Raw genomic sequence first — 57,671 nt, 5'->3', positions numbered from 1 at the left:
CGGCTTCTCCAAATGGTTGATTGGTGATTACGGGGCAGAAGGAGTGGTCATTGCCCATATGCTGCGTTATGGGGTTTATTTTGTGGTGGTGTTGATCATTGCCTTTACCTACTTCAAACCGCCTAAGGGAGAACCTCAAGAGGTCCAGACAGAAACGTAACGATCCGCGATCTTCTTGTAATCATGTTGGTCTTTTACAAATTGGCGGGCAGCTGCGGCTATTCGCTGTATTTCCTGCGGATTTTCAAGGAGTCTTACCAATTGCTCTTTTAAGTATGCTACCTGTGGCAAGGCGTTGATGACAATGCCTCGGTCTTCTAGTTGGTAATATTCCAAAAACTCCTCAGAAGCACCCGTAAAGACCACTTTGCCTTTTGCCATAGCTTCCAAGGCATTATAGCCTTGATCGTAACTATAAACCTGATCTAAAATGATGTGTGCTCGGTCATAGGCTTTGATGTATTCTGAGTAGGGCAGGCTTTCTGCAGTGATGAGTTCGAATTGATTCCCATGTGACTTTTGAAGCTCTTCCAAAGCTTTTTCAAAGAAGTCGTTTCCTTTTTTGTAATAATTCTGACGATTGATCCCGTGGAAGATCACGATCTTTCCGTCGCTCGCTAAAGGTATCACTGGTAGCTTGTCCAGATTGATGGGATTCGGAATAAGCCCTTTGTATTTTGGATTATTGAGTAGTGGTAAATGGTAGTCCAGATCCGAAGCAATCACGCCATCTACTTGATCCATCACATAATGATGCAAGGCCTCATATTCGGGCCTCAAATATTTGAGCATGGAATAGGCCTGTTTGTCTGAAATCTTTCCAGCAGCGTGCGGCGTTAAAATGCTGTATCGCAATTGCCCGGAATTGGCAAAGGCTACACTGCTGTGATCGGTTCCGCAGGAGAGCACAAAGAGTTTGTCATTGTGGGTTTTAAGCCAACTGATGAGCTCGCGCTCGTGTTTGGGTTGCAGTTCCAGCGAACTCTCATTGATGAGTTGTACCACATCATAGCCTTGCAATTGAGCAGCCTGATCTTTGAACTGCTTGAGCAGGGCAGCAGAGCTCAGATCCAATCCGAAGAAACGGTGAAAAGCCACGCGAAACTTCTTCTGCCAGCCGCTTTGTAAGGTTCTCTTGAGTAATATGTCTGCTGGAAATTTTTTGAAACCGTCGCCAGTAGCAATCAGAGTAACTTCATGACCTTGAGCCAAAAGTCCTTCTTTTAAGGAGTTGTGTAATCGGCTGTATTCCCCGACCAGCAGTATCTTCATAAATGCCCTATATTTACGCGACGCATCTCAAAGGTAGTATAATTTTATGGGGGTCGAAACTCCACAACAGAAACTCAAGGTTTGCCTGGTGACCATTTCCCTCGCTGGAGGCGGCGCCGAACGTTCAACGGCTGTACTGTCTCAGATGCTAGACTCTAAAGGCTATGCGGTGACCACTGCCGTGGTGGTGGATGCCGTGGACTATCCTTACGCCGGAACGCTTTACAAGATCGGTTCTGTAAAAAAGTCAATGGGTTTCTTGAGCTCATTGGCCAATATGCAGCGTTTTCGCTCCTTTTTAAAACAACAGAAGTTTGATCTGATCATCGACAACAGATCCCGTCCGCAGAATTACAAAGAATCCATTTATAGCGGCTATGCTTATAAAGGCTTCAATGTACTTTATGTGGTCCGCAGTTTTAAATTGGAAACCTATTTCCCACAAAGTCATTCATTGGCCAAAAAGATGATAGACAGATCACTCGGTGTAATTGGTGTTTCCAAAGCGATTGCCACCGAGGTGAGTGAGCGCTATCAAACGGATAAAGCACAACACATTTACAACCCATTGCCTTTAAAATGGATTACAGAACAAGCGGGAATAGAAACACAGAAGGGCAGGTATATCATGGCTATGGGCAGACTTTATGACGACGTAAAGAACTACTCGCTTTTGATCGACGGCTATGCTGCTTCCAAGCTTCCGAAAGAAAATATTCAACTCTACCTTATGGGTGATGGTCCAGACAAGGAGAAATTACACAACAAGGTCAAGTCCTTGGGGCTGGAGGAACACGTACAATTTCTGGCGTTCAATCCCAATCCATATCCGGTGCTCCAAGCGGCACTTTGTTCGGTCTTGAGTAGTCACTATGAAGGTTTTCCAAGAGCGGTCATTGAATCACTCGCTGTGGGTACACCGGTAGTTTCTGTAGACTGCCAGAGCGGCCCTAAAGAGATCATTACAGACGGTCATAACGGGCTTTTGGTTCCCAATTATGATGTGGATCGACTCGCAGAGGCTTTAAATAATATTATATTTGACCAATCGTTATTGTCAACAACCACGAGCAATGCAAAGGCTTCTGTAGCGCATTTGGACACAGAGGTGATTGCACAGCAGTGGGATACCATCATTCAAGAATTGTTATGAGCGTAAAGGACTGTAAACATATTTCTATTCCAAAGATCTCGGACCCAGACGGGCGCGGGAACCTCTCTGTTTTAGAAAAAGACATCCTACCTTATGAGATCAAGCGGGTCTACTATTTGTATGATGTGCCTTCAGGCTCTACGCGTGGGGGACATGCCCATAAAGAGTTGCAACAGTTTTTAATCGCTCTGAGCGGGAGCTTTGATGTGGTTTTAGATGATGGAAAAGAAAGACGTGTGGTTTCCTTGAATCGCCCGGATGAAGGCCTTTTGATTCCCACGGGAATTTGGCGGGAGCTGGAGAATTTCTCTTCTGGAGCGGTTTGTTTGTCTTTAGTGTCTGATGTGTATAAGGAATCAGATTACATCAGAGAGTACGCCGATTTTAAATCATTTATAGGCGCTTAGCCCTATGCCCGAACGGGCAGCAATCTCCTTAATTTTATACAAGATTTTCAGTTCCCAGGCGGATCGCCCCAGCAGTTTGCGTTGCTTGCTATTGAGGTTACTCAGTGTGATTTTTTCTGATAGCGCTCGCGCGGTTTCGGAATCTCCTTGCAACTTCGCTTCTAAGGCTAAGCTGTATCTGTTGAGGTCCAGAAACTTCTTTGCTCCAGCGTTTTCTGCCTCTAGAGTAGCGAACTTTTCAAAATCAAGGGTTTTGAAGTCTGCTCCGCGTTGTTGCGAAAGTCCTTTTTTATCACGGATCACACAGGCGTTATAAGCCGGGTCAAAAACCACAGGAACCTTTGCGCCTACGCGTATCCAAAGGTCAGTGTCTTCGGTTCGGCTGAGCGATTCATCAAAACCACCCACGGCTTTCAAAAGCTCCTTTTTTATGGCAACGGTAGAACTATTAATGACCGAATCAATACAGCTAGCTTCAAAGAAATCCAGTTTGATTTTATGGTTAGCAGTCGCCACCGAGTAGTTGCGCTGGCGTTTGTTAGAACCTTCCTGTAAATGGCTGTTATTCGCAAAGACCGATTCGTCCGGAAAGGCAGTAATGGAACTGGCAAGGGTCTCCAAATGCTCAGGATACCAGATGTCATCAGCATCAAGCAAAGCAATATAAGGCTTAGAAGCTTGAGCGATTCCAGCATTGCGGGCCGCAGAGGCACCGCGATTCTCTTGGTTGATGAGCTTTACTCGAGGATCTGCAAGAAAGGGCTCAATCACTTGGAGACTGCCATCTGTAGAACCATCATTGACCAAAAGCAGTTCAAAATCAGGATGAGTTTGCACCAACACACTTTCCAAGGTTCTTTGAATAAAGGCCTGTTTGTTGTAAACGGGAATAACTACAGAGAATGCAATCACTTTTTGAGTTTAATGAGGTGATTCATTCTGTAAACATCAAAGAGAAGCAGGCTGGGATTATTGCTTTTTAAATTCTTGACAATGGCTCTGGAAAAGGCATTGGATACGGCCAAGAACACACCAGTCAATCCAAACTTTTTAAGTCGGTTATAGACGCGTTGAATAGGGCGGAGGTCCGCCTCTAATTTCCCTTGAGCTTCCAATTCCATCGTGGTCTCAATACCTGCTAATGACTTCTTTAAAAAGGTGTCCGAGGACTCCAATCCCAAATGCACCACAGGATTGTCGGTATGCTTAACATGCGCCTTTTGTTTTTTGAGATTGTTGCTGAACAGATTGTCCAAACCATATCCCTTTGCGGTAATGGTATTGCACTTTTGAAACATGTTTTTAGTGATGCACAGACTCTGAGAAATAATGAAATGTGCCTTTTCAGACCGCTGCGCTGCCGATTTTGCTTCCCGCTTCTTGCCGTAGACATAACGCAGCATTTGTTCCCTTTGAGGAGGAGTTGCAGCATACTGTATTCCTCCAAAGATCACATCCCAATTGGTATGAATGTCCGCTAGCATCGTCTTTAAAAAGTCTTCTCGGGCGGGCAAGACATCTGCATCTAAAAACAAAAGCCAATCCGTTTTTGCAGCTTCAGCGAGTTTGGATCGTGTTGCAGTTCGACCTAGATTTTCTGTATTGCTGAGGTATTCAAAACCCAAAGCAGTAGCTTGTTCTTTATTTTGTGAGGCAATGGCCTGATCACTCGAAGCGTCATCACAGATCAAAACCGTTGCGGGGAGCTGATCGGCTTGGATCTGCCGATGCAATTCTTGCAAAAGTTCTCCAATGGCTGTATTGAAGGTTGGAATTAAAATTGAAAGCATGCGCAATTCGAGTTCAACAGTAAAAATACATTTTTAGCTACGATATGTCCTAAAAGCGATTTTTGTTTTACTTTTCTAGTGCAAAAAAAATCAACCGATGAATCGAACCCAAATAGCTGAACTGATTGTTAAGCGCCTGCGTGATGCCCAGGCTGACGTGCAAGAGCAGTATCAAAGCAGCAGTGCGGCTATTGGTAATTTTGTCGTTGATGATCTTTTGCCAGAAGACCTGGCGCTACAGATCCACAAGGCTTTTCCAGACAATAAGGACATGAAGCTCAAAAAGAGCATCAGAGAATACAAGCATGTTGCTGCTCAGATGGATGAGTACGACCCTATTTTGGAAGAGGCCATTTATGCCTTTCAAGATGAGCGTGTGGTGGATTTAGTGCATGAGATCACCGGAATTAAAGATCTCCAGCCCGATGAAAACTTATATGCCGGAGGTATTTCTGCCATGGCGAAAGACAATTTTCTCAATCCGCATTTAGACAATTCACACGATAAGGATCGGGACAAATGGCGGGTGTTGAACTTACTTTTTTATGTGACTCCAGAATGGCAAGACGCTTATGGCGGTCATTTAGAGCTTTGGCCAGAAGGAGTCAAAAAGCCGCAAATCACCTTACACAGCAGGTTCAATAGATTGGCTGTGATGGCTACCCATCAAAAGTCCTGGCACAGCGTGAGTCCTGTAAAACACGCAGGTACAAGACAGTGTGTTTCCAACTATTATTTCTCAGATTCTGCCCTTACGCCAGAGGATCGTTTTCACGTGACCTCCTTTAGAGGGCGACCCGATCAAAAGCTTAGAGATTTGGTGCTTCAAATGGATGCTAAAGCGCGTATGGCCTTGCGCAAAGTCTTTAAAAAAGGCGTTAGAGAGAATCCACACGTTTATAAAAAAAATCAGTCTAAATAGCGCTGTCTTTGGCGCGGCACAACTTTTGTATCTTTAGTGAGCAAGAAAATTGTTCATTATGCGATTGACAAAACTTTTTACCCTAGCCTTAATCTTTTTGGGAGCAATCAGCTATGCTCAGGAATCCTTATACCTAAGTCCTTCCGCTTCAAAAACGGTGTCCAATTCACTGATCATTACTTCGGATGGTAATGTGGGAATTGGCAAGGCCAGTCCCGAGCACGCTTTAGAGGTCAACGGCCGGATTCACGCCAAATCTGTAAAAGTGGATTTAGAAGGTTGGGCAGATTTTGTCTTTGCTTCGGATTATAAACTTCCCAGTTTGTCGCAAATGGAGGCCTACATCAAAAAGCATGGACATCTACAAGGGATTCCATCAGAACAAGAAGCGCTTAGTCAGGGCATTGATTTAGGCGAGATGAACACTCTTTTATTGCAAAAGGTGGAGGAATTAACGCTCCATTTAATTGAAAAGGATAAAAAGATCACCGAGTTGGAAGCGCGTCTGGCAAGACTAGAAGCTTTGATGACCAAAGAGGACTAAGATGCGCAAGATCCTACTCTTATTATTGGTTTTAAGCGCTTTGCCCGTCTTGGGGCAAGAAGCTTCTTGGGCCTATTTACGCATGAAGCCAGACCTCCCTGCCTTAGTAGATAAAGAAGCAGCGGCTTTAGCAGCTACAGGTTCCGATGCATTGGATGCAAAACTCAATGCGGTGCCCAACACCATATTGCGCAATGCCTTCTTGTATTCCAAAAATCCGGTATTAATGCGGACCTATTTGTTGATCAGCCCTCGAGAAGATCTGGCGCAGCAGTTGGTGGAGGAGTTCCCGGAATATTTCGAATTCTATGAAAACCTCAAACCAGAAGATGCTAAAGTATTCTATCCCAATGATTACGGCAGTACCAATCCCTTGGGGACTACCACTACAGAAGGATTTACTTTAGATTATTTAGATTTTTTAGATGCCCCTAAGGCTTGGTATTATACCACGGGCTCAAGAGATATTATCATTGGAATTTCAGACGGTCGCTTGGACACCACAAATGTCGATTTTAAAGGCAAGAGCAGACAATTGCGTTCCTCAAGCGTTTCTAACGGGCACGGCTACAGTATTTCTGCCAATGCCGCCGCCCAAGGAAACAATGGTTATGGAATTCCGGGTATTTGCTACGATTGCAGTATATACGGCACCAGTTACGGTTATTTTAAAACCTTAGAACAGTTGGTAGAATTGTCTTATGCTGGAGCGCATGTGATCAATTGCAGTTGGGGCTCGCATGTATATTATGAAACCGCCCAACAGGCCATTTATGAGATCTACAATAATGGAAGCATAGTGGTAGCTGCCGCTCATAATAAGGATTGGAAGGTGACCAAAGGTAAAAAGCCTTATTACCCGGCGTCTTATGACAAGGTGATCTCGGTAAGTGCCGTGATGCATCGCTATGATGATCCAGCGGACAACATTTTGATAGACGTCAAAGACAATTTCTATTCGGCCAATGTGAAGAATATCGTGGGGCGAACCATGGGTTATCCCAACAATGACTTGGAAGCAGAACCTTTTGTTTGGCCTGTTTCTACGGCTAATTTGAATAAGGAAGTGGATATTTTAGCGCCCAGTGTGGGTTTATTCAGCTATTCTAAGTTCATCCTAAAAGATACCATCAGTTACAGTATTTCTGAGACTACTTCTGGGGCAACGCCTTTGGTTTCTGGGACGATTGGCTTGATGTTATCCTTGAATCTCTGTTTGAGTTTCGAGCAGGTGGAATCGATCTTGAAAGCTACTTCGACCAATATTGATAGCTTGCAGGCTAACAAACGTTTTAAAGGGTACTACGGATCGGGCTCTTTGAATACGGGCCGGGCAGTGATCTTGACCCATCACTTAATGACTCCTAAAGAAGAGGCCGTAATTGAGAATCAGGTGTTTGATCGTTGGGATTTTGAGTTCCGATCTGTAGCGAGAAATACGATTTTGCGCAATCAGGTATTCCGCGAAAGCAGCACCCTAAAAATCGAAGCTAAAGAAGGTATTGAATTGCGGTCGGGAGTGGAGCTGAGTCCTAATGCATCCGGAGGCATCTTATTGACTATGGATCCTGAACTGGAAATAAGCTGTCCGGAGAAACAACCGGAGAATCGGGAGGTCATTTTGCCCAAAGGCGAATCGCCTTAATCTTATAAAGCATTAGATGAAATTATGGGATTTACAACCCCTTAAGGTAACAGTCGAAAAACGGTCTTGATAGGTTTATGAGTTCAGCGTTGTAGTCTGCTCTTTGCATGGTCGATCCTATTTTGTGTTTTTTAATCGTACCGTCTTTTGCGTAATAGCTATGATTAATTATTTCGATCACGTCTTTTGCGGTGTATCCATCTGGCATTTGAAAAAAATCAAAGGAAAAACTTGTGCCAAAGCCAAAGACTTTACCATCAGTCATTTTAGCGCAAAATCCTGTCCATCCCATTGAAGTCTCTCCTCTTATCTGAGAAAGGATCTCCTTCGAAAACGCATATGGGCTTAGTTCAATTCTGGCAATATCAAATTCACTTATTCTATTACCTGTTGTGACAAATAATTCAACTATTTCTTTGTATCCATGGCCAGAAGTACTTGAGAAAATACTTTTTCCTTTTCGTTCTTCATCGAGCCTTTTAATAGCCTGATTAGTTTTATGATCAGGATTTCTGAATCTGACACACGGCAAGTAAGTTCCATCTTTCAAGTAAACTGATGCTCTATATCCGTTCCCACAAATTTCATCGTAGATCGGCTCAACATTTTCTTTTAAAAACTTAATTTTCTCTTCGAGCAACATCTGGTGAGATTATAAACTTTTGAACACAATTTACCCTTTCGGTTTGTGGATCTTTCGGATCTTAAAAGGCTTTTGTTTTTGAGACTCAAAATAGGTTCGCATCTGCAGGTCAATGATAATCCCCGAGGTGTAAAACTGAATTCCCATCAGCACAAATAATACCCCCACAAAGACCAAAGGACGGTCTCCGATCTCATTACCGATCAACTTCTCATAAAGCAGGTAAGCGTTGATGATCACCCCGAGTCCGAAGAACAGCAAACCAAGATTCCCAAAAAGGTACATGGGCTTTTGCAAATAGTTGCGCTGAAACAAGATCAAGATCACATCATTTACCACTTTGACCGTTCGACCTAAACCGTATTTGGACTTCCCGAATTGGCGTGGCCTGTGATTGACGGCAACCTGAGTAATTCGGGCGCCATTCAAATAGGTCAGCAAACTGATAAAGCGATGCATTTCCCCATAGAGGTTGAGCTCTTTGGCGGTCTCCGCTCTAAATATTTTTAAAGCACAACCTTGATCTTTCACATTGAACTTGGTCGCCTTGCGAATGATGAAATTGGCAATCTTAGAAGGGATCTTCTTTAAAAAGGAATCCTTGCGATTCTTCCTGAAGCCGGTAATCATGTCCCAATCTTCAGCCTCCATTTTGGCCAACATTGCTGGAATATCCGCTGGATCATTTTGCATGTCGCCATCTAAGGTCACAATAAAATCACCGCTAGCGTAATCAATTCCGGCTGCCAAAGCCATAGATTGGCCGTAGTTCTTTTTAAGTTCAATGAGGTGCACCTGCTCATGACCCAGTTTTAAGATCTCTGCACGGGTGTTGTCCGTAGAACAATCGTCTATGTAAATAAGCTCGTAGCTGAACCCTTTAAGCGCTTCTGCTACCTGTGCGGTAAGCGGAGCAACATTATCCTCCTCGTTATACAAGGGAATGACTAGGGAAAGTTTTACAGGGTCTGCCATGAAGATTGCTTAGGCTTGCAATATAGCATAAAACTAAAGATTGGGTGGTTGATAGACCCTAAAGTATGGCGTCTGATCTACCAAGGTCCAGCGTTCTTTGATCAGCACAGAAAGACGTGCCGATTCTTCATAATTGTTAGGGTGATCTTCAAAGGGTTCTAAAAAGACGGTCACTTTTTTAGCTACCAAGATTTGATAGTGCTTTTCAATTTCTCCCGCCAAGTGGTGGTCAAAGACCCAATCTACCCCAATAGGGTTTTTAGTGTCCGTTACATAGTGCGCCAAGGTCATACTTGGCACCACAGTGAAATTATCGTATTGCTCGCTGAGGTTTTTGAGTTCTTGGTACTGCTGATGGGTTTCAGCGTCACTTTTTATTCCGGCTAACCTCGGGAATACCTCTCCCATGGAGTAGGTGAGCTCGCTGCGATTAGAATCATTATACACCGTTTGATAACCAACGGAAAAACACAATACGAACGCCAACAATACTGCCGCGGCCGATCCTTTGGAGAGTTCCACTTTAGGGAGTTTGATCAGTAACACATAAGTCGCTATGACCATAGCAACGGCGAAGTGTACCGGTGTTTTAAATCCATTGCTGATAGAGGCGCACCAACTCAATCCGAGCAAGAGCAGCAGCAAACTAAAGCCTTTGTCTCTGCGCCACATCAAAAGCCCAAAGAGCACGGCTAGTAAAAACCAAACCTGATACAGCCAAGCCTTGACCGTATGGTAAGAATCGGGGTTGAAAAAGAGGTAGATCAAATATCCAACTATGGCTAAATTCAGCACCACATAACTGGCCTGAAGCGGAATCCGCTTTCTAAAGAAATAAAGAATTCCTCCAAGGGGAATTAACCAAGCGGCCTGACTTTTAAAGGCCAGGGCGTAACTTTTAAAACCTGCTTTATAGAGGGAGCTGCCGCTAGTAAAACTAAATGTCTGGGCATAAAAGGCATCCCAAGCGCCTTGACTGAGAAGCAAGCCGGCAAAACATCCAGCGAAAAACAAACCAAATCCTGTGAGAATAAAGAGCTTTTTAAAGTCTTTCTGCAAGGCCAAATAGCCTGCGATCATGACCGGGAAGAAGTAAAAGGATTGCTTGCTCAGCACGCTTAGGGCAATAAAAAATGCCGCAATCGCAATTTGATGCCAGCGCTGATAGCTCAATAAAATATACAGGCCGATCACTCCAAAAAACACTCCGTCTATTGTGTTCCAAGGCATGGGCGGATAGTTGTGGATGGTCACCACCGCTGCGAGTGCGGAGAGAAAATAGCGCTCTTCACTGCTGAGATTGAGCCATAGTCTGGAGACCAGCTTGACCGCTAAGAACGAAAAGCTAAAGACCTGCACAAAATAAAAGCCGCGGTTGAGCAAATAGGCGTGATCCTCGGTTAAATAAAGCAATAAGGAATGAAAATAGGGCGGTAGTGCGGGTTTGATATAGTAGAAATCAAGATGCGGAAAGTAGCCGTTATACATTGACCAAGAGATCCCAAAAATGGAACCCATGTCGCCGTTTTCCAGCCCGTAGGGTGTGTAGAAAAGCAAATAGCCAATCAGGCAGCACCAAAAAAGGATCTTGAAAGTGTTTTTAAACCAAAAGCCAGATTGCAGCTGTGTAGTTTGAGCCATACTAGACGGTCTTTTGCACCACCTCAAAGATCTGCTGCTCGTCACACTTCAAGGTTTTGGACGGGTATTTTAGGATCAGGGCGTAATCATGCGTGGCCATTAAAATGGTGTTCCCGTTCTTATTGATCTCTTGCAGGACTTCCATAACTTCTACGGAGGTCTGAGGGTCTAAATTTCCAGTGGGTTCGTCTGCCAATATGATCTCAGGTTCATTAAGTAGGGCGCGCGCGATGGCAATGCGCTGTTGTTCTCCTCCGGACAGTTCATAAGGATATTTGAATGCCTTAGTTTCCATGCCTACTTTAGAGAGCACAGCTTCAATGCGTTGGTCCATTTTGGGTTTTTCCTTCCAACCGGTAGCCTTAAGCACAAACATCAAATTCTCTTTGACCGTTCTGTCGTTAAGCAGCTTGAAATCCTGAAAGACCACACCCAACTTTCTGCGTAAAAACGGAATGTCTTTTTCTTTGAGGGTGCTGAGGTCGTAATCGGCTACAAATCCTTCACCTTGCTTTAAAGGGAGGTCTCCATAAAGCGTTTTCATAAAGCTACTTTTCCCAGAGCCAGTCTTTCCAATAAGGTATACGAATTCTCCTTTGTTTACAGAAAGGTCTACATCTTTCAAAATCAAATTTTGATTCTGAAAAATAGAGGCTTTAGAGAGTTTTACTACGGCTTCTGACATGAAACGATCGGGATTTTAGGCGTTGATACGAAAATACTGTTTTTGTGCTAAGGTCTTTAAACGGCTGCTGAGTTTTTTTGTAACAAAGTAACCAACAGGACGTTTGTTAATAAACAACGCTTGAATTGCGATAATGTTTATAACCCCTGAATAATTTAGCTGGAATCAGCGCGTTATTAGGATAAGTATCACGCTATCTTTATTGGCGTTTTAACCCAAAATCATGAAGAGATACCTCACCGTATTTTACCTATTTCTTATGCTGAGTGTGGGTAGTTTTGCCCAACAATCTGCAGTCTACACCAGTGACGATGTCACCTTTAAAAAAGCAGTTGCCCTCTACAATAACGGTCAGTATTTAGCCGCACAGCCTTTGTTTCAACGCATTGGTCGTGAAGCCGAAGACGATGGTCTAAAAAGTGAATGTGCTTATTATGCTGCCAACTGCGCAGTACGCCTCAACCAACAGGGCGCGGATGCGATGATGGAAGCCTTTGTGGCGGATTATCCAACTAGCGTCCGCAGAAATTCTGCCTATATCGATGTGGCGGAGTATTATTTTGAGAACGGCAAATATTCCTATGCCAGAAAGTGGTACGACAAGGTAGATGATACCCGTCTGAACCGTTCTGACCTGGAACGCTTTTATTTCAACAATGGTTACGCCTATTTTAAAAGCAAGAATTGGGATGAGGCCAAGACCTATCTCAATCGGGTGGCGGATTCTAAGAACTACGGTTCTCAAGCAAAGTATTACCTCGGATTCATCGCCTATGAGAACGATGCCTATGAGGAGGCCAACGATTATTTTGACCAAGTTGGAGACAATCCGGCCTATAATGAAGAGCTGTCGTACTATCAGGCAGACATGAATTTTAAGCTCGGAAATTTTCAAAAGGCGATCGACCTTGGGAAAGAACAGTACGATTCCGCAGCACCAAAGGAGCGTTCAGAGCTGGCCAAAATCATTGGTGAGAGTTATTTCAATCAAGAGAAATACGCTGAAGCCATACCTTATCTACAAGAATTCAAAGGCCGCAGGGGCAAATGGAACAATACCGATTACTATCAGTTGGGATATGCCTATTACAAACAAGGCCAATACGCGGAGGCTATTGCGGAGTTCAATAAAATTGTGGACGGCCGTAATTCCGTTGCACAGAATGCCTTTTATCACTTGGCCGAATCTTACCTCAAATTAAACAAAAAACAAGAGGCACTCAATGCTTTTAAGAATGCTTCAGAGATGGACTTCTCTGCGGAGATCCAACAAGATGCTTGGCTCAATTATGCCAAGTTGAGTTATGAGATCGGGAATCCGTATACCAGCGTGCCGCAGGTATTGGCGAGTTATATAGAAACTTACCCAGATTCAGAGGCCAATGCCGAATTGCAAACCCTACTCATTGATTCCTATATCACCTCTAAGAATTATGAAGAAGCTTTGAATCTCTTGGAGCGTGAAAAGGATCCAGCCTCAAAGGCGGCTTTTCAAAAAGTAGCTTTTTATCGTGGGATTGAATTGATCTTAGACAACGAATACGCAGATGCAGAAGGCTATTTGGATCGCTCCTTAACGCAAAAACTGGACGCGGCCTTTACGGCCAGAGCCACCTATTGGAAGGCGCAGTGTGACTATGAACTCAGCAATTATGCCGATGCCTTAGTAGGCTACAGACAGTTTAGTCAATTGAACGGTAGTGCTGCAACCCCAGAATGGCGTGATTTCAAATATCACAAAGGCTATGTGCATTTTAAGTTGAAGGAATACGATAGCGCCATTGAGGACTTTAAAAGCTTTTCCGCTTCAACAGCCGATCTTGACCTTAAAAACGATGCACTCTTGCGTTTGGGGGACAGCTATTTTGTGACCAGTAAATACTGGCCAGCCATGGAGCATTATAATATGGCCATTGAAGGCGGAGTGCCGTCCACGGACTATGCAGAATTTCAAAAGGCGATTTCCTACGGTTTTGTAGATCGCAATCCGCAGAAAATAGAAGGTCTAAAGAATTTTGCGAGCAAGTATCCGCGTTCCGCATACAAAGATGACGCGCTTTATGAACTGGGCAATACCTACGTGAGTATTGACAACATTCCAGAAGCTATGCGAACCTATGATCAGTTGGTGCAGGACGTGCCGCAAAGCAGTTATGTGCCACGAGCGCTTTTGAAAAAGGCCTTACTCTTGGATAACGACAATAAATCTGATGAGGCCTTAACTATTTTTAGAGCTGTAGTGGCTGATTATCCAGGAACACCAGAAGCTTTACAGGCTGTGTCTTCTGCCAAGCTGATCTATATTGATCAAGGTCGTGTGGATGAATACGGTTCATGGGTTTCTTCTTTGGATTTTGTTGAGGTTGCTGATTCTGAATTGGACGACGCTACCTACAAAGCCGCAGAACAATCGTTTTTGGCCAATAATAAGCGCCAGGCGATCACCCGATTCAAAACTTACGTGGAAGACTTCCCGAACGGACGTCATGCGCTACAGGCCAATTTCTATTTGGGGCAATTGTACTACGGAGAACAAGAATATACAGAGACCATTCCGCATTACACTTATGTGGTGGAACAAGCGCGCAGCGAGTATACCGAGCAAGCGCTTTCAAGACTGTCTCAGGTGTATTTGGAAGCTGAAGATTACGCACAAGCCATTGGACTCTTGGAACAGTTGGAGCAAGTAGCTGACTTCCCAGAGAACATCATCTTTGCGCAGTCTAATATTATGAAATCCAGTTATGAATTGGATCGCTATGAGCAGGCAGTGACCTATGCAGACAAGGTATTGGACAATCCCAAGATCGACACCAAAGTGAAAAGTGATGCGCAGATCATCATTGCGCGTTCTGCTTGGCAAACGGGAGATATGGATAAGGCTAAATCCGCCTATAATGAGGTTAATAAAATTGCCACAGGATCGCTCAAGGCTGAGTCACTTTATTACAAAGCATACTTCCAAAATGCAGATGGGGAGTACGCTGCCTCCAATCAAACGGTGCAAACTCTGGCCAAGGATTATTCTGGCTACAAAGAATTTGGTGCCAAAGGCTTGGTGATTATGGCCAAGAATTTCTTTGCTTTGGAAGACGCTTATCAAGCCACTTATATTTTGGAAAGTGTGATCAGCAATTTTGCCGATTATCCAGAAGTAGTCAGCGAGGCCGAAGCAGAACTGGCAACCATAAAAGCAGCTCAGGCCAAAACCAACGCTTCTGTAGAAACGGGAGGCACCAATTAATTCATCATCAATCTATTTCTAATGAACTTTTTTAACAGACTGATTGCGCTCAGTGTTCTACTCCTATTAGGGACCTATACTGCCTACGGGCAAGATGACGATGACGAGCAAACCCTCGATACCGAGGTGGTCAACGTGGTTCGTCCGTATAGTCCGAGTCTATCTGACGCTTTTAAAATAAAACAGACTCCAGAGATCAACGATTCCATTACAAGTCAAAAGCAAGACGTGACCTACGGGATCTATTCAGTGCCTGTGGCTTCTACCTTTACACCAGCGAAAGGAACCGCTGTAGGCGTTGAAAAGGTGGAACGTGCGGCTTTGTATGACAATTACGCTACCCTAGGTTTGGGGAGTTATACCACGGCTTTGGCAGAATTTTACTCGAGTTGGCAGTTGAGCCGAACGGATAACTTCGGACTCTTTTTGCAACACAATTCGGCTCAAGGAGATATTGAGGATATTCCTTTAGATGCTAGCTTTCTAGATACAGACCTCGCGCTATCATACACCTCTTTTCAAAGAGATCTGGGTTACGATATCAATTTAGATGTTACCCATCAACTTTACAATTGGTATGGGATTAATCAAGACCTTTCTTTCCCAGATGATGTAGTGAACGGTATAGATCCTACTCAAACTTATTTCAGTGCTTTTTTAAGTGGAGGATTGACTTTGGAAGATTCGTATTTCAAGTCGGGCCGTGGAACCATAGGTTTCTTGTCTGACAAGTTTGGGTCTAATGAGATCCGAGCCATTTTAACGCCACAGATTGAGCTCCCAATCACAGACTACCGCTTTTTGGTAGATGTGGATCTGGACTTTGTTTCTGGAAGTTTTGAACGCGGTTATTTTGACGACCAACCCATTGACTACGGATTCTTGAATTTAGGAGTCAGTCCGGCACTTGAGATTCTCAATGATGACTTGACGCTCTTTTTAGGAGCTGCTGTTTATATGGGCCAGGACATTGAGAATAGCGATACGGACATTTTTGTGTATCCCCGTGTACGTGCGTCTTACAGACTTTTGGACGATACGGTGATTGCCTACGGAGGAATAGAAGGAGATCTCAATCAGAATTCTTATTACGACTTTAAAGAGACCAATCCTTTTGTGTCACCGACCTTGATGATCGCCCCAACAGATCAACTCTACGATGCCTATCTAGGGATCAAGGGTAAATTTGCGGGTAACGTGAGTTACAACCTTCGCGGTGGATACAGCAATGAAAACAACAAGCCTTTGTTCTTGTCTAATCCGTATAAAGGTGCAAGTGCAGGTTTTGAGGGCTATGAGTTTGGCAATTCGTTCCAAGTGGTCTATGATAATGTGGAAACGCTCAATTTCTTTGGTGAGCTCAAAATTGCTTTAACCGAGAAAGCCACCTTTGGAGTAAGTGGAAACTACTTTGGCTATACCGGAGAGCTCACAGGCAGCAATCCGTGGAACTTACCGGAATTCACGGCCAACGCCTCTGTGGACATTCAGTTCAGTGATAAGTTCTTTGCGGGAGCGAGCCTCTTCTTTGTTGGGGAACGCCAAGACGTATTCTCAGATACCTTTACCAACACGCTTCCTGTGGTGGTCACTTTGGATAATTATTTTGATGCCAATCTTTACGGAACTTACCGCATCAACGAACGCGTGTCCATCTTTGTACGAGGAAACAATTTGGTGGGAACCAACTATCAGAAATGGTATAACTTCCCGGTTCAGGGACTGCAAGTGCTCGCAGGAGCTACCTATAAATTTAATTGGTAGTACTGCGGACTTGATCCTAGAAAGGCATTGACAGATTCGTGGGTATTGTTGTATTTTTATGCAAAATATCCAACCATGCGAATTCTATCCCTCTTGCTTGTATGCAGTATGATCTCTTGTAAGACCGAACCTGAAAAGATCTCTGCGGAGCTTATTGTTACTAACGCCAATATTTATACTGTAGATGACCAATTCCGCACAGCTAATGCTTTTGCGGTGGGAGAAGGCGGCGTCATTCTTGGCGTAGGAGCCGATTACGATATCACGGCTGAATTTGAAAGTGAAAACGTATACAACGCAGAAGGAAAGACCATAGTTCCTGGGCTTATTGATGCGCATGCGCACCTGCTTAATTTAGGGGTGGGGATGCAAGAAGTGGATTTGGTGGGTACAACTAGTGCCACCGATGTGATTGCTCGCGTCAAAGCCTTTCAGAAGGACAATCAACCTATTTTTCTAAGCGGACGCGGTTGGGACCAAAACGATTGGGAGGTCAAAGAATTTCCAACCAAGGAGCTCTTAGATGATGTGTTTCCTGATGTTCCTGTCGCTTTAAGACGTATTGACGGGCACGCTCTTTGGGTGAATTCCAAGGCCTTGGAAATGGCGGGAATCACTGCCGACACCAAAATGCCTGGAGGAGAAGTTATCCTTAAGAACGGAGCTCCCAGTGGAATCCTTGTCGATGCGCCCATGCGTTTGGTAGATGCTGTGCGCCCGGAGAAGAATGCTAATTTTTATATCAAGTCTTTGAAAGATGCAGAAGATTTTTGTTTGTCCTACGGACTTACTACAGTCAATGACGCTGGTTTGGATCGATATGTAATTGAGATGATCGATTCGTTGCAACAAGCGGGTGCGATGAAATTACGTCTCTATGCCATGGTCTCTAATGCTCCAGAGAATTTAGATCATTATTTGAATAACGGAATCATTAAGACGGACCGTCTCAATGTGCGTTCGGTAAAAGTATATGGTGATGGGGCTTTAGGTTCGCGTGGTGCTGCCATGCGCGCGCCATATTCCGATCAAGATGGACACTACGGAGCCATGATCACCACAGAGGAAGACCTTATGGCTTTGGCCAAGCGCATTCATGGCGCAGGCTACCAAATGAATACGCACGCTATTGGAGATTCTGCGAATATTGCCGTTTTACGCGCTTACTCAAACGTCCTAAAAGATCAAACCGATGCTCGTTGGAAGGTAGAGCATGCACAAGTTGTTAGCATTGCTGACTTTGATTATTTCTCCAAGAATATTATTCCATCGGTACAACCCACACATGCCACCAGTGATATGTATTGGGCAGAAGATCGGGTAGGGCCAGATCGTATTCAAGGGGCTTATTCTTTTAAGACCTTATTGGATAAAGCGGGATTGGTCGCTTTAGGAACTGATTTTCCAGTAGAACAAGTCAACCCCATGTTGACTTTCTACGCTGCCGTTGCCCGTCAAGATACCGCAGGATATCCCGATGGTGGATTCTTGCCGGAGCAAAAACTCAGCAGGGAAGAAGCCCTAAAAGGAATGACCATTTGGGCCGCTTATTCCAATTTTGAGGAAGAAGAGAAAGGAAGTATTGAAGTCGGGAAACTTGCCGATTTCACGGTGCTATCCGCAGACATCATGACTATTGAAGACGCTGAGATCCCAAATGTAGAGGCCTTACGCACCTACATCAACGGGGAATTGGTTTACGAGAAAAAATAAGGGCGATTACAGTCCGCCGTTAGCTTGAAGGTCTGCAATACAAAGCGGATCTAAAGGCGTAATGGCGTCTAAACTCTTCATTTTAAATACGCCTCCTTGAATCTCTGTTTGGAAGAACATCAAACAGTCCTCCACCACACAGTGACGGGTGTTGATAGGATCTTCGTGGTCTGAGGTCAAAGGTGTGCCTAAATTCACTAAGCCCAACAAATGCGCAAATTCGTGATTTAAGGTGGTGCTTTCCAAAGCGACACGTCCAGGCTCACCAGCTTCATCACTGAATTCACGAATGGTCTCTTCATAGATCACTAAGGACGTATTACGGTAAGCAGTTCCTAATGTTTTGCTGAATTGAGTGTCATTGATGTTGGCCCCGTCAGTAAAGAAAATAAATACCCCGAGTGTACTGCCTTGGTTGTAGACAGTTCTCACCTGATCTTCAATTTCTGCGATCTCAGCAGTACTGAATGGTTGCATCCCAATGGGGTCAATAGAGCGTTCCGTGATGGTAATGCCTCCAGGCTTATTGAGTCGTTCTTCTAAAAAGATGCGCAAATTATCTACGGTCGCTGCGCGAGGATTGAAGTTTTCCACAAAGACCAATTCAATATTGATCGCATCAAATTCAGTTCCTCCTAACAGGTCTGCAGCAGAGTCACCTACACTTAATAGGTTGCCTGCATTCGGGTTGGGTTCTTCAGTATCATCACCTCCCGAGGAATCGTCACTTTTACAGGATGAAAGGACAATAAAAGACATTAGGAGTAAATAAGGCAGGTATCTAAATAATTTCATCGATTTAATATTTTTCTTTGTGCGGTCAATGAATCAAATAAAAAATATTTGCATTGATCAACCGCTTTGCTTTCGCACAAAAAATTTAATTGAAACTGAAGTTATTCTGGCAATTAAATGTATTCGTGCTCATTTCATAGCGTGAATCTGTACTTTGCACAAAATTAAAGCATTTTTTTAATCTTATGAGAGCTGTTCTTTTTATAACGTTGGTTTGTAGTTTTTGTTTTTCGAGTCTGGCTCAGACCGATTCAGTCCAAAAACAAACCGTGAATTACTTAAAAATCAATGGAACCCAAAAGCAATATGAGGGTGCCTATGACCAAATGATCACTTTGATCAAATCTCAATTTAATGGACAAGGAGTACCCGAGTCCCACTGGTCAAAACTGGAAGAACAAAAAGAAGAACAAGTGGACGGTATTTTAAATATGTTGGCTTCTGTTTATCGAAGTTATTTTGAAGAGACAGACATTCAAAACCTCTATACACACTACAGCAGCTCACCTGAGGCGCAGCAGGCCAATCAAAGTACTTTTCTGAATTCCGCTACTGGGCAAAAATTGATTGCGGTGCAACAAAGCTTGATTCAGAACATCTCTGCCGCTTCCGAATCGTGGAGCCGTGATCTTTATATCGCTACTTTAGAGGAATTAAAAACGATGGGTTTTACGCCTAAACAGCAGTAAGTCGGGCTAGGTAATCAAAGTTTTCTCCCTCTTCAATCAGTTCAAAATGCAGTCCTGCCAATTGGGCCAGAATGCCAAAGGTCTCAGGGTCTAAATAAAGCCAGTAATAAGGCTCAGACTGTTGTCCTTTATAGTGTAAAACGCATTCCAGTTCTCCGTAATATTTTAAGTACTCCGGAACTTGCAAAACCCCTGCTTCGTCATAATCATACATGTATTGCAGGTCACTAGAATCAACGAGAATCTGTCCGTTGCGGGCTAATAAGGAGCCTAAATGTTCCAGCGCTTTTTTAGTCTGATCCAAGCGTCCAAAGAGTCCAGTGCCGTTCATCAGCAATAATAAGGTATCGAACTTTTCGTGTTCTAAATCGTAGATGGATTCACAGCGTGTTTGTTTTACGCCGCGGGCTTGGGCCACTTCAATATTGTCTGCGCTTATGTCTAAAGCGGTGACATTATGACCTTTCTTTTGCAGATATAAACTGTGCGAGCCAGCTCCGCAGCCAACGTCTAAAATTTTACCGCGTGCCAGTTCCAAGGCCTTTTGCTCAAGAAGAGGCATATCATCAAAATCACGGAACAAATGCTCTAAGGGCAAAACATCCTTTTCACTTATGGAGGTCTCGTTCCAGAGGTCTTCTGTATCTTTACCCGCAAAGTGGTCTTTTATGGCCTGGCCCATGAGGTCGGTTACACGCATCCGTAGAAATTATGAATAAGCAGCTCGAACAGCTGGCAGAAAAAGCCAAAGTTAACCATAAAGCGAACAAGAAATTCTTCGCCAAGCTCAAAAAGCGTCCGCCCAAGCAGTTGGACAGTCTAATGCAGGAGCTGCATGCCGATGAATTTACGCGAACCGATTGTTTGGAGTGTGCCAATTGTTGCAAGACTACGGGGCCTTTGTTTACCGATAAAGACATTGAACGTTTGGCCAAATTGTTTAAAATGAAGCAGCAACAATTCATTGAGACCTATTTGCGGATCGATGAAGACAACGACTATGTTTTGCAGTCCGTGCCCTGTCCTTTTTTAGGAGCCGATAACTACTGCAGCGTTTACGACCATCGTCCTAAGGCCTGTAGAGAGTTTCCGCATACAGATCGCAAAAAGTTTCAGCAGATCTCCAACTTAACTTTAAAGAATGTGGCCATTTGCCCAGCGGCTTACAACATAGTTGAGGAAATGAAAAAACGCTTGCACAACTACTCCTCGTAAAGCAAGTATTTAGCACGGATCTTTTTGAAAGCCTCAATCTCCGGTTGCCAGCTGGCACGTATTTCTTCTGCGCTCAAGCCTTGCTGAATTTGCTGTTGCAATAAGGGAGTGCCCGCGTGGGTAGTGAAATTGGCCGTATTGAAGAATTCGTCTTTTTTAGTGTGATCGCGATATGCTTGTACGATCCATTGCAGATCTACTTTGCTCAAATAAGGCTGCTGCCCCAAAAAGAAGCCGTTACATTCAGTACCTTGGTGTTTAGGGTATTTAGATCCAAAATTGGGTTGTGGCGTATACTGATAGGTGTATTTCTCCTTCGGTAAATAAGGCGATCCCAAGATCTGAAATTGATATTCGGTTCCGCGCCCTGCGTTGAGGTTGGTGCCTTCCGCAAGTCCTAAACTGGGATATAAATTAACCGCGATATAGTTCGGTAAATTGGGTGAGGGCCGTACCGGCAACCTATATTTAGAACGGTGGTTGTATGCTGTGTTTTTAATTACCGTTAAATCTGCCTTGATTCCGTCTTCTAACCAGCCTTCTCCGTTAACCATCAAAGCGTATTCGCCTATGGTCATTCCATACACCAAAGGGACAGTATGCATGCCTAAAAAGCCTGTATGCTCTTTAAGCATGGTAGGCCCGTCAATATAATGACCGTTGGGGTTGGGTCGGTCCAAAACAATTACTGGAACACCCGCCTGCGCCGCAGCTTCCATGACCAAACTCATGGTAGAGATGTAGGTGTAAAATCGCACGCCCACATCTTGGATGTCAAAAACAATGATGTCCACGTCAGACAATTGCTCTGGCTTTGGTTTTCTGTGTTTGCCGTGCAAGGACAGGAGCGGCAAACCGGTTTTGGTATCTACCCCATCTTTAACCGCTTCTCCGGCATCGGCTCGGCCTCTAAAACCGTGCTCCGGAGCAAATACCTTTACAATATTAATGCCTCTGGCAAGTAAGCTGTCCACTAAATGGGTCTGTGCTATTCTTGCCCGCATTAACGTATCGCCAGTAGCTGTGGTGGCCATGAACTCCAGATCCTTTTTTCCGTTATTGATGCCGCTCGTTTGGTTGGCAACTACAGCCACACGTTTGCCTTGTAGTAGTGGTAAATATTCTTCTGTTTGATTGGCTCCAGGGATTGGAGTGATCTGTGGCTTTGGATTTTGTTCTGGGCAGCAATCATCAGCTTCTTGCGATTTAGATCCGCAGGAACACATAACAATCAGAAGGAATAAAAGCGTATTTTTGAGACTTAGAACAGTCATAGATCTGGAGTGAATTTCGAATATTTTATAGCCCGCCGCATTGCGCGTTCCAAGGATCATAAAAGTAGCGTATCGGGTCCAATTATAAAAATAGCCATAGCTGCTATTGCCATTGGCACCATAGTGATGCTTATCGCAATTGCTACGGGTATTGGGCTGCAACGGAAGATCAAGGAAAAGGTCTCAGCCTTCCACGGCGATATCATCATCTCCAATTATGATACCAACTTTTCTTTTGATTCCCAGATTCCCATCAGCATCAATCAAGAGTTCTATCCGGAGTTCAATTTAGTTCCGGGAATACGGGATATTCAGGTCACGGCTTTAAAAGGAGGGGTGATCCGTACTGAGGAGACCTTTGAAGGTATTGTGGTCAAAGGAGTAGATGCCGATTATGACTTCTCTCATTTTGAGCAGTATCTCAAAGAAGGGCGTCTGCCGGATTACAGCGGTAGTTTAAATGCAGAAATTCTCATCTCAGAATACTTAGCCAATCGATTAGATCTTAAAATTGGAGACAAGGTGGCGACCTATTTTGTCAATAATGACAGCGAGCGCCCCACGCGAACCCGCGGCTTTGATCTGGTTGGAATTTACAACAGCGGCTTTCAGGAGTTCGACGAGCAATTCTTAGTGGCTGATATTCGACACATTCAGCGACTCAACAAATGGGAGCCGGATCAGATCGGGAGTTTTGAGGTCTTTGTGGAGGATTTTGATAAGTTGTCTGAAACTAGTGCAGCGGTTTATGAAAATATCGATTCCGAACTCAACGCCATCAGCATTAGAGAGAAATACTTCTCCATTTTTGAATGGCTGGACCTGTTTGATTTTAATATTTACCTCATTATTGGCATCATGATCGTGATTGCTGGTATCAACATGATTACGGCTCTTTGGGTGCTTATTTTAGAACGCACGCAAATGATAGGAACCTTAAAGGCTTTGGGGAGCACAGATTGGAGCATTCAAAAGGTGTTCTTGTACAACGCGGGATACATTATTCTTCGTGGTTTGTTTTGGGGGAATTTGATCGGTTTGGGGCTCATAGCAATTCAATGGCAATTTGGTGTTTTTGAATACCCAGATCCAGAGATCTACTATATGAAGGAGGCGCCGGTCTATCTCAATGCCTTTTATGTGTTGGCACTCAACACAGGTACTCTTGCTTTGTGTTTGTTGATGTTGTGGGGAGCTTCTTATACCGTTACCCGAATTGCTCCCATCAAGGCGATCCGTTTTCAATAGTCTTTCACGGAATTAACAAGGCCTTAGGGATTTAAAAACTGAGGGGTTTTGTACCTTTGCCCAGTCTTAAACACACAGATGGAATACGCAGAAAATATATTAGGAACCATTGGGAATACACCCTTGGTTAAGATCAATCACCTGGCTAAAGAGTTGCCTTGTTTGGTATTGGCAAAGTATGAAACTTTCAATCCCGGAAATTCGGTCAAAGACCGCATGGCACTGAAGATGGTAGAAGATGCTGAGGCCGATGGCCGCCTGCAACCGGGAGGCACTATCATTGAAGGGACTTCTGGTAATACAGGAATGGGCTTGGCCCTTGCCGCCGTCGTAAAAGGTTACAAAAGCATTTTTGTGACTACGGATAAGCAGTCCAAAGAAAAGGTAGATGTGCTTAAAGCCATGGGTGCTGAAGTGATCGTATGTCCTACGGATGTGGCGCCCGATGATCCGCGTTCTTACTATTCCGTGTCCAAGCGTTTGGGAGAAGAAACTCCGAATAGCTGGTATGTGAACCAATACGACAATCCTAGTAATGCGGTAGCGCATTACGAAAGCACAGGTCCAGAGATCTGGAAGCAAACCGACGGCAAGGTCACGCACTTTGTAGTAGGTGTGGGTACCGGCGGAACTATTTCTGGAGTCGGAAAGTATTTGAAAGAGCAAAATCCGAACGTAAAAGTTTGGGGCATCGATACCTACGGAAGCGTATTTAAAAAATACCACGAGACGGGGATCTTTGATGAAAAGGAGATCTATCCTTATGTGACCGAAGGGATTGGAGAGGACATCTTGCCAGAGAATGTTGACTTTGACGTCATAGACGGTTTTACCAAAGTCACCGATAAGGACGCAGCTGTTTACACCCAACTTCTGGCTAAAGTAGAAGGTATGTTCTTAGGGAACTCTGCCGGAGCTGCCATGAAAGGACTTTTACAGCTCAAGGATGAATTCAATGAAGACGATGTTGTAGTGGTTCTATTCCACGACCACGGAAGCCGTTATGTGGGCAAAATGTTCAATGACGATTGGATGCGTAAAATGGGCTATATCGAATAAGCTCTCCACTGAAAAAACACCAACCCTCGACCTAAAAATCGGGGGTTTTCTTATCTTGCATTAAGGCAGAAAGCTATGAAATGGGTCTATGATTTAAGGCATTATTTGGAACGGCGGGGATTCTACGTATCCTCGCGCTTGGCGGAGCGTTTAGGGATGCGAGCCAAAAGTGTTCGGTTGTTTTTTATCTACGTGAGTTTTGCGACACTCGGTGTGGGCTTCGCAATTTATCTAACCTTGGCTTTCTGGCTAAAATTAAAAGACTTAATTTACACCAAAAGGAGTTCAGTTTTCGATCTTTAAAAAGAACGGAGCTAAGCGTAAAATCTAAAGCTGCATGCCAAAAGTTACCTTGCTGACGCGTTACTTCAGATCTAAAATCAACATCGCCTTAGGCCTGTTGTTGGTTGTATTTGCAGCTGGTGTATTTGGGTTTAAATTTTATGCGGATTACAGTTGGATCGATGCGATCTACATGACCATCATCACCATAACAACTGTTGGATTTCAAGAGGTGCAACCCCTGGGACCCAGCGAGAAGATATTTACCTCGGTCTTGATCATATCCAGTATCTTTATTGTGGGATATGCAATCACCGTGATCTCTGAATACCTGCTGGGAAAAAGTAATATTGGCAACTTTACACAGAAAAGAGTGAAAAAACAGATCGAATCTTTAGAAGGACATGTCATTGTCTGTGGCTACGGGAGAAACGGGCGTCAAGCGGTTCAAAAGCTCCGCGCTTACAACCGTCCTTTTGTGGTTATTGAAATTGACGAGGAGATCGTGTCCAGAGCTTTGTTGGATGACGATATTCTTATGGTCTTAGGTAATGCTGATGAGGACGAGGTGCTTTATCAAGCAGGAATTGAAAATGCCTCAACGGTGATCTGTGCGCTGCCCAGCGATGCCGATAATCTATTCATCGTGCTTTCTGCACGACAGATCAATCCAAAACTGCGTATCATTAGCCGAGCCACAGAAGAGACCAGTTATAATAAACTCAAATTGGCTGGCGCTGACAATGTGATCATGCCCGATAAAATTGGGGGAGAGCATATGGCTTCTTTGGTGGTTGTTCCTGATTTGTTGGAGTTCTTAAATAACCTGACCGTTTCTGGAGAAGAGGATAGTATCAATGTAGAACAAGTATCCTTTGAGAAGATTTGTCCTGACGGGAAAGAAATGGCCATTAAAGATCTGGATCTACGCAAGCGAACCGGCTGTTCTATAATTGGATATAAATCCCCTAATGGTGAGTACATTGTGAATCCAGAACCGGAACTCGTCCTTCAAAAAGAGTCCAAACTCATCCTGATTGGTAGACCGCCTCAAATCGAGCGTTTAAAGGAGGTTTACAAGGTTTAAGCCCATACTTTTTAACGGCTAAAAATTTGAATTCGCTATTTTTTTTAGCATCTTGTGAGCTGGAAAAATCGCAAACTAAAACAATTCTTATGTACAAAAAAGTACTTCTGTTAGCATTAGCAGTATTATCACCCCTATTTTCCTTTGCCCAAGACGCTCAAGAAGCTGGTCTTGATGAAAAGATCAATGACGCGGTAATGCCTGCCGCGGTCTGGTGGGAAAACCTAGTTCTTACTACGGTTCCCGTGGGCGAATTCAACATCCCTGTAGTGGTGATTCTATTGGTAATAGGAGCAACTTTCTTTACAATTTATTTTAAAGTACCGAGTATTAGAAGATTCCCATTGGCGATCAATACGGTACGTGGAAAATACGATGACATTGAAGGCGCAGAAGGCCACGGTGTTGAAAAATCTGACGTAAACATAGTAGATGGCGATTTGCCCGATACCATTCGTGACGAAAGCGAGGAAGGAGAGGTTTCTCACTTCCAGGCTCTGGCAACTGCTGTTTCAGGAACCGTTGGTTTAGGAAACATTGCCGGGGTAGCTGTAGCGATCGCTTTGGGTGGTCCTGGAGCTACCTTTTGGATGATCGTTTGTGGTCTTATCGGGATGGCTACTAAGTTCGTTGAGTGTACCCTTGGCGTTAAGTACCGTGATGTGGGACCAGACGGAACCGTATACGGTGGACCGATGTACTACCTTTCTAAAGGATTGAAAGAGCGCAATATGGCTGGGCTTGGAAAAGTGTTGGCTGGAATCTTTGCGATTCTTTGCGTTGGAGCTTCTTTTGGAGGAGGTAATGCCTTCCAAGCGAATTTCTCTTATATCGACGACGCATTCGGACTGATCTTTAAAGGAGCCTTTACCCCAATGGCGGGACTTGGAGGTTTCCTTGGGGTACTGATCGTTGGATTCCAGCGCGCAGCTTTCTCTAATGAGGCAGGTGCAGGATCTGCAGCTATTGCGCACTCCGCAGTTAAAACAAAATATCCGGCCAGTGAAGGTGTTGTTGCCTTGTTGGAGCCTTTTATTGATACCGTAGTGATCTGTACCATGACTGCTTTGGTGATCATTTTCTTTAACATTGACGGAACCAACTTGCAGAGCGTATTTGAATACGGAGCTGTAGAAGGATCTAATGTAATTCTGAATGGAACCGGAGAGCAGCTCGGAGGTGTAGATTTAACTTCTAGAGCATTTGATTCGGTGATCCCTGGCTTCTCTTATGTGTTGACCATTGCGATCGTACTGTTCGCGTTTTCCACAATGATCTCTTGGTCTTACTACGGATTGCAATCTTGGAAATATTTATTCGGTAAGGGAAAAGCCGCCGATCTTACTTATAAAATCATGTTCCTATTGTTCGTGATCATTGGAGCTGCAGCTACTTTGGATGCGGTGATCAAATTCTCCGATGCGATGATTCTCGCCTTGGTATTCCCGAACATGATCGGACTCTTCTTCTTGTTCCCTAAGGTGCGAGAGGAAATGAAGAAATACCTGGACGCTATTAAAGGACTTAAATCTTCCAACTAGACGACCAGACTAACTTTTTTACTAATACCCCTATGCAAAACTATTTGACATGGGGGTATTTTTTTTGGCCAAAAGGCTATTGCTGTTTTACGCCAAGGACCGCGCTAGTGTTCTACTTTTTCTAACGTCCATATTGGGTGTCATTGCGCTAACACAAATACGTAGAATCTCTTATAATGATGAATCAATTGTCGCTATTGAGACCAATGAAGTTGCCTTGGCCCATATAGATTCGTCACGTCTTGTTGCAGCTCAGCCCAAACGCTACCGTTTTAACCCAAATTTTTTAAGTCCGTACAATGCATATCTCTGGGGAGTGAGCGACTCTTCTTTAACGGCCTTGGAAGAGTTTAGAGCAAAGAATCTTTGGTTGCGCTCTGCAGCTGACTTTCAAAGAGTTACTGGAGTTTCTGATTCTCTTTTAGGGGCAATGGCACCCTACTTTAAGTTTCCTGCCTGGACGCAGCAAGTACAGAAAGGCTCCAATTTTAATAGAACCATAATCAAAAAGGATCTCAATACAGCTAGTGTCGCAGCGCTTGATTCTGTTTATGGAATTGGTCCGGTCTTGGCGGGTCGAATACTCAATTTTAAAGAACGCTATGGAGCTTTTGGGGACAGCTTACAGTTGCGATTGATCTACGGACTCAAACCCAAAACACGAGCCGAGCTCTTAAGGCACTTTTTTATTTCGGAATCCGCAGTGCAGCCTCAATTCAATTTCAATGAGGTTTCTGCCGCAGATTTGGCAACGCTACCCGGGATCAACTTTGAAATGGCTAAGGAGTTGGTGATTTTCAGACGGTTACGCGGAAGGGTCTCGGAGCCTTCAGAATTGCTTAAGTTGAATGGTATTACTGAGGATTGGTTAGCGGGAATTGCCGTATATTTGCAATTCGATTAAAAGCCCGTTTGGGACTTTTTTTAAAACGAGAACTCAAACGTTTGAGTTCAGGAAAAACGAAAGCATTACAAGACCCATGAGCACTACTTATTTTACCGAAGAACACGATCTTTTTAGAGCCAGTCTCCGCGATTTCTTGCAGAAGGAAGTTGCGCCTCATATTGAAGCCTGGGAGGCCAGTGGAACTATTGACCGATCCATTTGGGGTAAAATGGGAGAGATGGGCTTTTTTGGGATTGCCTATCCGGAAGCTTACGGAGGCATGGGCTTAGATTTCTTTTACACCGTGATCTTTCTAGAGGAATTGCAACGCGTACAATCTGGTGGTTTTGCAGCCGCTATGTGGGCGCATGCTTATTTGGCTATGACGCACCTCAATGCGGAAGGAAACGAAGAACAAAAGCAACACTACCTAGCCAAAAGTATTACGGGTGAAATGATAGGGTGTTTATGTGTTACTGAACCTTTTGGAGGGTCTGACGTTTCTGGAATGCGTTCTACCGCCGTAAAGCAGGGTGATCATTATATATTGAATGGATCCAAGACCTTCATTACTAATGGGGTGTACAGCGATTATTTGATCGTTGCAGCCAAGACCGATCCGTCTTTAGGGAATAAAGGGATCAGCATGTTTATTGTTGATCGCGATTGGGATGGAGTAGCAGCTACTAAATTAGATAAGCTGGGATGGCGTGCTAGCGATACCGGTGAGATCTCCTTTACCGATGTCAAAATTCCTGCTACGCATCTTTTGGCAGAAGAAAACAAAGGTTTTCAATACATCATGCAGCACTTTGCCAGCGAGCGATTGATCATGGGAATCAATGCCCACGCGCGCTCAGAATGGGCTATTGAATACACCATTCAATATATGAAAGACCGCAAGGCCTTTGGAAAGAGCATTTCTGAGTTTCAAGCCTTGCGTCACAAAATTGCACAACTGGCCTCTGAGGTAGAAGTGTGTAAAACCTTCAACTATGCCATTGCTAAACGCTTGGGTGACGGCGAATACGTCGTGAAAGAAGCCAGTATGTCCAAACTGATCTCTACCAAGATCGCCGATGAGGTAGCCTATGACTGTTTACAGATGTTAGGTGGATACGGCTATATGGAAGAATATCCAATGGCACGTTTGTTGCGTGACAGCAGACTGGGCCCTATTGGTGGCGGTACTTCTGAAATTTTACGTGAAATTATCGCAAAAATGGTCATTGACGGTAAAGAGTACAAGCCGGCAACATAAGCGACAAACATTTTTGCGAAGATGCCCAAAGGCATCGCAAAAATGGTCATTGACGGTAAAGAGTACAAGCCGGCAACATAAGCGACAAACATTTTTGCGAAGATGCCCAATGGCATCGCAAAAATGGTCATTGACGGTAAAGAGTACAAGCCGGCAACATAAGCGACAAACATTTTTGCGAAGATGCCCAATGGCATCGCAAAAATGGTCATTGACGGTAAAGAGTACAAGCTGGCAACATAAGCGACAAAAATTTTTGCGAAGATGCCCAATGGCATCGCAAAAATGGTCATTGACGGCAAAGAGTACAAACCAGCTACATAGTTCGCTGATTTATGTAACTTTGAGCTACAATAGGTCTCCCTTGGATTAAATTGGAGATTTAAACCTACATGCATGCAGCTCAATCTATTTAAAAAATTACTTTTTGCAGGTGTCTTCTTGGCCTGCGGATTTACTTACGCACAACAAGAGAAAGTACTCAATGGAAAGATCGTGGATTTTGCCACTTTCATGCCTATTGAGAGCGCCAGTGTCTATGTTCAGGATTCCTATATCGGGACGGTGAGCAATAGTGATGGAAAATTCTCTTTGGTGGTTCCGCCTAAGCACGTCAATGATACCTTGGTAATATCATCCATCGGATTCAAGAGTTTTAAAACAGCCATCGCAGATTTTGATCCTGCAGAAGATATCTTTTTAGAAGAAGACATTGCCTCCTTAGACGAAGTAGTTGTCGTGGCAGACCCAAGACCCACTACGGGAAACGATATTGTGATTCGTGCCTTGGAGCGTTTACCTCGTAATTTGCCAGACAGCTCATACATCCAAAAAGGATTCTTAAGACATAAAGAACGCAATCAGATCGAATACAAATGGCTTATTGAAAGTGCCATCAGCCTCTATGATTCCACCTATGTGGCAGGAGGCTCAGAATACCTCAAAGTCAATGTGGATGAAAACAGAAAGAGCTACGATCTTCGAGACGTAGATAGTTTGTTCACATATTACTCCTATCTGCGTGATGAAAAAGGAATGCGCATAAAAGCGGATAATTTGAGACGCGACACTATTAAAACGGCTTCATTGGTAGAAGCCATTAAGTGGAACGACAACCGCGTGAACGGTTTAGGGAATCTCTTCAATGGGAAGCTCAATATGGTGCGCAATGCTGGAGATCGTTTTGCGATCTTAGGCGATAAAATGTTAGAGCGCCATCAATTTACGTTGGATACTGTTTTGGTAGACGATGGGCGAAAGGTTTACAAGATCAGAATTGAGAAGGGCTCTGATTACGTCGGACTCAATACTCCAGGTATCTACAATGAAGGATTTGAGCCTAAGGGGTGGATCTATATCGACTGGAAAACCTATGCCATAAAACGCATTGAATACGAACTCATTGCTGCCTCTGATGCGCAGCGTAGACGTTCTAAAAGTTTGTTTGGTACTACGCTAAATCACAAGTTGGTGATCACTTACAAAGAGTTCGAGGATAAATGGTACCCCAACTACATCTATTACGAGACGCCTAAACTGGTTAACATTGGGAATCGTTCCTCAGATCAGCAGGAGAAAACTGCAGAACAGATCAAAAAGGAGCGGGAGGAGCAATTCTACTATACCGTTCAAGAGATTGTCTTTACGGAGATCATTCGAGACGATATGGTCATTGCGCAGGCGCTGAGTGAAGAGTGGTCTGATGATATCTTTATCCCTAGACCCTATAACCAAGCCTTCTGGAAGACCTATAATGTACTTTTAGAGAGCGAGGAAGAGGAGAAGCTCATCCGCGATCTCAGTACACGAGCATCACTCTTCAAGGAATAATTTTAAAAAGAAGTTGCAGATATAAAAATTAACTTTCTATCTTTGCATCCGCAAAAGAGAGGAGGTGATGACACTATGTTAATTATACCAGTTAAAGACGGAGAAAATATTGATAGAGCGCTAAAGCGTTTCAAGCGTAAGTTTGACAGAACAGGAACTATGCGTGCACTACGTTCACGTCAGCAGTTTACTAAACCTTCTGTAAAGCGCAGAGCGCAAATCCAAAAAGCGCAATACATCCAACATCTTAGAGATCAGGAAGAGATCTAGATCGTTAGGATCACCACATAAACAATCCGCTGGAAAGTGTACCTTTACATTATTCAGCGGATTTTTTATGGCCTTTACCGAATTCATTGCCTACCTCAGTCTGGAGAAGAAATACTCCCAGCACACTCTTACCGCTTATGCGAGAGATCTAGAAGCCTTCGCGTTGTTCTTGGAAGCTGAGTATGGTCAGCAAGATTTTGAAACAGTACATTATCCGCAAATAAGGAGTTGGATCGTTTCCTTGGTGGATGCTGGAATATCCAACAGGTCTGTAAACCGCAAGGTTGCTTCCTTAAAAGCTTATTACAAGTTTCTCCTAAAAACGGGAACCATTAGCGTGTCTCCCTTAGCACAACACAAGGCGTTAAAAACTCCCAAGAAACTGCAGGTGCCGTTTTCACAATCGGAGATCGCCGCCACTATTGAAGCTTTGAACAACCAAGATGGATTTGAAAGTGTACGAGATAAATTGATCGTGAGCCTGTTTTACGCCACAGGGATGCGACGCAGTGAACTCATCAACCTCAAGGTGTCTGACATAGATTTTGGACAAGCAGCGGTCAAGGTATTGGGAAAACGCAACAAGGAGCGTATTGTGCCGCTTTTGCCTGGGGTACTCCATGATCTGAAATCCTATTTGGATGGAGAGCGCTGCGAAGTTGTAAATCAGGCAGATACGCCTTGGCTCTTTCTCACCTCCAAGGGTGCTAAATTATACGAAACGCTTGTGTACCGAATTATAAATTCGTACTTTAGTATGACGTCCTCCAAGGTAAAGAAAAGCCCGCATATTTTGCGGCATTCCTTTGCAACCCATTTATTGAACGAAGGTGCAGACCTCAATGCTGTGAAAGAACTACTCGGGCACGCCAGTTTGGCTTCCACCCAGGTCTACACACACAACAGTGTGGCAGAATTGAAGAAAATTCACAGTAAGGCGCATCCGCGGAATAAATCATAGAGGGCAAATATTTGTCTAACTTAAATTACCCGTGTATGAAAGTTAATGTGCAAACTCCAAACTTTGACGCAGACATCAAGCTTATTGAATTCATCAAAAAGCGTTTGTCAAAACTCGAAACTTTTTACGACAAGATCATCTTTGCTGATGTGTTTTTGAAAGTGCAAAACACTAGCCAAAAGGAGAATAAGATCGTTGAGGTCTTATTGAGTATCCCGGGAGATGATGTCATTGTGAAAAAGGAGTGTAGGAAATTTGAAGAAGGGATTGACGAATGTGCAAATTCTTTAGAGCGCCAGCTCAAAAAGAGAAAGCAAAAACAACGAGCCTATCTTTAGGGTAAATTTTCTCAAAAAGTTTTTTCTAAAAGAAAATTATTATACATTTGCAGTCCGTTAGAAATAGCGGACTTTTTTTTGATCAAAAAGGAAGTATAAAAGCGCCGATGTAGCTCAGCTGGCTAGAGCAGCTGATTTGTAATCAGCAGGTCGTGGGTTCGAGTCCCTCCATCGGCTCTTAAGTTCTTTAAAATCGATGTTTTAGAGCTATCGGGGAGATACTCAAGCGGCCAACGAGGACAGACTGTAAATCTGTTGGTTTTTACCTTCGCAGGTTCGAATCCTGCTCTCCCCACTTTATTTTTTGAAAGTCGGCGTCAAAAGCTCGCTTTTGTAAGCCGACAAAAAAATAAAGATGGTTCACCACCGAGGATCAGCGAGCGCAAGTGAGCTAATCCGAATGGTGAAACATGAAAGTGTTTCAAAAGGATCAGCGAACGCAAGTGAGCTAATCCGAATGGTGAAACATGAAAGTGTTTCTTGAGGGTTTTAACGAGGCATAAGCTGAGTAATCCGAATGGTGAAACATGAAAGTGTTTCTCGAGGAGTTTAATGAGGCGACGGCCTGGTAAACTTTAAGGAAAGCACAGCGCAAAATAAAGTCGCAATGAAAACTCATTTTGCTTGTTTTATTTCTAGTAAAATTTCATTAATTTTGCAGCACTAAAATTTCGACGTACTGAAAACCAATCTTGCACAGCAAGAAAAAACGCGGGAGTAGCTCAGTTGGTAGAGCGTCAGCCTTCCAAGCTGAATGTCGCCGGTTCGAACCCGGTCTCCCGCTCAAAAGTCAAGCCGAAATCGCATCTTCACTAGAGGGTGCGATTTTTGCTGTACTTATCGGTCAGTAAAACGACAGGTAAGGCAGGCGGGGCTAGACGGCCCAACCCGCATAAGCCGATGTAGCTCAGGGGTAGAGCGTTTCCTTGGTAAGGAAGAGGTCACGGGTTCAATTCCCGTCATTGGCTCTAAGTAGTTTGAAAGAACTGCTTCTTTGGATTAGTCAGCAGGATACAATGAGTATCGGGTGGTCTTAATTCAATAGCAAACAAGAATTTGAACACTAATATAATTAAGATTAAAAATTAATAAACATGGCAAAGGAAACTTTTGATCGTTCCAAACCGCACTTAAACATCGGTACTATTGGACACGTTGATCACGGGAAAACTACCCTTACTGCCGCTATTACAACTGTACTAGCCAACGCAGGATTGTCTGAGTTGCGTTCTTTCGACTCTATCGATAACGCTCCAGAAGAAAAAGAAAGAGGTATTACTATTAACACCTCTCACGTAGAGTATCAGACGGCTAACCGTCACTACGCACACGTTGACTGTCCAGGTCACGCCGACTACGTTAAGAACATGGTAACTGGTGCTGCACAAATGGACGGTGCTATCCTTGTAGTAGCTGCTACAGATGGTCCTATGCCACAAACACGTGAGCACATCCTTCTTGGACGTCAGGTAGGTATTCCACGTATCGTTGTATTCATGAATAAAGTGGATATGGTAGACGACGAAGAGTTACTTGAACTAGTTGAGATGGAGATCCGTGACCTATTGAGCTTCTACGAGTATGACGGAGACAACGGTCCTGTTATCGCTGGTTCTGCTCTTGGCGCACTTAACGGTGAGCAAAAGTGGGTTGACACTGTAATGGAGCTTATGGAAGCTGTAGACAATTGGATTGAGCTACCTAAGCGTGATGTAGATAAAGACTTCTTGATGCCAATCGAGGATGTATTCTCTATTACTGGTCGTGGTACTGTTGCTACGGGTCGTATCGAGACTGGAGTTGCCAACACTGGTGACGCTGTAGACATCATCGGAATGGGAGCTGAGAAATTGTCTTCTACTATTACTGGTGTTGAGATGTTCCGTAAGATCCTAGATCGCGGTGAAGCTGGTGATAACGTTGGTATCCTTCTACGTGGTATTGAAAAGACTGAGATCAAAAGAGGTATGGTAATCTGTAAGCCAGGTTCTGTAACTCCTCACGCTAAATTCAAAGCCGAGGTTTATATCCTTAAGAAAGAAGAAGGTGGACGTCACACTCCATTCCACAACAACTACCGTCCTCAGTTCTACGTACGTACAACTGACGTAACTGGAAACATTGTACTTCCTGATGGTGTTGAGATGGTAATGCCAGGTGATAACCTTACCATTACTGTTGATTTGATTCAACCTATCGCACTTAACGTTGGATTGCGTTTCGCTATCCGTGAAGGTGGTAGAACTGTTGGAGCTGGTCAGGTTACTGAAATCATCGACTAAGTACACAGTAGATAAACATAAATAAGTCAAAGGTGTCCCGTTTTCGCGGTACACCTTGACTTTTATCTACGGGTTTAGCTCAGTTGGTAGAGCACTGGTCTCCAAAACCAGGTGTCGGGAGTTCGAGTCTCTCAACCCGTGCAAAACACAAGAACAATGATAGAATATATTAAAGAGTCGTATAACGAGCTAAGAAATCACGTGACTTGGACACCTTTATCTGAGGCTCAACGACTTACTGTTATTGTTGCGGTTTTTTCTGTTGTACTGGCATTGGCCACTTGGGGAGTAGACACAGTCTTCTCTGGAGTGATCGAGCAGTACTTTAAACTAATCAAGGGATAAACGCTGCAGAATGACAGAAACAAAGAGTACTAAGAAGTGGTATGTTGTTCGTTCGGTTAGCGGACAAGAGAACAAGATCAAGAACTACATCGAGAGTGAAGTAGTGCGCTTGAATCTGCAAGACTATATCGAGCAAGTTCTAGTTCCAACCGAAAAGGTTATTCAGATCCGCAACGGGAAAAAGATAAGTAAAGAACGTGTGTACTTTCCGGGATATATCATTATCAATGCAAATCTTGCAGGAGAGGTACCACACATTATAAAATCCATCAACGGTGTTATTGGTTTCTTAGGAGAGACCAAAGGGGGAGACCCAGTGCCGTTAAGACAGTCTGAAGTGAACAGAATGTTAGGTAAGGTAGACGAATTGGCTATCGAAGATGAAAACCTAAACATTCCTTATGTAGTAGGAGAGACTGTAAAAGTGATCGATGGTCCTTTCAACGGATTCAACGGAACCGTAGAGAAGATCAACGAAGAAAAACGCAAGCTAGAAGTTATGGTGAAGATCTTCGGACGTAAGACGCCACTAGAGCTCAGCTATATGCAAGTAGAAAAAATTTAGTAAAAAACTGTTACGCGAATAAAGTGATTCTTCCGGAGCTTCCAACTGTGAAGGATCGACCTAAAATGTAAACAATGGCAAAAGAAGTAGATAAAGTCGTAAAGTTACAGGTTCGAGGTGGAGCGGCTAACCCGTCACCACCAGTAGGACCCGCTTTAGGTGCCGCAGGTGTTAACATCATGGAGTTCTGCAAGCAATTCAACGGTAGAACTCAAGATAAGCAAGGTAAAGTATTGCCTGTTGTGATTACGGTTTATAAGGACAAATCTTTCGAGTTTGTAATTAAGACCCCTCCAGCAGCTGTACAGATCCTTGAGGCAGCCAAAGTCAAAAAAGGCTCTGGTGAACCACACGTGCGTAAAGTAGCCACAATTTCCTGGGATCAGGTGAAAACTATTGCAGAAGATAAAATGCCGGATTTAAACGCATTTACAATCGAGTCTGCCATGAAAATGGTAGCTGGTACTGCACGATCTATGGGAGTTAAAATCAAAGGGGCAGCCCCTTTTTAATGATTTAAAGAAAACAGATCATGGCAAAATTGACCAAAAAGCAAAAGGAAGCTCGCGCAAAAGTAGACGTTAATAAGGACTACAGTTTGACGGAAGCTTCTGCTTTAATAAAAGAGATCACCAACGTGAACTTTGACGCCTCTGTAGATCTTGCAGTTCGTTTGAATGTTGACCCTCGTAAAGCTAACCAAATGGTTCGCGGGGTAGTAACACTTCCACACGGTACGGGTAAAGATGTAAAAGTATTGGCCTTGGTTACTCCAGATAAGGAGGCCGAAGCTACTGCTGCAGGAGCTGATTTCGTTGGTTTAGACGAATACCTCGATAAGATTAAAGGAGGATGGACAGATGTTGACGTAATTGTTACCATGCCAAGCGTAATGGGTAAGTTAGGACCACTAGGACGTATTCTAGGACCTCGTGGACTTATGCCAAACCCAAAGACTGGTACAGTGACAATGGACGTTGCTAAAGCGGTGCAAGATGTGAAAGGTGGTAAGATCGACTTTAAAGTTGAGAAGACCGGTATCGTTCACGCTGCGATTGGAAAGTCGTCTTTCGACGCTGAGAAGATCGCTGGAAACGCCCGCGAATTAATAACCACTTTAGTAAAGTTAAAGCCTCAAGCGGCCAAAGGTGTATATATCAAGAGTATTTACATGTCCAGTACTATGAGTCCTGGAGTAAGTATCGACACCAAGAGATTTGCTGAGTAGTAAAACCCAAAGACAATGACAAGAGAAGAAAAATCACAAGTTATTCAGGATTTGACTGCACAGCTGGCTGAGAACTCCGTAGTTTATCTAGCGGACATCTCAGGTTTGGACGCAGGAACTACAACCAACTTGAGACGCGCTTGTTTTAAAGCGGGAGTTAAGTTGTCTGTAGTAAAGAACACTTTGCTTGAAAAAGCAATGGAGAGCAGTGACAAGGACTTTGGAGAATTAACGGGTGTGCTTAAAGGCAACACTTCATTGATGTTCTCTGAGACTGGAAACGCTCCAGCTAAAGTGATCAAGGAGTTCCGTAAAAAAGCGGAGCGTCCAATCCTTAAAGGTGCTTTCATCGAAGAAGCAGTTTTCATTGGCGACGACCAATTGGATGCTCTCGTTGAGATCAAATCTAAAGAGGAGCTTATTGGCGATATCATCGGATTGTTGCAATCGCCTGCTAAGAATGTTATCTCTGCTCTTAAATCGAGCGGTGGAACCATTGCAGGAATTGTTAAGACACTTTCTGAGCGCGAAGGATAAGCACAACAAGAAAAATCAAACACTTAGAATACAATTTTATTAAAACGATAGAAAATGGCAGATTTAAAAGAATTCGCAGAACAATTAGTTAACCTTACTGTAAAAGAGGTAAACGAGTTAGCTGACATCCTTAAAGAGGAGTACGGTATTGAGCCTGCTGCTGCAGCTGTAGCTGTTGCTGCTGGTGGTGGTGCCGGAGGTGGAGACGCCGCTGAAGAGCAAACTGAATTCGACGTAATCCTTAAAGCCGCTGGAGGTTCTAAACTAGCTGTAGTAAAACTAGTTAAAGAATTGACAGGTGCTGGTCTTAAAGACGCTAAGGAACTAGTTGATAACGCTCCTTCACCAATCAAAGAAGGTGTAGCTAAAGACGAAGCTGAAGCACTAAAAGCTCAGTTAGAAGAAGCTGGCGCTGAGGTTGAGCTTAAGTAAGCTCCCGGCAGTTAGCCAACCCTAAGGTTTAGGCCTTCCCGATTGCCGGGATGGGCCTAAACCATTTTGCGTATATAAAGGTTCGATATTAAAACCTTTGCGCACCCTAGTTTTTTGTTAATTAAATTCCGTTCGTAGATGTCCGCAACGAAAACTGAAAGATTGAATTTCTCTTCTGTGCAAAACAAGCCGGATTATCCAGACTTCCTGGACATTCAGGTAAAATCCTTCCAAGATTTTTTCCAGTTAGAGACCAAATCAGAAGAACGAGGAAACGAAGGTTTGTACAACACCTTCATGGAAAACTTTCCAATTACAGATACCCGCAATCAATTTGTACTGGAATTTTTAGACTACTTCGTTGATCCGCCACGCTACTCGATTTTAGAGTGTATTGAGCGCGGATTGACCTACAGCGTTCCTCTAAAGGCCCGCTTAAAATTATACTGTACCGATCCGGAGCACGAAGATTTTGAAACCATCGTGCAAGATGTATACCTGGGAACTATCCCGTATATGACTCCATCTGGAACTTTTTGTATCAACGGTGCTGAACGTGTAGTTGTTTCTCAGCTTCACCGTTCACCAGGGGTGTTCTTTGGACAGTCCTTCCACGCCAATGGTACCAAATTGTACTCGGCACGTGTGATCCCATTCAAAGGATCATGGATTGAATTTGCGACCGATATCAACAGCGTAATGTACGCCTATATCGATCGTAAAAAGAAATTACCAGTAACTACACTTTTCCGCGCCATCGGTTTTGAGCGCGATAAAGATATCTTAGAGATCTTTGACCTTGCAGAAGAGGTAAAGGCTACAAAAACTGGACTTAAGAAATACATGGATCGCAAGCTAGCGGCGCGTGTACTTAAGACCTGGCACGAAGATTTCGTAGATGAAGATACTGGAGAGGTGGTATCAATCGAGAGAAACGAGATCGTTTTGGATCGTGATACTATCCTTGAAAAAGAACATATTGACGTAATTCTTGAGTCCGGAAGTAAGACCATCTTACTTCACAAAGAAGATAATCAGCAGGCGGACTACGCGATTATCCACAACACTTTACAAAAGGACCCTACCAACTCTGAAAAAGAAGCGGTAGAGCACATTTACCGTCAATTGCGTAACGCTGAACCGCCCGATGAAGAGACCGCTCGCGGAATCATCAACAAGTTGTTCTTCTCTGACCAGAGATACAACTTGGGTGAGGTAGGACGTTACCGAATGAACAAAAAACTCGGTTTGGATATCGACATGGACAAGCAAGTGCTTACCAAAGAAGATATCATTACCATCATCAAGTATTTGATTGAATTGATCAACTCTAAAGCGGAGATCGATGATATCGACCACTTGTCTAACCGTCGTGTACGTACCGTAGGAGAGCAGCTTTCTTCTCAATTTGGAGTAGGTTTGGCTCGTATGGCTCGTACTATTCGTGAGCGTATGAACGTTCGTGACAACGAGGTATTTACTCCGATCGACTTGATCAACGCGAAGACACTTTCTTCTGTGATCAATTCCTTCTTTGGAACCAACCAGTTGTCTCAGTTCATGGACCAGACCAACCCACTAGCGGAGATCACGCACAAGCGTCGTCTTTCTGCACTAGGGCCTGGAGGTCTATCTCGTGAGCGCGCCGGTTTTGAGGTTCGAGACGTACACTACACCCACTACGGGCGTCTGTGTCCTATTGAAACTCCTGAAGGTCCAAACATTGGACTGATCTCTTCACTTTCTGTGTACGCCAAGGTGAATAACCTCGGATTCATTGAAACTCCATACCGCAAAGTAGAGAACGGTAAAGTTGACTTAAAGTCAGAACCGATCTACCTATCTGCAGAAGAGGAAGAAGAGAAACTAATTGCTCAGGCAAACATTCCGCTTAAGAAAGACGGAACTATTGATAACGATCGTGTAATTGCTCGTATGGAAGGTGACTTCCCAGTAGTAGACCCTAAAGAGGTACACTACACGGATGTGGCGCCAAACCAGATCTCTTCGATCTCGGCTTCGCTTATTCCTTTCTTGGAGCACGATGATGCGAACCGTGCCTTGATGGGATCTAACATGATGCGTCAGGCGGTACCGCTTCTAATCGCAGATTCTCCAATTGTGGGAACTGGATTGGAGCGTCAAGTAGCGTCGGATTCACGAGTATTGATCAATGCAGAAGGAGACGGAGTTGTTGAATATGTGGACTCTCGTGAGATCACCATTAAATATGACCGCAACGACGTAGAGCGTTTGGTAAGCTTTGATGGAGATTCTAAGACCTATCAGTTGATCAAATTCCGCAAGACCAACCAGAGTACTTCGATCAACCTAAAACCAATCGTTCGCAAAGGGGACCGAGTGGCTAAAGGACAAGTGCTTTGTCAAGGTTATGCAACAGAAGACGGAGAATTGGCACTAGGACGTAACATGAAAGTGGCTTTTATGCCATGGAAGGGTTACAACTTTGAGGATGCGATTGTGATCTCAGAAAAAGTGGTGCGTGAAGATATCTTTACCTCTATCCACATTGATGAGTACTCTCTAGAAGTTCGCGATACCAAATTAGGTAACGAAGAATTGACTAGTGATATCCCTAACGTATCAGAAGAGGCTACTAAAGACTTGGACGAGCACGGTATGATCCGCGTTGGTGCAGAGGTGAAGCCTGGTGATATCCTAATTGGAAAGATCACTCCAAAAGGAGAGAGCGATCCAACTCCGGAAGAAAAACTACTACGCGCCATCTTTGGTGACAAAGCAGGTGATGTAAAAGATGCTTCTTTGAAAGCTTCTCCTTCACTTAGCGGGGTAGTAATTGACAAAAAACTATTTGCACGCGCTATTAAAGACAAGCGCAAACGGGCTAAAGATAAAGAAGACATCAACGAGCTTGAATTGAAGTACGAGACTAAGTTCTCTGCTTTGAAAGATGTGCTAGTTGAGAAGCTCTTTGAGATCGTGGGTGGTAAAACTGCTCAAGGTGTAATGAATGACTTGGGTGAAGAGATCTTCCCTAAAGGAAAGAAATACACCCTTAAGATGCTTAACGCTGTAGACGATTATACGCACCTTACGCAAGGAACGTGGACTACAGATAAGGACACCAATAAATTGGTTGCCGAGTTGTTGCACAACTACAAGATCAAAGAGAATGACCTACAGGGTAACCTAAGACGTGAGAAGTTCACCATCTCTGTTGGAGATGAGCTTCCATCTGGAATCTTGAAATTGGCTAAAGTTTACATCGCTAAGAAACGTAAGCTTAAAGTAGGTGATAAGATGGCAGGACGTCACGGTAACAAAGGTATTGTTGCACGTATTGTACGTGAAGAGGATATGCCATTCCTTGAAGACGGTACTCCTGTAGATATCGTACTAAACCCACTTGGGGTACCATCGCGTATGAACATCGGACAGATCTACGAAACGGTACTAGGATGGGCTGGTCAGAAATTGGGTCGCAAGTTTGCTACTCCGATCTTTGACGGTGCTACACTAGACCAGATCAACGAATTGACCGATGAGGCAGGTATTCCACGATTCGGACACACCTATCTATATGACGGTGGAACCGGAGAGCGTTTTGATCAGCCGGCAACAGTTGGTGTGATCTACATGCTTAAGTTGGGTCACATGGTCGATGACAAGATGCACGCCCGTTCAATTGGACCTTACTCGCTCATTACGCAGCAACCACTTGGTGGTAAGGCACAATTTGGAGGTCAGCGTTTTGGAGAAATGGAGGTTTGGGCGCTCGAAGCATACGGAGCATCCAGCACCTTGCGCGAAATTCTAACGGTTAAATCCGATGACGTTATCGGACGTGCCAAGACTTATGAAGCTATCGTGAAAGGCGAAAGCATGCCAGAACCTGGTCTGCCAGAGTCATTCAACGTATTGATGCATGAATTGAAAGGTCTTGGATTGGATATCCGTTTAGAAGAGTAATTGCCCTTTTGGGGATAAGATAAAGTGTAGCTCACTTTAGCATTAAATTAGCATAGCATATTAGCATTATGGCAAGAAATAAAGATAACAACACGGTAAAGAAATTCAACAAGATTTCTATTGGTTTGGCTTCGCCGGAGTCTATTTTGGCAGAATCTCGCGGAGAGGTATTGAAACCAGAAACCATCAACTACCGTACCCACAAACCCGAACGCGACGGACTGTTCTGCGAGCGTATTTTTGGACCTGTAAAGGACTATGAATGTGCCTGTGGAAAATACAAGCGTATCCGATACAAAGGAATCGTTTGTGACCGTTGTGGGGTAGAAGTTACCGAAAAGAAAGTGCGTCGTGATCGTGTAGGTCACATCAACTTGGTTGTACCTGTTGCGCACATCTGGTACTTCAGAAGTCTTCCGAACAAGATCGGATACCTTCTTGGATTGCCGTCCAAGAAGTTGGATATGATTATCTATTATGAGCGTTACGTGGTTATTCAGCCAGGTATCGCCAAAAACGAAGAAGGAGAGCCGTTACAAAAAATGGACTTCCTTACTGAAGAGGAGTATTTGAATGTATTGGATACCCTTCCACAGGAGAATATGTATTTAGAAGATTCTGATCCTAACAAATTCATCGCGAAGATGGGAGCAGAGTGTTTGATCGAATTGTTGAACCGCATTGATCTAGACAGCTTGTCTTTTGATCTGCGTCACAAAGCGAACAACGAAACTTCTAAGCAGCGTAAAACAGAAGCCCTTAAGCGTTTGCAAGTGGTGGAAGCTTTGCGTGAGGCAAACAACAATCGCGAAAACAAGCCTGAGTGGATGATCATGAAGGTAGTTCCGGTGATCCCACCAGAATTACGTCCATTGGTACCACTAGATGGTGGACGTTTCGCAACTTCGGATTTGAACGACCTTTACCGTCGTGTGATTATCCGTAACAATCGTTTGAAGCGTTTGGTGGAGATCAAAGCTCCGGAAGTGATCTTGCGTAACGAGAAGCGTATGCTACAGGAATCTGTAGACTCGCTATTCGACAACACCCGTAAGTCATCCGCAGTAAAAACAGACTCTAACCGTCCACTGAAATCACTTTCTGACTCGCTTAAAGGTAAGCAAGGACGTTTCCGTCAAAACTTACTCGGTAAGCGTGTGGATTATTCAGCGCGTTCGGTAATTGTTGTTGGACCTGAATTGAAACTATACGAATGTGGTCTGCCTAAGAACATGGCCGCAGAACTATACAAGCCGTTTGTGATCCGTAAACTGATCGAGCGTGGTATCGTGAAGACGGTAAAATCGGCTAAAAAGATTATCGATAAGAAAGAGCCTGTAGTTTGGGATATCTTGGAGAACGTTCTTAAAGGACACCCAGTACTCCTAAACCGTGCTCCTACGCTTCACCGTTTGGGTATCCAAGCGTTCCAGCCTAAGCTTATCGAAGGGAAAGCGATTCAGTTACACCCATTAGTGTGTACGGCATTTAACGCGGACTTTGATGGTGACCAAATGGCGGTTCACCTTCCACTAGGGCCAGAAGCAATTCTGGAATCACAGCTGTTGATGCTTGCCTCTCACAACATTTTGAACCCAGCAAACGGTTCTCCAGTAGCGGTACCGTCTCAGGATATGGTATTGGGTCTTTATTATATGACCAAGCCACGTAAATCCACTAAAGAGCACCCAATTAAAGGGGAAGGTTTGACCTTCTACTCTGCAGAAGAGGTTGTAATCGCTTACAACGAAAAGAAAGTTGACTTGAACGCGATCATCAAGATCCGTACAAAAGACTTCAACGAAGCTGGAGAATTGGTATACCAAGTTATTGAGTCGACTGTAGGTCGAGTGATCTTTAACCAGGAAGTACCAGAGGCTGCCGGTTACATCAACGAAGTATTGACCAAGAAATCCTTACGTGATATCATTGGTGGTATTTTGAAAGTAACTGACGTGCCTACTACTGCTGATTTCTTAGACTCTATTAAAGACCTTGGATATAAGTTCGCTTTTGAAGGAGGATTGTCGTTTAGCCTTGGGGATATCATTATTCCACAGGAGAAGCACACCATGATTGACGACGCGAACGAGCAAGTAGACGGCATCATTGCTAACTACAACATGGGTCTTATCACCAACAACGAGCGTTACAACCAGGTAATTGATATCTGGACCGCAACCAACGCGAACTTGACGGAGCTTTCTATGAAGCGTATCCGTGAAGATCAGCAAGGGTTTAACTCGGTATATATGATGCTTGATTCTGGAGCGCGTGGTTCTAAGGAGCAGATCCGTCAGTTGACGGGTATGCGTGGTCTGATGGCCAAGCCGAAGAAATCGAACTCTGGAGGTGGTGAAATTATTGAAAACCCGATCCTTTCTAACTTTAAGGAAGGACTATCGATCTTAGAATACTTTATCTCTACGCACGGTGCGCGTAAAGGTCTTGCGGATACGGCCCTTAAAACGGCGGATGCTGGATACTTGACTCGTCGTTTGGTAGATGTGTCTCAGGATGTGATCATTAACGAGCACGACTGTGGAACACTTCGCGGAGTAGAGGTTACCCCACTTAAGAAGAACGAAGAAGTAGTGGAGTCTCTAGGCGAGCGTATCGTTGGACGTACTTCACTTAACGACGTTTACGACCCACTAACTAACGAATTGTTGGTAGGCGCTGGCGATCACATTGACGAGGCTGTTGCCAAGAGAGTTGATGCATCTCCAGTAGAGAGCGTAGAGGTTCGTTCTGCTTTGACTTGTGAGGCTAAAAAAGGTATCTGTGCACAGTGTTACGGACGCAACTTGGCGACTGGTAAGATGGTACAGATCGGTGAAGCTGTTGGTGTTGTGGCTGCTCAGTCTATTGGAGAGCCTGGTACACAGCTTACTCTACGTACCTTCCACGTGGGTGGTATTGCCGGAAACATCTCAGAAGAGAACAAACTCATCGTGAAGTTTGACGGTAAGGCCGAGATCGAAGACTTGAAGACCGTTAAGGGAGAGGACGCAGAAGGAAACGAAGTTGATATCGTGATCTCTCGTACTTCTGAGATCAAAGTGGTTGACAAGAAAACTGGAATTGTCCTCAGTACAAACAACATCCCTTACGGATCGTCCATCTTTGTGAAAGACGGACAGAGCCTTAAGAAAGGTGATGTAGTATGTCAATGGGATCCATATAACGGTGTGATCATCTCAGAATTTGCTGGTAAGATCAAGTACGAGAATATCGAACAAGGTGTTACTTATCAAGTAGAAATTGACGAACAAACCGGATTCCAAGAGAAAGTGATCTCTGAATCGAGAAACAAGAAACTGATCCCAACACTTCAGATCTGTGGAGCTAAAGGAGAAGTGATCCGTTCATACAACTTACCAGTAGGGGCTCACCTTATGGTAGACGATGCCGAGAAGATCAAGGTTGGTAAGATCTTGGTTAAGATTCCACGTAAATCTGCGAAAGCGGGTGATATTACAGGGGGTCTTCCACGAGTTACCGAGCTCTTTGAAGCACGTAACCCATCAAACCCTGCAGTGGTAAGTGAGATTGACGGTGTTGTATCTTTTGGTAAGATCAAGCGTGGTAATCGCGAGATCATTGTAGAATCTAAATTAGGTGACATTAAGAAATACTTGGTGAAGCTGTCTAATCAGATCCTGGTACAGGAGAACGATTACATCCGCGCCGGTATGCCACTTTCTGATGGTTCTATCACTCCAGAGGATATCTTGAAGATCAAGGGCCCATCTGCAGTACAACAGTACTTAGTGAACGAAGTTCAAGAGGTATACCGTCTGCAAGGGGTGAAGATCAACGATAAGCACTTTGAGGTAGTAGTACGTCAAATGATGCGTAAGGTGAAGATCAACGATCCAGGAGACACCATCTTCTTAGAGAACCAATTGACGCATAAATACGACTTCATTGAAGAAAACGATAAGATCTTTGGAATGAAGGTAGTATCTAGCGCTGGTGATTCTGAAACCTTGAAAGAAGGTCAGATCGTATCGCCACGTCAGTTGCGAGATGAGAACTCTATCTTGAGACGTGCAGACAAAGCCTTGGTTGAAGCTCGTGATGCAGTACCTGCAACAGCGACTCCTATCCTACAAGGTATCACACGTGCATCGCTACAAACTAAGTCTTTCATCTCAGCGGCTTCCTTCCAGGAAACTACTAAGGTGTTGAACGAAGCAGCGGTAAGCGGTAAAGTAGATACCCTAGAAGGCTTGAAAGAGAATGTAATTGTAGGTCACCGTATTCCTGCCGGTACTGGTATGCGTAATTACGATCATATCATCGTCGGTTCTAAAGAGGAATTGGAACAAATGACTGAAGAAAAACAAGAGGTTAACTACAACTAATCCTTGTTCAATAAATAATTTGCAGAATCCCGTTTTATAGCGGGATTCTGTGTTTATAAACACTATTATGAACGATAATAATAACGATCAGAAAAAAGGACAGATCAATATTGAGTTGGATGAATCAGTGGCTCAAGGAATCTACAGCAACTTGGCGATCATCAACCATTCCATCTCAGAATTTGTTATTGATTATGTCTCCATTATGCCGGGTACGCCGAAGAGTAAGGTAAAGGCCCGTATCATCTTAACCCCACAACACGCCAAGCGTTTTCACAAGGCTTTGGGTGAGAACATCAAGCGTTTTGAAGCGGCTAATGGTGCTATCAAGGACGTGGAGCAACCGCCTATCCCGCTAAACTTTGGCCCTACAGGAGAAGCTTAAAACGGCTATTGAAACACGCTTTTACTCTATAAAAGCGATCTTCTATATTTAGAATAAGCCTTTAAATTTGTAAGAATTTAGGTAGTACCCTTCTTGAAATTGGTTATATCATCGAAAATATCGATGATTTTGTCGATTTTGAGAAGGGTGTTTTGTTTTCGTTAAGATTTGATATGAATTTAATGTCTAATTTTATATACCTACTATCCACACGGAAATACATTCGTTAATTATCCCCCCCAACTACCCCCTTCCCCCAGTTAGCGAATAGACTCGATTTTAGTATTTATAATTTTAAACGTGTTGCAAAACTACTTAACATTTGCACTTGTTTTTAGTTCGGGGATCTATGGCTTTGCTCAAATAGGAATCAATACTGATAATCCTAGGCAATCCTTACATATCGCAGGTGCAACGGGCACCATGCGCGTGGAAAGCTTGAATTATATTAACAACGATCAGAACGGCGGCGACGCCAACGGCAATGGTGATCTCACCGACGATACCTATCCGCTTTATGTAGATGGTGACGGTGCGTTCACTTTAGAACTCCAGACTTCAGGTGCAACAGACGTATTTGATGATTCCAGTTCATCAAGGAGATCCATAACGCTCAGTGCTTCAGATCCTGACGGAGAAGAAGCAGCTGCCATAGGGACTTATACCATTTTTGTGAATCGTGCGGCTATACTAGAGGTAAAGTATGGAATTAGTTTTGAGATCTATGGGAGCTCTCTTAAAGATGTGATCAACGATAAGGTCGCTCGCAGGATAGAGAATTACGTAATGGTTAGCGGGGATACGCGTAAATACGGACCCTCGTCTAAGAGTTATTCCAGCAGAAGCTCAAACTCGCAAGTAGGGAGAATGTTCAACAGTTGCTCCACCTATATCACATTACCAGCCGCGGGACGATACACCGTGAGCTTTATGGGATTGGTGAGCTCCAATTTGAGTTCAGATTCCAGTACAACAGACTCCAAATCAACCTATGTGGAGTTTGCGACGGGAAAGGATTTTGTTTATATGCGATTGTATTAGGATGAAAAGATTACGAACCTATATTTATCTGATCGTGTTGCTGCCTGTCTTGGGATATACTCAAGTGGGTATAGGAACCCGAACGCCAAGTGCTGATCTACATGTGGCGGATCCAGCGGGAACAGTTAGAATTGAAAGCTTAAATGCAACCAATAATCCCACCTACAATGATGGGGTGAATCTAGCGCCGGTCTTTGTGGACGGAAACGGTGATATTGTTTTGGGTAATGGTACAGGAGCCAGCGGACAAGAACCGCTAAACTTTTTGATTGAAGTACCCAACTTCATTGATGACAACGTAGATGCTAACGGCTTTGGTAGAGGTGCTGTTGTGAATAGTGATGACTCAGGCGAATCTGCAGTTCAAGACCGAATAGCTCAGGTGGTTTTTACGACTCCAGTTCGAGGAATTATTGAACTGAAATATGCCGTAAGTGCTTGGGTTGCAGGTAGCGACCTTAATTTAGGATGCAGTCCTTGTGCCTATCCAGACAATTCAGAAAGTGTTGTTTTCCAAACTTATTTTGTAGTCGATCTAAACAGTGACGGCCTCGATGCATTAGAATCTAGTCGTGTTTACGGTTATAATGGACAATATTTTCTCTCGAATAACGCGGGAGGACAGGGTTATGCTTACATCAATGGTATCGCAAACTTTAAGGCTCCAGCAGGCACACATACACTTTATTTATATGGTATTGTACAAGACAGTGCAAGCAGTTATACCAGCGTTGGTTTTGGTGGAGCGGAGGATTTCTTAAAGATTCGGGTTTTTAATTAAGAGGATTATGAAAAAGATCGGATTGAGTATTATAACATTTGCTACGGCAATTACAACACATGCACAGGTCGGGATTAACACCAATGATCCCCAGCAGACCTTGGATATAGGCGGCGCAGCTGCTACAGTAATGATTGACGGTTTGAACAGTACCAACAATACCACAAACCTTGGAGCAGGCTTGACCACCCGAGTTTATGTGGATTCCAATGGTGATTTGGTCTTGGATGATGACGGGAAGGTCGGATTGGAGTTATTGGTTGATGCTGAGAATTATTTGGTCGATGCAGAAACTTCCGATAATAGAATCAATCAAGTAGGAACCGCTTTTGGCTATGAACTCGCCGGAGAACCTAATGATTTTGCCTCTGCACAGTTCACCTTGACCAATAACGCCATAGTGGAGGTCAATTATTCTGTTTCCTGGTCTATTTACAAGACACGAACGCCCGCTGCAGACAATCGTATTCAAGATGGTCAAGCGCGAATCATACAAACCGGTGTTTATTTCAGACGGGTAACAGATCCTACGGATCCCTATGCAGGTCCAGCAATTACCTATGAATTGGATGATCCAACCGGAACCCCGATCAACGGTGGTCCTTGGTGTATCAGCATGAACTCTTCTGGAACTACCTGTTTGGAATACGGCGGTCTATTGGCTTTGAACGGTCAGTTCTACACCAATACCGATCAAGATGACGGAGCTTACAGAAACTTTAAAAATACAGGATCGGACTATGTGCGTTTAGGGCCTGGTACCTATGTTGCCTTGTTTGTTGGGCGCGTTTATGTAGGCGATGTAGCCAGTGTAGGGGCAATAAAGGCCTTCTTAGGATCTGATAACGACGAGCTTCAGATCATTGCGCATTACTACGAATAACTGGATTCAAATTCGCTTACAAAATGCAGCGTCACATTAGGATATTTCTGTTGTGTCATTTGCAAGGTAAAGGAAGAATCTGCAAAGAAAACCAGTTGTCCGCGTTTGTCTTTAGCCAGGTATTTTGATTTGACTCTTTTGAATTCTTTGAACTCCTCACTTTTAGGATCCTTAGGATCTACCCAACAAGCTTTGTGAACATTGAGCGTTTCATAGGAACACTTTGCGCCATATTCGTGTTCCAAACGGTATTGGATCACCTCAAACTGCAGGGCTCCCACAGTTCCAATGACCTTTCTTCCATTGAGTTCCAAAATAAATAACTGGGCAACACCTTCATCCATCAATTGGTCAATTCCCTTTTCCAGTTGTTTGGATTTCATAGGGTCTGCATTGTTGATGTATTTAAAGTGCTCTGGCGAGAAACTTGGAATACCTTTGTATTGCATGTTTTCTCCTTCAGTCAGTGTATCGCCGATCTTAAAATTCCCGGTATCGTGTAAACCAACAATATCTCCTGGATAGGAAAAATCTACAATCTGCTTTTTCTCTGCAAAGAAGGCATTCGGGCTGGAGAATTTGAACTTCTTTCCTTGTCTTACGTGCAGATACGGTTTGTTGCGCTCAAAGGTTCCGGAAACGATCTTTACAAATGCCAAACGGTCACGGTGTTTGGGATCCATATTGGCGTGGATCTTAAATACGAATCCACTAAAGGCATCTTCTGAAGGTTTCACCAAGCGCGTATCACTTTCTTTTGGGCGTGGCGTAGGAGCAATGCTAACAAAACAATCCAAGAGTTCACGAACTCCGAAGTTGTTTAATGCCGATCCGAAGAATACAGGCTGCAATTGTCCATCCAAATAAGCGTCTTTATCAAAATTCGGATAGATCCCGGTCACCAATTCAAGTTCTTCACGAAGCACTTCGGCTGCATCTTCAGTGATCAATGCATCAAGAGCCGGATCATCCAGATCATTGATTTCTACGGTCTCTTCAATATTCTTTCGCGAATCCCCGCTGAAGAGATTCACATTATTTTCCCAAATATTGTAGATTCCTTTAAAGTCATAACCCATTCCGATAGGGAAACTCATTGGAGTCACTTTCAATTGAAGTTTTTGCTCAATCTCATCCAGAAGTTCAAAGGCATCTTTACCTTCTCGGTCTAACTTATTGATAAATACAATCATCGGAATGTTTCGCATGCGACAAACAGAAACTAGTTTTTCTGTTTGTTCCTCAACCCCCTTGGCAACATCAATCACGACAATTACACTATCCACAGCCGTAAGCGTTCTAAAAGTATCTTCTGCAAAATCCTTGTGACCTGGGGTGTCCAAAATATTGATTTTGGTTCCTTGGTACTCAAAAGCCAAAACAGAGGTGGCAACAGAGATTCCACGCTGGCGTTCAATCTCCATAAAGTCAGAGGTGGCGCCCTTTTTGATCTTGTTGGATTTTACCGCGCCCGCCTCTTGAATCGCACCTCCAAATAAAAGGAGTTTTTCAGTCAAGGTAGTCTTACCCGCATCCGGGTGGGAGATAATTCCAAAAGTGCGTCTTCTCGCGATTTCTTTCTTAAGACTCATAGGTCAGGGTGTAAACTTTATCGGTTGCAAATATACATTTTGTAGTTCGCAGAACTTTAGGACAGGCATTGAAATATTTGTCTCTAAAATTCGAAACGTTATTTCTGACATTTACAACAGGGTTTTTCCTTTATCTAGGTGTATCTACCTGTATTTTAGTCGAATAATGTCCTACAAAAATCCACTTGAAATTTACGGTTTTCATGTAATTCAACGATAATTTTACCCCGTTGAGCTAAAAGTTGTTAAAATTCAATTTTAGTAGTGGAATTCCTACTTACATTTAACCATCAGCTAATTAAGTATAAACCATTTAAGTGAATCGATTTCAATGAGATAAAACTTTGGCAAGGACACTCTTAGTTCAAACCGATTCCAATTAATAGCTCAATTATGACAACCTCACACCCCACGCTAGCGTGCAGACTTCGTTTGCTCGTTACCCTAGCAGTCTTGCTCTTTTCGCAAGCAACTTTTGCACAAGACTGCAGCGCTGATCTTATAGCACAGAATCAAAAGAATGTCGGTACGGCAGATGAAGATGGAACAGCCTTTACGCTGGAATTATCCAATCCAACTTCGCGCACCAAGAGCTACCGATTCACTGCAACTTTTTCAAGCACTCCTTGTTCCACTCCTAATAAAGCCAATTTAGGAGAGAATGTGGTTTTGGATGTCAGTTTCGCCGACACCTCTTTTTCAAGTCAGGTGATTACGGGAATGGAAGTGAGTCCAAGACAGATGAAAACCTTCAAGGTAGATGTGCAAGTACCAGCGGGTACTCCTTTTAATCGATGGAGTTGTATCGAGATCAATGCCATAGATATGGAATGCGGGACAGTTGCGGCAACGCAATTGCTTCGTGTATTCGTACCGGACCCTTCTGAGGAATAGTCCGTTTTTCTCCCCTCCGGAATCGATCCGGATCAAATCTTTACTACCTACAAATAACGCTTTAATCGGTTTCGTTGGCCGTTAATGAAATAGAACACTTATGAAACAACCAATACCTCACACCAACCTCAAGAAATCTCTTGGAGCCGTCTTGTTCACGCTGCTCTTTTTCTTGTTATCTGCAAATAGCGTTGTGGGCCAAGAGATCACGATCAACAAAGTCGCGGTCGAAAACGGTACTATTTGTAATCAGTTCGATATTACTTTAGAAATCACAGGTGATCCACCAGCTAGACCGCAAGAAGTTGTGTTGATCATTGACCGTTCCGGTAGTATGGATGACGGTCCTGTTCCAGAGCCCATTGACTTTGCTCAGGAAGCAGCAATCGATTTTATCGAGAACTTCTTTGATCCTGCCAATAACCCGACAGGTTTGAACCGAGTAGCTATTGTTAGTTATGCCGGTTCTGCGACTTTAGATCAAGGTCTTACGGGAAGCAGTGGAGAAGCTTCTCTGATTTCAACAATTAACGCCATAACCACCGGTGGAGCGACCAATATCGCTCAGGCAATTCAAGTAGCAGATAATGAATTGATCAACAACGGTACCTTTGATTGTGCAACCTCAAGAAGCATCATTCTCTTAACGGATGGGGTTCCAACAAGAAACGCTTCTGGAGGATCATGTAGTAGTGCAGCCACCTCTAGTAGCTGTATTAACGATGCGATCACCGCTGGTGTTAACGCGCAAACCACCACTGTTGGAGGAGAAGTATTTGAACAAAACGTATTTACAATTGGCCTTATTGGGGCCATTTCTGGTACTCAGGAAGCAACAGCTTTGTCTACCTTAGACGGGATTCAGAATTCAGGAGCCTTTTCTACAGAGGACAATGCGGATCTTTCTGGGATCTATGATGTTATTCTTGGACAATTGGTTGCTGCAGCGCGCCAGCTTCCTGGTGAAGCCTTGGTGTCTGATGTGATCGATTCCAGTTTTGCGTTTGTACCTGGTTCCTTTGTAGCCAGTAAAGGTTCGGCAACTAATGCCGGTCAATTGGTGTCTTGGTTTGTGGATGAGGTGGTTGCAGAAACCATCACCCTGCAATATTCCATAGTTTCTGCGACCTCTGATGTCTGCGGAATTAATACTTCTGGAGTTGGGGTCATTAATTATGAAGACTCCAATTGTGAAGTAGCCTCTCAGGTCTTTAACAACCCAGATATTTGTGTGCCATGTCCGGAGATCACGGCAAGCATTGAGCGCGATGGGTGTACCAATGATATTATTTATACAGGAACTTTTGATGAGGGAGATTGTGCTTCATTGAGTGATAGTTTCCAATGGGAGTTCTTCCTTAACGATGTGTCCGTGGGTACGGCTACTTCTTTAAGCGGAACTTTTACTTATTCTGGGGCAGCACCTTTTGAAGGAGACTTCAGAGGTGAGTTGACTTACACAGGTACTTACGGTAGCGGATGTATTTTAGATCCACTTGAAGCGGATTCTACCATTAACATTCCTTCACCGCCACAAGTAGCGTCTGTAGTTACAGATGTATTGTGTTTTGGTGATTCTACCGGTGCTATTGACATCACCGTGACCGAGGGAACTCCACCTTATACCTATGCTTGGAGTAATGGCGCGACTACTGAGGACATCAGCGGCCTTGCTGCTGGTTCCTATACCGTAACTGTTACTGATGCCGATGGTTGTAATAATGTAACCACTTCTGCGATTGTTGTTTCTGAGCCAAATGAGGCTTTGGAAATTACAGCGGATATTACAGATGTGGCCTGTTTCGGAGAAAACACAGGTGCGATTGACGTTTCTGTTACTGGTGGAACTGCTCCATATACGTATTCTTGGGATTCTGGAGAGACCACACAAGATCTTAGCGGCTTGGCTGCAGGAGTTTATGAGCTTACAGTAACGGACGCTAACGGATGTTCTGATGGTGTTGCGAGCTTTACAGTTGGGCAACCTACTGCTGCACTTTCTGAGTCTGCAGCTATTACAGATGCGGTTTGTTTTGGAGAAGCAACTGGAGCTATCGATCTAACGGTAGCTGGTGGAACCGCTCCTTATACCTATTCTTGGAGTAATGGAGCAATAACCGAAGATATTAGTGGCTTAGCTACAGGCGACTATACCGTAGACATTGAAGATGCCAACGGTTGTATGCTGAGCCAAACCTATACAGTAGGGCAACCTGCTGCGGCACTTTCGGAATCAGCAAGCATTACTGATGCGGCTTGTTTTGGAGAAGCAACAGGAGCTATTGATCTAACGGTAGCCGGAGGAACAGCTCCTTATACATACTCCTGGAGTAATGGTGCTTCTACAGAGGATATCAGTGGCTTGGCTGCTGGTTCTTATACTGTTGATATTGAAGACGCCAACGGTTGTATGTTGAGTCAAACATATACCGTAGGTCAACCAACCGCTGCACTTTCCGAGTCAGCAGCTATTACAGATGCTGCTTGTTTCGGTGAGGCTACAGGAGCTATTGATCTAACAGTAGCTGGAGGAACAGCTCCTTATACATACTCTTGGAGTAACGGCGCTTCCACAGAGGACATCAGCGGCTTGGCTGCAGGTGATTATACTGTAGATATTGAAGATGCCAACGGTTGTATGTTGAGCCAGACTTACACAGTAGGACAACCTGCTGCAGCTCTTTCTGAATCAGCAAGCATTACTGATGCGGCTTGTTTTGGAGAAGCAACTGGAGCTATTGACCTAACCGTAGCTGGAGGAACCGCACCTTATACATTCTCATGGAGTAACGGAGCATCTACAGAAGACATCAGCGGCTTGGCTGCCGGCGACTACACTGTAGATATTGAAGATGCCAACGGTTGTATGTTGAGTCAAACTTATACTGTAGCACAACCTGCGGCAGCTCTTTCTGAATCAGCAAGCATTACAGATGCTGCTTGTTTTGGAGAAGCAACTGGAGCTATTGATCTAACAGTAGCTGGAGGAACAGCTCCTTATACGTATTCATGGAGTAACGGTGCTTCTACAGAGGATATCAGCGGCTTGGCTGCTGGTGATTACACCGTAGATATTGAAGATGCTAACGGTTGTATGTTGAGCCAAACTTATACTGTTGGACAACCAACTGCTGGACTTAGTGCAGGAATTGACTCTCAGGTAAATATTGTTTGTGGATCTACTTTAGGATCTGTCGTGGTAAGCGCCTCAGGCGGTACTGCACCATACCAGTACAGTCTTAATGGCGGTGCTTTTGTGAGTTCAGGATCATTTGTTGATCTAGCACCTGGTAACTATACGGTAGACGTTGAGGATGCTAACGGTTGTACTACTTCAGTGCCTGTGTTTATCATTAACAGTTGCATCGCAATAGTGAAGACTGGAATTGTTGTGGACACTGATGGAGATAATTGTGCCGATGAAGGTGAATCCATCAACTACACCTTTATAGTAACTAATGAAGGAAATACGCCAATTACTGGAGTAAGTGTTACGGATCCATTGGTTGCTGGAATTTCATTCTCCAGTGGTGATACCAACGGAAATAACGAATTAGATATTGCAGAAAGCTGGGTATATACCGGAAGCTATGTAATTGATCAAGATGATATTGATCTAGGAACAGTGACCAACCAAGCTACTGCAAACGGAACCACTTCAGACACCGCTGTAAGCGATGATTCTGATGACAGCAGCGTTCTTGAAGATGATCCAACAGTGACTACGCTGTGTCAGGGAGCTGCCATTGCTATTGTAAAGACAGGTGTCTTTGTAGATGGTGATGCCGATAACTGTGCGGATGAAGGAGAATCTATCAACTATACCTTTACTGTTACCAACCAAGGAAATGTTAGCCTTACGGATGTTAGTGTAACGGATCCTTTAATTGCGCCAATTGCGTTTGTTTCTGGTGATACGGATGCTGATGGGGAATTGGATGTGACGGAGACTTGGATTTATTCCGCCTCATACACCATTACTCAAGGTGATATTGATGCCGGTCAGGTAAGCAATCAAGCGGAGGCAGAAGGGACTTCACCAACAGGTATTGTACGCGACTTCTCTGATGACGATTCTGTTTTAGAAAATGAACCAACAGTGACTCCGTTGTGTCAAAATCCAGCCATTGCCATTGTAAAGTCTGGTGTATTTGTAGATGGTGACGCAGACAGCTGTGCTGATGACGGCGAGTCCATCAACTATACTTTCACAGTAACTAACCAAGGTAACGTGAGCCTTTCCAGCGTAACAGTGACAGATCCTCTTGTGGGAACCATCACTTTCGCTTCTGGCGATACAGATTCCGATGGGCAACTGGATGTAACTGAAACTTGGACGTATACAGGTTCCTATACCATCACTCAAGACGATATTGACAACGGCTCTGTGAGCAACCAGGCGCTTGCGCAAGGAACGGCTCCAGACAGCTCTGTTGTAGAAGACGATTCTGATGATTCTTCTGTATTGGAAGACGATCCAACCGTAACTGATCTATGCCAAAACCCAGCAATTGCCATTGTAAAGTCTGGCGTTTTTGTAGACGCTGATGCCGACAATTGTACGGATGATGGTGAGTCGATCAACTATACCTTCACGGTAACTAACCAAGGAAACGTAAGCCTATCGAGTGTAACGGTGACAGACCCATTAGTGGGAACCATCACTTTCGCTTCTGGAGATACAGATTCTGATGGAGAACTTGATGTAACTGAAACTTGGACGTATACAGGTTCCTATACCATCACTCAAGACGATATTGACAACGGTTCTGTAAGCAACCAAGCGCTAGCGCAAGGAACGGCTCCGGACAGCTCTGTAGTAGAAGATGATTCTGATGACTCTTCGGTATTGGAAGACGATCCAACAGTAAGCACGCTTTGTAGTGATGCAGCTATTGCAATAGTTAAGACAGGCGTATTTGTTGACGGTGATGCAGATAGTTGTGCTGATGACGGTGAGTCTATCAATTATACCTTTACAGTGACTAATCAAGGAAACGTTAGCCTTTCCAGCGTAACAGTGACTGATCCACTTGTAGGAACCATCACGTTCGCTTCAGGCGATACGGATGCTGACGGTGAGTTAGACGTAACTGAGACTTGGACCTACACAGGTTCATACACCATCACTCAAGATGATATTGACAACGGCTCTGTAAGCAACCAAGCGCTAGCACAAGGAACGGCTCCAGACAGCTCAGTTGTAGAAGACGATTCTGATGATTCTTCTGTATTGGAAGACGATCCAACA

Annotated in this window: 48 protein-coding genes and 5 tRNA genes (1 of these 53 only partly in view); 42 read left to right on the top strand and 11 right to left on the bottom strand. The window is 43.9% G+C overall.

Annotated features, from left to right (window positions below; genetic code table 11):
• Positions 1-160: the 3' end of an O-antigen translocase gene (locus tag POW22_RS10670; RefSeq protein WP_272832654.1), read on the top strand. 1,148 nt of this gene lie to the left of the window's left edge; only the last 160 of its 1,308 coding nucleotides appear in the window; its start codon lies off the left edge, out of view; its stop codon occupies positions 158-160.
• Here the strand turns inward: POW22_RS10670 and POW22_RS10665 are convergent.
• Positions 136-1,272 carry a glycosyltransferase family protein gene (locus POW22_RS10665; protein WP_272832653.1) on the bottom strand — a complete coding sequence of 379 codons (1,137 nt, stop codon included), beginning with the start codon at positions 1,270-1,272 and terminating at the stop codon, positions 136-138. The two genes, POW22_RS10670 and POW22_RS10665, sit on opposite strands and share 25 nt — an antisense overlap.
• Before the next feature lie 46 nt (positions 1,273-1,318).
• Between POW22_RS10665 and POW22_RS10660 the strand changes: the two genes are divergently transcribed.
• A complete protein-coding gene (locus tag POW22_RS10660) occupies positions 1,319-2,425 on the top strand; it encodes a glycosyltransferase (protein ID WP_272832652.1) in 1,107 nt (368 codons plus the stop codon).
• Positions 2,422-2,832 (top strand): sugar 3,4-ketoisomerase, encoded by a 411-nt coding sequence (locus tag POW22_RS10655; RefSeq protein WP_272832651.1) that lies wholly within the window; start codon positions 2,422-2,424, stop codon positions 2,830-2,832. The genes POW22_RS10660 and POW22_RS10655 overlap by 4 nt, the downstream gene beginning before the upstream one ends.
• Here POW22_RS10655 and POW22_RS10650 read toward each other — a convergent pair.
• Positions 2,815-3,744: a glycosyltransferase family 2 protein gene (locus POW22_RS10650; protein WP_272832650.1), complete on the bottom strand. Its 930-nt coding sequence runs from the start codon at positions 3,742-3,744 to the stop codon at positions 2,815-2,817. The genes POW22_RS10655 and POW22_RS10650 overlap by 18 nt on opposite strands.
• Complete coding sequence (locus tag POW22_RS10645) at positions 3,741-4,622, bottom strand: glycosyltransferase family 2 protein (protein WP_272832649.1); 882 nt, start codon at positions 4,620-4,622, stop codon at positions 3,741-3,743. The genes POW22_RS10650 and POW22_RS10645 overlap by 4 nt, the downstream gene beginning before the upstream one ends.
• 97 nt (positions 4,623-4,719) lie before the next feature.
• Between POW22_RS10645 and POW22_RS10640 the strand changes: the two genes are divergently transcribed.
• Genes POW22_RS10640 through POW22_RS10630 form a run of 3 tightly spaced genes read left to right on the top strand, consistent with a single transcriptional unit; the run spans position 4,720 to position 7,733 of the window.
• Entirely contained in the window at positions 4,720-5,544 is an 825-nt protein-coding gene (locus POW22_RS10640; RefSeq protein WP_272832648.1) for a 2OG-Fe(II) oxygenase, read from the top strand.
• Between the two features lie 58 nt (positions 5,545-5,602).
• Entirely contained in the window at positions 5,603-6,088 is a 486-nt protein-coding gene (locus tag POW22_RS10635; protein ID WP_272832647.1) for a hypothetical protein, read from the top strand.
• Position 6,089: 1 nt separating this feature from the next.
• Positions 6,090-7,733, top strand: coding sequence for a S8 family peptidase (locus tag POW22_RS10630; protein WP_272832646.1), 1,644 nt, complete (start codon positions 6,090-6,092; stop codon positions 7,731-7,733).
• Between the two features lie 31 nt (positions 7,734-7,764).
• Here the strand turns inward: POW22_RS10630 and POW22_RS10625 are convergent, their stop codons facing one another.
• The 4 genes from POW22_RS10625 to POW22_RS10610 are packed head-to-tail and all read right to left on the bottom strand — an operon-like array spanning position 7,765 to position 11,677.
• The gene (locus POW22_RS10625) at positions 7,765-8,376 is read right to left on the bottom strand and encodes a hypothetical protein (protein ID WP_272832645.1); all 612 of its coding nucleotides are present in this window, start codon (positions 8,374-8,376) and stop codon (positions 7,765-7,767) included.
• Positions 8,377-8,406: 30 nt separating this feature from the next.
• The gene (locus POW22_RS10620; RefSeq protein WP_272832644.1) at positions 8,407-9,351 is read right to left on the bottom strand and encodes a glycosyltransferase family 2 protein; all 945 of its coding nucleotides are present in this window, start codon (positions 9,349-9,351) and stop codon (positions 8,407-8,409) included.
• Positions 9,352-9,384: 33 nt separating this feature from the next.
• The gene (locus POW22_RS10615; RefSeq protein WP_272832642.1) at positions 9,385-10,992 is read right to left on the bottom strand and encodes a hypothetical protein; all 1,608 of its coding nucleotides are present in this window, start codon (positions 10,990-10,992) and stop codon (positions 9,385-9,387) included.
• 1 nt (position 10,993) lies between these two features.
• Entirely contained in the window at positions 10,994-11,677 is a 684-nt protein-coding gene (locus POW22_RS10610; protein ID WP_272832641.1) for a cell division ATP-binding protein FtsE, read from the bottom strand.
• Between the two features lie 223 nt (positions 11,678-11,900).
• On the opposite strand from POW22_RS10610, the gene POW22_RS10605 reads away from it, so the two are divergent.
• From POW22_RS10605 to POW22_RS10595, 3 genes are all read left to right on the top strand, one after another.
• On the top strand, positions 11,901-14,921 hold the full coding sequence (locus POW22_RS10605; protein WP_272832640.1) for a tetratricopeptide repeat protein: 3,021 nt from the start codon (positions 11,901-11,903) through the stop codon (positions 14,919-14,921).
• A gap of 21 nt (positions 14,922-14,942) precedes the next feature.
• Complete coding sequence (locus tag POW22_RS10600) at positions 14,943-16,685, top strand: porin family protein (RefSeq protein ID WP_272832639.1); 1,743 nt, start codon at positions 14,943-14,945, stop codon at positions 16,683-16,685.
• 75 nt (positions 16,686-16,760) lie between these two features.
• Positions 16,761-18,398 carry an amidohydrolase gene (locus POW22_RS10595; protein ID WP_272832638.1) on the top strand — a complete coding sequence of 546 codons (1,638 nt, stop codon included), beginning with the start codon at positions 16,761-16,763 and terminating at the stop codon, positions 18,396-18,398.
• Positions 18,399-18,404: 6 nt separating this feature from the next.
• Here the strand turns inward: POW22_RS10595 and POW22_RS10590 are convergent, their stop codons facing one another.
• The gene (locus POW22_RS10590; RefSeq protein WP_272832637.1) at positions 18,405-19,193 is read right to left on the bottom strand and encodes a membrane metalloprotease; all 789 of its coding nucleotides are present in this window, start codon (positions 19,191-19,193) and stop codon (positions 18,405-18,407) included.
• A gap of 269 nt (positions 19,194-19,462) precedes the next feature.
• Here POW22_RS10590 and POW22_RS10585 point away from each other — a divergent pair, with 269 nt between their 5' ends.
• A complete protein-coding gene (locus tag POW22_RS10585; RefSeq protein ID WP_272832636.1) occupies positions 19,463-19,882 on the top strand; it encodes a DUF2059 domain-containing protein in 420 nt (139 codons plus the stop codon).
• On the opposite strand, the gene POW22_RS10580 is transcribed toward POW22_RS10585, so the two are convergent.
• Positions 19,869-20,582, bottom strand: a complete 714-nt coding sequence (locus POW22_RS10580; protein ID WP_272832635.1) for a class I SAM-dependent methyltransferase — start codon at positions 20,580-20,582, stop codon at positions 19,869-19,871. The genes POW22_RS10585 and POW22_RS10580 overlap by 14 nt on opposite strands.
• A gap of 11 nt (positions 20,583-20,593) precedes the next feature.
• On the opposite strand from POW22_RS10580, the gene POW22_RS10575 reads away from it, so the two are divergent.
• Positions 20,594-21,097, top strand: a complete 504-nt coding sequence (locus tag POW22_RS10575; RefSeq protein WP_272832633.1) for a YkgJ family cysteine cluster protein — start codon at positions 20,594-20,596, stop codon at positions 21,095-21,097.
• Here the strand turns inward: POW22_RS10575 and POW22_RS10570 are convergent.
• On the bottom strand, positions 21,085-22,371 hold the full coding sequence (locus tag POW22_RS10570; RefSeq protein ID WP_272832632.1) for an exo-beta-N-acetylmuramidase NamZ family protein: 1,287 nt from the start codon (positions 22,369-22,371) through the stop codon (positions 21,085-21,087). The two genes, POW22_RS10575 and POW22_RS10570, sit on opposite strands and share 13 nt — an antisense overlap.
• A 9-nt stretch (positions 22,372-22,380) precedes the next feature.
• Between POW22_RS10570 and POW22_RS10565 the strand changes: the two genes are divergently transcribed.
• The 29 genes from POW22_RS10565 to POW22_RS10425 all read left to right on the top strand — a co-directional run bounded on the left by POW22_RS10565 (position 22,381) and on the right by POW22_RS10425 (position 49,934).
• Positions 22,381-23,619 carry an ABC transporter permease gene (locus POW22_RS10565; protein WP_272832631.1) on the top strand — a complete coding sequence of 413 codons (1,239 nt, stop codon included), beginning with the start codon at positions 22,381-22,383 and terminating at the stop codon, positions 23,617-23,619.
• 78 nt (positions 23,620-23,697) lie between these two features.
• Complete coding sequence (locus POW22_RS10560) at positions 23,698-24,678, top strand: PLP-dependent cysteine synthase family protein (protein WP_272832630.1); 981 nt, start codon at positions 23,698-23,700, stop codon at positions 24,676-24,678.
• A gap of 75 nt (positions 24,679-24,753) precedes the next feature.
• The gene (locus POW22_RS10555) at positions 24,754-24,981 is read left to right on the top strand and encodes a PspC domain-containing protein (RefSeq protein WP_272832629.1); all 228 of its coding nucleotides are present in this window, start codon (positions 24,754-24,756) and stop codon (positions 24,979-24,981) included.
• A gap of 34 nt (positions 24,982-25,015) precedes the next feature.
• The gene (locus POW22_RS10550) at positions 25,016-26,047 is read left to right on the top strand and encodes a potassium channel family protein (protein WP_272832628.1); all 1,032 of its coding nucleotides are present in this window, start codon (positions 25,016-25,018) and stop codon (positions 26,045-26,047) included.
• A gap of 89 nt (positions 26,048-26,136) precedes the next feature.
• On the top strand, positions 26,137-27,588 hold the full coding sequence (locus POW22_RS10545; protein ID WP_272832627.1) for an alanine/glycine:cation symporter family protein: 1,452 nt from the start codon (positions 26,137-26,139) through the stop codon (positions 27,586-27,588).
• 49 nt (positions 27,589-27,637) lie between these two features.
• Positions 27,638-28,492 carry a helix-hairpin-helix domain-containing protein gene (locus POW22_RS10540; protein WP_272832626.1) on the top strand — a complete coding sequence of 285 codons (855 nt, stop codon included), beginning with the start codon at positions 27,638-27,640 and terminating at the stop codon, positions 28,490-28,492.
• Between the two features lie 76 nt (positions 28,493-28,568).
• A complete protein-coding gene (locus POW22_RS10535; RefSeq protein WP_272832625.1) occupies positions 28,569-29,735 on the top strand; it encodes an acyl-CoA dehydrogenase family protein in 1,167 nt (388 codons plus the stop codon).
• Positions 29,736-30,131: 396 nt separating this feature from the next.
• Complete coding sequence (locus POW22_RS10530) at positions 30,132-31,565, top strand: carboxypeptidase-like regulatory domain-containing protein (protein WP_272832624.1); 1,434 nt, start codon at positions 30,132-30,134, stop codon at positions 31,563-31,565.
• A gap of 75 nt (positions 31,566-31,640) precedes the next feature.
• Positions 31,641-31,835: a 30S ribosomal protein S21 gene (gene rpsU / locus POW22_RS10525; protein WP_087523086.1), complete on the top strand. Its 195-nt coding sequence runs from the start codon at positions 31,641-31,643 to the stop codon at positions 31,833-31,835.
• 67 nt (positions 31,836-31,902) lie between these two features.
• Complete coding sequence (locus POW22_RS10520) at positions 31,903-32,796, top strand: tyrosine-type recombinase/integrase (RefSeq protein ID WP_272832623.1); 894 nt, start codon at positions 31,903-31,905, stop codon at positions 32,794-32,796.
• A gap of 35 nt (positions 32,797-32,831) precedes the next feature.
• Positions 32,832-33,134 (top strand): ribosome hibernation-promoting factor, HPF/YfiA family, encoded by a 303-nt coding sequence (hpf, locus tag POW22_RS10515; RefSeq protein WP_272832622.1) that lies wholly within the window; start codon positions 32,832-32,834, stop codon positions 33,132-33,134.
• Positions 33,135-33,237: 103 nt separating this feature from the next.
• Positions 33,238-33,311, top strand: a tRNA-Thr gene (locus POW22_RS10510).
• A gap of 35 nt (positions 33,312-33,346) precedes the next feature.
• A tRNA-Tyr gene (locus tag POW22_RS10505) sits at positions 33,347-33,429 on the top strand.
• A gap of 416 nt (positions 33,430-33,845) precedes the next feature.
• A tRNA-Gly gene (locus POW22_RS10500) sits at positions 33,846-33,918 on the top strand.
• Positions 33,919-34,030: 112 nt separating this feature from the next.
• Positions 34,031-34,102: transfer RNA gene (locus tag POW22_RS10495), tRNA-Thr, on the top strand.
• Positions 34,103-34,228: 126 nt separating this feature from the next.
• Complete coding sequence (tuf, locus tag POW22_RS10490) at positions 34,229-35,416, top strand: elongation factor Tu (RefSeq protein WP_272832621.1); 1,188 nt, start codon at positions 34,229-34,231, stop codon at positions 35,414-35,416.
• 68 nt (positions 35,417-35,484) lie between these two features.
• A tRNA-Trp gene (locus tag POW22_RS10485) sits at positions 35,485-35,557 on the top strand.
• Between the two features lie 15 nt (positions 35,558-35,572).
• Positions 35,573-35,761, top strand: coding sequence for a preprotein translocase subunit SecE (gene secE, locus POW22_RS10480; RefSeq protein WP_087523082.1), 189 nt, complete (start codon positions 35,573-35,575; stop codon positions 35,759-35,761).
• Between the two features lie 10 nt (positions 35,762-35,771).
• On the top strand, positions 35,772-36,326 hold the full coding sequence (gene nusG, locus POW22_RS10475; RefSeq protein ID WP_272832620.1) for a transcription termination/antitermination protein NusG: 555 nt from the start codon (positions 35,772-35,774) through the stop codon (positions 36,324-36,326).
• 74 nt (positions 36,327-36,400) lie between these two features.
• A complete protein-coding gene (gene rplK, locus POW22_RS10470) occupies positions 36,401-36,838 on the top strand; it encodes a 50S ribosomal protein L11 (RefSeq protein ID WP_272832619.1) in 438 nt (145 codons plus the stop codon).
• A gap of 20 nt (positions 36,839-36,858) precedes the next feature.
• Entirely contained in the window at positions 36,859-37,554 is a 696-nt protein-coding gene (gene rplA / locus POW22_RS10465) for a 50S ribosomal protein L1 (RefSeq protein ID WP_272832618.1), read from the top strand.
• 15 nt (positions 37,555-37,569) lie between these two features.
• Positions 37,570-38,091 carry a 50S ribosomal protein L10 gene (gene rplJ, locus POW22_RS10460; protein WP_272832617.1) on the top strand — a complete coding sequence of 174 codons (522 nt, stop codon included), beginning with the start codon at positions 37,570-37,572 and terminating at the stop codon, positions 38,089-38,091.
• A 54-nt stretch (positions 38,092-38,145) separates the two neighbouring features.
• On the top strand, positions 38,146-38,523 hold the full coding sequence (gene rplL, locus POW22_RS10455) for a 50S ribosomal protein L7/L12 (RefSeq protein WP_272832616.1): 378 nt from the start codon (positions 38,146-38,148) through the stop codon (positions 38,521-38,523).
• A gap of 138 nt (positions 38,524-38,661) precedes the next feature.
• Positions 38,662-42,474, top strand: coding sequence for a DNA-directed RNA polymerase subunit beta (gene rpoB / locus POW22_RS10450; protein WP_272832615.1), 3,813 nt, complete (start codon positions 38,662-38,664; stop codon positions 42,472-42,474).
• A gap of 68 nt (positions 42,475-42,542) precedes the next feature.
• Positions 42,543-46,844, top strand: coding sequence for a DNA-directed RNA polymerase subunit beta' (rpoC, locus tag POW22_RS10445; RefSeq protein WP_272832614.1), 4,302 nt, complete (start codon positions 42,543-42,545; stop codon positions 46,842-46,844).
• Positions 46,845-46,911: 67 nt separating this feature from the next.
• Positions 46,912-47,229 carry a DUF3467 domain-containing protein gene (locus POW22_RS10440; protein WP_272832613.1) on the top strand — a complete coding sequence of 106 codons (318 nt, stop codon included), beginning with the start codon at positions 46,912-46,914 and terminating at the stop codon, positions 47,227-47,229.
• Between the two features lie 303 nt (positions 47,230-47,532).
• Positions 47,533-48,270, top strand: a complete 738-nt coding sequence (locus POW22_RS10435) for a hypothetical protein (RefSeq protein ID WP_272832612.1) — start codon at positions 47,533-47,535, stop codon at positions 48,268-48,270.
• Between the two features lies 1 nt (position 48,271).
• Complete coding sequence (locus POW22_RS10430; protein ID WP_272832611.1) at positions 48,272-49,051, top strand: hypothetical protein; 780 nt, start codon at positions 48,272-48,274, stop codon at positions 49,049-49,051.
• A 7-nt stretch (positions 49,052-49,058) separates the two neighbouring features.
• Positions 49,059-49,934 carry a hypothetical protein gene (locus tag POW22_RS10425; RefSeq protein ID WP_272832610.1) on the top strand — a complete coding sequence of 292 codons (876 nt, stop codon included), beginning with the start codon at positions 49,059-49,061 and terminating at the stop codon, positions 49,932-49,934.
• On the opposite strand, the gene POW22_RS10420 is transcribed toward POW22_RS10425, so the two are convergent.
• Positions 49,925-51,526: a peptide chain release factor 3 gene (locus POW22_RS10420; RefSeq protein ID WP_272832609.1), complete on the bottom strand. Its 1,602-nt coding sequence runs from the start codon at positions 51,524-51,526 to the stop codon at positions 49,925-49,927. The genes POW22_RS10425 and POW22_RS10420 overlap by 10 nt on opposite strands.
• 393 nt (positions 51,527-51,919) lie before the next feature.
• On the opposite strand from POW22_RS10420, the gene POW22_RS10415 reads away from it, so the two are divergent.
• Positions 51,920-52,420 carry a hypothetical protein gene (locus tag POW22_RS10415; RefSeq protein WP_272832607.1) on the top strand — a complete coding sequence of 167 codons (501 nt, stop codon included), beginning with the start codon at positions 51,920-51,922 and terminating at the stop codon, positions 52,418-52,420.
• Positions 52,421-52,520: 100 nt separating this feature from the next.
• Positions 52,521-57,671: DUF7507 domain-containing protein (locus POW22_RS10410; protein WP_272832606.1), on the top strand; the 5,151-nt coding region annotated here is incomplete at its 3' end.

Origin of the sequence: Gilvibacter sediminis, assembly GCF_028561565.1 — a bacterium.
Taxonomy (GTDB): domain Bacteria; phylum Bacteroidota; class Bacteroidia; order Flavobacteriales; family Flavobacteriaceae; genus Gilvibacter; species Gilvibacter sediminis.
The sequence above is the reverse complement of the archived record's forward strand: the minus strand, read 5'-3'. Positions and strand labels throughout refer to the sequence as shown.

What these genes read in the sequence shown, in the direction of transcription:
- POW22_RS10600 (WP_272832639.1), top strand. Translation starts at nt 14,943, where the DNA reads ATGAACTTTTTTAACAGACTGATTGCGCTCAGTGTTCTACTCCTATTA.
- POW22_RS10635 (WP_272832647.1), top strand. Translation starts at nt 5,603, where the DNA reads ATGCGATTGACAAAACTTTTTACCCTAGCCTTAATCTTTTTGGGAGCA.
- POW22_RS10615 (WP_272832642.1), bottom strand. Translation starts at nt 10,992, where the DNA reads ATGGCTCAAACTACACAGCTGCAATCTGGCTTTTGGTTTAAAAACACT.
- POW22_RS10430 (WP_272832611.1), top strand. Translation starts at nt 48,272, where the DNA reads ATGAAAAGATTACGAACCTATATTTATCTGATCGTGTTGCTGCCTGTC.
- tuf (WP_272832621.1), top strand. Translation starts at nt 34,229, where the DNA reads ATGGCAAAGGAAACTTTTGATCGTTCCAAACCGCACTTAAACATCGGT.
- POW22_RS10660 (WP_272832652.1), top strand. Translation starts at nt 1,319, where the DNA reads ATGGGGGTCGAAACTCCACAACAGAAACTCAAGGTTTGCCTGGTGACC.
- hpf (WP_272832622.1), top strand. Translation starts at nt 32,832, where the DNA reads ATGAAAGTTAATGTGCAAACTCCAAACTTTGACGCAGACATCAAGCTT.
- rplL (WP_272832616.1), top strand. Translation starts at nt 38,146, where the DNA reads ATGGCAGATTTAAAAGAATTCGCAGAACAATTAGTTAACCTTACTGTA.
- POW22_RS10630 (WP_272832646.1), top strand. Translation starts at nt 6,090, where the DNA reads ATGCGCAAGATCCTACTCTTATTATTGGTTTTAAGCGCTTTGCCCGTC.
- POW22_RS10625 (WP_272832645.1), bottom strand. Translation starts at nt 8,376, where the DNA reads ATGTTGCTCGAAGAGAAAATTAAGTTTTTAAAAGAAAATGTTGAGCCG.
- POW22_RS10540 (WP_272832626.1), top strand. Translation starts at nt 27,638, where the DNA reads ATGGGGGTATTTTTTTTGGCCAAAAGGCTATTGCTGTTTTACGCCAAG.
- POW22_RS10545 (WP_272832627.1), top strand. Translation starts at nt 26,137, where the DNA reads ATGTACAAAAAAGTACTTCTGTTAGCATTAGCAGTATTATCACCCCTA.
- POW22_RS10530 (WP_272832624.1), top strand. Translation starts at nt 30,132, where the DNA reads ATGCAGCTCAATCTATTTAAAAAATTACTTTTTGCAGGTGTCTTCTTG.
- POW22_RS10425 (WP_272832610.1), top strand. Translation starts at nt 49,059, where the DNA reads ATGAAAAAGATCGGATTGAGTATTATAACATTTGCTACGGCAATTACA.
- POW22_RS10550 (WP_272832628.1), top strand. Translation starts at nt 25,016, where the DNA reads ATGCCAAAAGTTACCTTGCTGACGCGTTACTTCAGATCTAAAATCAAC.
- POW22_RS10535 (WP_272832625.1), top strand. Translation starts at nt 28,569, where the DNA reads ATGAGCACTACTTATTTTACCGAAGAACACGATCTTTTTAGAGCCAGT.
- POW22_RS10520 (WP_272832623.1), top strand. Translation starts at nt 31,903, where the DNA reads ATGGCCTTTACCGAATTCATTGCCTACCTCAGTCTGGAGAAGAAATAC.
- secE (WP_087523082.1), top strand. Translation starts at nt 35,573, where the DNA reads ATGATAGAATATATTAAAGAGTCGTATAACGAGCTAAGAAATCACGTG.
- rplJ (WP_272832617.1), top strand. Translation starts at nt 37,570, where the DNA reads ATGACAAGAGAAGAAAAATCACAAGTTATTCAGGATTTGACTGCACAG.
- POW22_RS10555 (WP_272832629.1), top strand. Translation starts at nt 24,754, where the DNA reads ATGAAATGGGTCTATGATTTAAGGCATTATTTGGAACGGCGGGGATTC.
- nusG (WP_272832620.1), top strand. Translation starts at nt 35,772, where the DNA reads ATGACAGAAACAAAGAGTACTAAGAAGTGGTATGTTGTTCGTTCGGTT.
- POW22_RS10570 (WP_272832632.1), bottom strand. Translation starts at nt 22,371, where the DNA reads ATGACTGTTCTAAGTCTCAAAAATACGCTTTTATTCCTTCTGATTGTT.
- POW22_RS10620 (WP_272832644.1), bottom strand. Translation starts at nt 9,351, where the DNA reads ATGGCAGACCCTGTAAAACTTTCCCTAGTCATTCCCTTGTATAACGAG.
- POW22_RS10560 (WP_272832630.1), top strand. Translation starts at nt 23,698, where the DNA reads ATGGAATACGCAGAAAATATATTAGGAACCATTGGGAATACACCCTTG.
- POW22_RS10590 (WP_272832637.1), bottom strand. Translation starts at nt 19,193, where the DNA reads ATGAAATTATTTAGATACCTGCCTTATTTACTCCTAATGTCTTTTATT.
- POW22_RS10575 (WP_272832633.1), top strand. Translation starts at nt 20,594, where the DNA reads ATGAATAAGCAGCTCGAACAGCTGGCAGAAAAAGCCAAAGTTAACCAT.
- POW22_RS10595 (WP_272832638.1), top strand. Translation starts at nt 16,761, where the DNA reads ATGCGAATTCTATCCCTCTTGCTTGTATGCAGTATGATCTCTTGTAAG.
- rpoC (WP_272832614.1), top strand. Translation starts at nt 42,543, where the DNA reads ATGGCAAGAAATAAAGATAACAACACGGTAAAGAAATTCAACAAGATT.
- POW22_RS10580 (WP_272832635.1), bottom strand. Translation starts at nt 20,582, where the DNA reads ATGCGTGTAACCGACCTCATGGGCCAGGCCATAAAAGACCACTTTGCG.
- POW22_RS10605 (WP_272832640.1), top strand. Translation starts at nt 11,901, where the DNA reads ATGAAGAGATACCTCACCGTATTTTACCTATTTCTTATGCTGAGTGTG.
- rpoB (WP_272832615.1), top strand. Translation starts at nt 38,662, where the DNA reads ATGTCCGCAACGAAAACTGAAAGATTGAATTTCTCTTCTGTGCAAAAC.
- POW22_RS10640 (WP_272832648.1), top strand. Translation starts at nt 4,720, where the DNA reads ATGAATCGAACCCAAATAGCTGAACTGATTGTTAAGCGCCTGCGTGAT.
- POW22_RS10415 (WP_272832607.1), top strand. Translation starts at nt 51,920, where the DNA reads ATGACAACCTCACACCCCACGCTAGCGTGCAGACTTCGTTTGCTCGTT.
- POW22_RS10655 (WP_272832651.1), top strand. Translation starts at nt 2,422, where the DNA reads ATGAGCGTAAAGGACTGTAAACATATTTCTATTCCAAAGATCTCGGAC.
- rpsU (WP_087523086.1), top strand. Translation starts at nt 31,641, where the DNA reads ATGTTAATTATACCAGTTAAAGACGGAGAAAATATTGATAGAGCGCTA.
- POW22_RS10610 (WP_272832641.1), bottom strand. Translation starts at nt 11,677, where the DNA reads ATGTCAGAAGCCGTAGTAAAACTCTCTAAAGCCTCTATTTTTCAGAAT.
- rplA (WP_272832618.1), top strand. Translation starts at nt 36,859, where the DNA reads ATGGCAAAATTGACCAAAAAGCAAAAGGAAGCTCGCGCAAAAGTAGAC.
- POW22_RS10645 (WP_272832649.1), bottom strand. Translation starts at nt 4,622, where the DNA reads ATGCTTTCAATTTTAATTCCAACCTTCAATACAGCCATTGGAGAACTT.
- rplK (WP_272832619.1), top strand. Translation starts at nt 36,401, where the DNA reads ATGGCAAAAGAAGTAGATAAAGTCGTAAAGTTACAGGTTCGAGGTGGA.
- POW22_RS10665 (WP_272832653.1), bottom strand. Translation starts at nt 1,272, where the DNA reads ATGAAGATACTGCTGGTCGGGGAATACAGCCGATTACACAACTCCTTA.
- POW22_RS10440 (WP_272832613.1), top strand. Translation starts at nt 46,912, where the DNA reads ATGAACGATAATAATAACGATCAGAAAAAAGGACAGATCAATATTGAG.
- POW22_RS10420 (WP_272832609.1), bottom strand. Translation starts at nt 51,526, where the DNA reads ATGAGTCTTAAGAAAGAAATCGCGAGAAGACGCACTTTTGGAATTATC.